General features: G+C 63.1%; 53 protein-coding genes and 1 tRNA gene (1 of these 54 running past the window's edge). 26 read left to right on the top strand and 28 right to left on the bottom strand.

All coding sequences use genetic code 11. From position 1 onward, the window contains the following. A protein-coding gene (locus EZI54_RS14935) for a metal-dependent hydrolase (RefSeq protein ID WP_131482686.1) crosses the window boundary here: on the top strand, positions 1-372 show its 3' portion. The gene continues 522 nt to the left of window position 1, outside the view; only the last 372 of its 894 coding nucleotides appear in the window; its start codon lies off the left edge, out of view; its stop codon occupies positions 370-372. Between the two features lie 511 nt (positions 373-883). Beyond that, a complete protein-coding gene (locus tag EZI54_RS14930) occupies positions 884-1,459 on the top strand; it encodes a DJ-1/PfpI family protein (protein ID WP_131482685.1) in 576 nt (191 codons plus the stop codon). A 54-nt stretch (positions 1,460-1,513) separates the two neighbouring features. On the opposite strand, the gene EZI54_RS14925 is transcribed toward EZI54_RS14930, so the two are convergent. Next, positions 1,514-2,329: an SDR family NAD(P)-dependent oxidoreductase gene (locus EZI54_RS14925; RefSeq protein WP_131482684.1), complete on the bottom strand. Its 816-nt coding sequence runs from the start codon at positions 2,327-2,329 to the stop codon at positions 1,514-1,516. Positions 2,330-2,519: 190 nt separating this feature from the next. On the opposite strand from EZI54_RS14925, the gene EZI54_RS14920 reads away from it, so the two are divergent. Continuing rightward, on the top strand, positions 2,520-2,936 hold the full coding sequence (locus EZI54_RS14920) for an NUDIX hydrolase (RefSeq protein ID WP_131482683.1): 417 nt from the start codon (positions 2,520-2,522) through the stop codon (positions 2,934-2,936). Here EZI54_RS14920 and EZI54_RS14915 read toward each other — a convergent pair. The 4 genes from EZI54_RS14915 to EZI54_RS14900 all read right to left on the bottom strand — a co-directional run bounded on the left by EZI54_RS14915 (position 2,933) and on the right by EZI54_RS14900 (position 7,601). After that, the gene (locus EZI54_RS14915; RefSeq protein WP_131482682.1) at positions 2,933-3,508 is read right to left on the bottom strand and encodes an ATP-dependent zinc protease family protein; all 576 of its coding nucleotides are present in this window, start codon (positions 3,506-3,508) and stop codon (positions 2,933-2,935) included. The two genes, EZI54_RS14920 and EZI54_RS14915, sit on opposite strands and share 4 nt — an antisense overlap. Positions 3,509-3,635: 127 nt before the next feature. Beyond that, positions 3,636-4,679 (bottom strand): AraC family transcriptional regulator, encoded by a 1,044-nt coding sequence (locus EZI54_RS14910; RefSeq protein WP_131482681.1) that lies wholly within the window; start codon positions 4,677-4,679, stop codon positions 3,636-3,638. Between the two features lie 144 nt (positions 4,680-4,823). Next, complete coding sequence (locus EZI54_RS14905; RefSeq protein ID WP_207389228.1) at positions 4,824-5,741, bottom strand: alpha/beta fold hydrolase; 918 nt, start codon at positions 5,739-5,741, stop codon at positions 4,824-4,826. A gap of 150 nt (positions 5,742-5,891) precedes the next feature. Further along, positions 5,892-7,601 carry an ExeM/NucH family extracellular endonuclease gene (locus EZI54_RS14900; RefSeq protein ID WP_131482680.1) on the bottom strand — a complete coding sequence of 570 codons (1,710 nt, stop codon included), beginning with the start codon at positions 7,599-7,601 and terminating at the stop codon, positions 5,892-5,894. An 87-nt stretch (positions 7,602-7,688) separates the two neighbouring features. Between EZI54_RS14900 and EZI54_RS14895 the strand changes: the two genes are divergently transcribed. After that, positions 7,689-8,096 (top strand): hypothetical protein, encoded by a 408-nt coding sequence (locus tag EZI54_RS14895; RefSeq protein WP_131482679.1) that lies wholly within the window; start codon positions 7,689-7,691, stop codon positions 8,094-8,096. 18 nt (positions 8,097-8,114) lie between these two features. Here the strand turns inward: EZI54_RS14895 and EZI54_RS14890 are convergent, their stop codons facing one another. Next, a complete protein-coding gene (locus EZI54_RS14890) occupies positions 8,115-8,978 on the bottom strand; it encodes a helix-turn-helix transcriptional regulator (protein WP_131482703.1) in 864 nt (287 codons plus the stop codon). A gap of 309 nt (positions 8,979-9,287) precedes the next feature. Between EZI54_RS14890 and EZI54_RS14885 the strand changes: the two genes are divergently transcribed. Next, positions 9,288-10,577, top strand: coding sequence for an MFS transporter (locus EZI54_RS14885; RefSeq protein WP_131482678.1), 1,290 nt, complete (start codon positions 9,288-9,290; stop codon positions 10,575-10,577). On the opposite strand, the gene EZI54_RS14880 is transcribed toward EZI54_RS14885, so the two are convergent. Beyond that, positions 10,569-10,778, bottom strand: coding sequence for a DUF3565 domain-containing protein (locus EZI54_RS14880; protein ID WP_131482677.1), 210 nt, complete (start codon positions 10,776-10,778; stop codon positions 10,569-10,571). The two genes, EZI54_RS14885 and EZI54_RS14880, sit on opposite strands and share 9 nt — an antisense overlap. Positions 10,779-10,936: 158 nt before the next feature. On the opposite strand from EZI54_RS14880, the gene slyA reads away from it, so the two are divergent. Both slyA and EZI54_RS14870 read left to right on the top strand, forming a co-directional pair. Next, entirely contained in the window at positions 10,937-11,368 is a 432-nt protein-coding gene (slyA, locus tag EZI54_RS14875) for a transcriptional regulator SlyA (RefSeq protein ID WP_131482676.1), read from the top strand. A gap of 119 nt (positions 11,369-11,487) precedes the next feature. Then, complete coding sequence (locus tag EZI54_RS14870; protein WP_423227003.1) at positions 11,488-12,804, top strand: MDR family MFS transporter; 1,317 nt, start codon at positions 11,488-11,490, stop codon at positions 12,802-12,804. Between the two features lie 15 nt (positions 12,805-12,819). On the opposite strand, the gene EZI54_RS14865 is transcribed toward EZI54_RS14870, so the two are convergent. Both EZI54_RS14865 and EZI54_RS14860 read right to left on the bottom strand, forming a co-directional pair. Then, on the bottom strand, positions 12,820-12,957 hold the full coding sequence (locus EZI54_RS14865) for a hypothetical protein (RefSeq protein WP_207389227.1): 138 nt from the start codon (positions 12,955-12,957) through the stop codon (positions 12,820-12,822). Between the two features lie 16 nt (positions 12,958-12,973). Further along, entirely contained in the window at positions 12,974-13,735 is a 762-nt protein-coding gene (locus tag EZI54_RS14860) for a siderophore ferric iron reductase (protein WP_131482673.1), read from the bottom strand. A 410-nt stretch (positions 13,736-14,145) separates the two neighbouring features. Here EZI54_RS14860 and EZI54_RS14855 point away from each other — a divergent pair, with 410 nt between their 5' ends. The 5 genes from EZI54_RS14855 (at position 14,146) to EZI54_RS14835 (ending at position 19,052) form a co-directional block, all read left to right on the top strand. Next, on the top strand, positions 14,146-14,730 hold the full coding sequence (locus EZI54_RS14855; RefSeq protein WP_131482672.1) for a TMEM165/GDT1 family protein: 585 nt from the start codon (positions 14,146-14,148) through the stop codon (positions 14,728-14,730). A 202-nt stretch (positions 14,731-14,932) separates the two neighbouring features. Further along, positions 14,933-15,868 (top strand): L,D-transpeptidase family protein, encoded by a 936-nt coding sequence (locus tag EZI54_RS14850; RefSeq protein WP_242674481.1) that lies wholly within the window; start codon positions 14,933-14,935, stop codon positions 15,866-15,868. A gap of 60 nt (positions 15,869-15,928) precedes the next feature. After that, positions 15,929-16,681: an SDR family oxidoreductase gene (locus EZI54_RS14845; protein ID WP_131482670.1), complete on the top strand. Its 753-nt coding sequence runs from the start codon at positions 15,929-15,931 to the stop codon at positions 16,679-16,681. A gap of 114 nt (positions 16,682-16,795) precedes the next feature. After that, positions 16,796-18,235, top strand: a complete 1,440-nt coding sequence (locus tag EZI54_RS14840) for an NfeD family protein (RefSeq protein ID WP_131482702.1) — start codon at positions 16,796-16,798, stop codon at positions 18,233-18,235. Between the two features lie 28 nt (positions 18,236-18,263). After that, on the top strand, positions 18,264-19,052 hold the full coding sequence (locus tag EZI54_RS14835; RefSeq protein WP_131482669.1) for a slipin family protein: 789 nt from the start codon (positions 18,264-18,266) through the stop codon (positions 19,050-19,052). Positions 19,053-19,114: 62 nt separating this feature from the next. Here EZI54_RS14835 and EZI54_RS14830 read toward each other — a convergent pair whose 3' ends face one another. From EZI54_RS14830 to EZI54_RS14810, 5 genes are all read right to left on the bottom strand, one after another. Then, entirely contained in the window at positions 19,115-19,399 is a 285-nt protein-coding gene (locus EZI54_RS14830) for an Lpp/OprI family alanine-zipper lipoprotein (RefSeq protein WP_131482668.1), read from the bottom strand. Between the two features lie 204 nt (positions 19,400-19,603). After that, a complete protein-coding gene (locus EZI54_RS14825; RefSeq protein WP_131482667.1) occupies positions 19,604-20,155 on the bottom strand; it encodes a L,D-transpeptidase family protein in 552 nt (183 codons plus the stop codon). A gap of 113 nt (positions 20,156-20,268) precedes the next feature. Beyond that, the gene (locus tag EZI54_RS14820; RefSeq protein ID WP_131482666.1) at positions 20,269-21,237 is read right to left on the bottom strand and encodes a CobW family GTP-binding protein; all 969 of its coding nucleotides are present in this window, start codon (positions 21,235-21,237) and stop codon (positions 20,269-20,271) included. A gap of 63 nt (positions 21,238-21,300) precedes the next feature. Next, positions 21,301-23,031 (bottom strand): potassium/proton antiporter, encoded by a 1,731-nt coding sequence (locus EZI54_RS14815; protein ID WP_131482665.1) that lies wholly within the window; start codon positions 23,029-23,031, stop codon positions 21,301-21,303. Positions 23,032-23,116: 85 nt separating this feature from the next. Beyond that, positions 23,117-25,804 carry a sensor domain-containing diguanylate cyclase gene (locus EZI54_RS14810; RefSeq protein ID WP_131482664.1) on the bottom strand — a complete coding sequence of 896 codons (2,688 nt, stop codon included), beginning with the start codon at positions 25,802-25,804 and terminating at the stop codon, positions 23,117-23,119. Between the two features lie 216 nt (positions 25,805-26,020). Between EZI54_RS14810 and EZI54_RS14805 the strand changes: the two genes are divergently transcribed. Further along, positions 26,021-26,094 (top strand) — tRNA-Gly (locus EZI54_RS14805). On the opposite strand, the gene EZI54_RS14800 is transcribed toward EZI54_RS14805, so the two are convergent. Further along, positions 26,060-26,995: a sterol desaturase family protein gene (locus tag EZI54_RS14800; RefSeq protein ID WP_131482663.1), complete on the bottom strand. Its 936-nt coding sequence runs from the start codon at positions 26,993-26,995 to the stop codon at positions 26,060-26,062. The two genes, EZI54_RS14805 and EZI54_RS14800, sit on opposite strands and share 35 nt — an antisense overlap. A gap of 94 nt (positions 26,996-27,089) precedes the next feature. After that, positions 27,090-28,397 (bottom strand): NAD(P)/FAD-dependent oxidoreductase, encoded by a 1,308-nt coding sequence (locus tag EZI54_RS14795; RefSeq protein WP_131482662.1) that lies wholly within the window; start codon positions 28,395-28,397, stop codon positions 27,090-27,092. A gap of 401 nt (positions 28,398-28,798) precedes the next feature. On the opposite strand from EZI54_RS14795, the gene EZI54_RS14790 reads away from it, so the two are divergent. Continuing rightward, positions 28,799-29,422, top strand: a complete 624-nt coding sequence (locus EZI54_RS14790) for a YbhB/YbcL family Raf kinase inhibitor-like protein (RefSeq protein ID WP_131482661.1) — start codon at positions 28,799-28,801, stop codon at positions 29,420-29,422. Positions 29,423-29,468: 46 nt separating this feature from the next. Here EZI54_RS14790 and EZI54_RS14785 read toward each other — a convergent pair whose 3' ends face one another. From EZI54_RS14785 to EZI54_RS14765, 5 genes are all read right to left on the bottom strand, one after another. Further along, on the bottom strand, positions 29,469-32,306 hold the full coding sequence (locus EZI54_RS14785; protein WP_165495766.1) for a BACON domain-containing protein: 2,838 nt from the start codon (positions 32,304-32,306) through the stop codon (positions 29,469-29,471). 313 nt (positions 32,307-32,619) lie between these two features. Continuing rightward, the gene (locus EZI54_RS14780) at positions 32,620-33,330 is read right to left on the bottom strand and encodes an amino acid ABC transporter ATP-binding protein (RefSeq protein ID WP_423227002.1); all 711 of its coding nucleotides are present in this window, start codon (positions 33,328-33,330) and stop codon (positions 32,620-32,622) included. 96 nt (positions 33,331-33,426) lie between these two features. Beyond that, entirely contained in the window at positions 33,427-34,512 is a 1,086-nt protein-coding gene (locus EZI54_RS14775) for an amino acid ABC transporter permease (protein WP_131482659.1), read from the bottom strand. Continuing rightward, positions 34,509-35,696 (bottom strand): amino acid ABC transporter permease, encoded by a 1,188-nt coding sequence (locus tag EZI54_RS14770; RefSeq protein WP_131482658.1) that lies wholly within the window; start codon positions 35,694-35,696, stop codon positions 34,509-34,511. The genes EZI54_RS14775 and EZI54_RS14770 overlap by 4 nt, the downstream gene beginning before the upstream one ends. A gap of 95 nt (positions 35,697-35,791) precedes the next feature. Further along, positions 35,792-36,817: an amino acid ABC transporter substrate-binding protein gene (locus EZI54_RS14765; RefSeq protein WP_131482657.1), complete on the bottom strand. Its 1,026-nt coding sequence runs from the start codon at positions 36,815-36,817 to the stop codon at positions 35,792-35,794. A 487-nt stretch (positions 36,818-37,304) separates the two neighbouring features. Here EZI54_RS14765 and EZI54_RS14760 point away from each other — a divergent pair, with 487 nt between their 5' ends. From EZI54_RS14760 to EZI54_RS14735, 6 genes are all read left to right on the top strand, one after another. Then, positions 37,305-38,267 carry a radical SAM protein gene (locus EZI54_RS14760; protein WP_131482656.1) on the top strand — a complete coding sequence of 321 codons (963 nt, stop codon included), beginning with the start codon at positions 37,305-37,307 and terminating at the stop codon, positions 38,265-38,267. Positions 38,268-38,327: 60 nt separating this feature from the next. Continuing rightward, positions 38,328-39,731, top strand: coding sequence for a sodium:solute symporter family transporter (locus EZI54_RS14755; RefSeq protein ID WP_131482655.1), 1,404 nt, complete (start codon positions 38,328-38,330; stop codon positions 39,729-39,731). Between the two features lie 4 nt (positions 39,732-39,735). Next, positions 39,736-40,695 carry a hypothetical protein gene (locus EZI54_RS14750; protein ID WP_131482654.1) on the top strand — a complete coding sequence of 320 codons (960 nt, stop codon included), beginning with the start codon at positions 39,736-39,738 and terminating at the stop codon, positions 40,693-40,695. 251 nt (positions 40,696-40,946) lie between these two features. Next, complete coding sequence (gene ectA, locus EZI54_RS14745; protein ID WP_131482653.1) at positions 40,947-41,468, top strand: diaminobutyrate acetyltransferase; 522 nt, start codon at positions 40,947-40,949, stop codon at positions 41,466-41,468. Positions 41,469-41,604: 136 nt separating this feature from the next. Continuing rightward, on the top strand, positions 41,605-42,873 hold the full coding sequence (ectB, locus tag EZI54_RS14740; protein ID WP_131482652.1) for a diaminobutyrate--2-oxoglutarate transaminase: 1,269 nt from the start codon (positions 41,605-41,607) through the stop codon (positions 42,871-42,873). Between the two features lie 158 nt (positions 42,874-43,031). Continuing rightward, positions 43,032-44,480, top strand: coding sequence for an aspartate kinase (locus tag EZI54_RS14735; protein WP_131482651.1), 1,449 nt, complete (start codon positions 43,032-43,034; stop codon positions 44,478-44,480). Positions 44,481-44,859: 379 nt separating this feature from the next. Here EZI54_RS14735 and EZI54_RS14730 read toward each other — a convergent pair whose 3' ends face one another. The 4 genes from EZI54_RS14730 to pdxH all read right to left on the bottom strand — a co-directional run bounded on the left by EZI54_RS14730 (position 44,860) and on the right by pdxH (position 46,994). Further along, positions 44,860-45,321 carry a DUF3429 domain-containing protein gene (locus tag EZI54_RS14730; RefSeq protein ID WP_131482650.1) on the bottom strand — a complete coding sequence of 154 codons (462 nt, stop codon included), beginning with the start codon at positions 45,319-45,321 and terminating at the stop codon, positions 44,860-44,862. Further along, a complete protein-coding gene (locus EZI54_RS14725; RefSeq protein ID WP_131482649.1) occupies positions 45,318-45,620 on the bottom strand; it encodes a DUF6482 family protein in 303 nt (100 codons plus the stop codon). The genes EZI54_RS14730 and EZI54_RS14725 overlap by 4 nt, the downstream gene beginning before the upstream one ends. Before the next feature lie 87 nt (positions 45,621-45,707). Then, entirely contained in the window at positions 45,708-46,325 is a 618-nt protein-coding gene (locus EZI54_RS14720) for a DNA-3-methyladenine glycosylase I (RefSeq protein WP_131482648.1), read from the bottom strand. Between the two features lie 33 nt (positions 46,326-46,358). Beyond that, a complete protein-coding gene (pdxH, locus tag EZI54_RS14715; RefSeq protein ID WP_131482647.1) occupies positions 46,359-46,994 on the bottom strand; it encodes a pyridoxamine 5'-phosphate oxidase in 636 nt (211 codons plus the stop codon). A gap of 473 nt (positions 46,995-47,467) precedes the next feature. Between pdxH and proV the strand changes: the two genes are divergently transcribed. The 5 genes from proV (at position 47,468) to yfbR (ending at position 54,667) form a co-directional block, all read left to right on the top strand. Continuing rightward, entirely contained in the window at positions 47,468-48,670 is a 1,203-nt protein-coding gene (gene proV, locus EZI54_RS14710) for a glycine betaine/L-proline ABC transporter ATP-binding protein ProV (RefSeq protein ID WP_131482646.1), read from the top strand. Beyond that, positions 48,660-49,796, top strand: a complete 1,137-nt coding sequence (proW, locus tag EZI54_RS14705; RefSeq protein ID WP_131482645.1) for a glycine betaine/L-proline ABC transporter permease ProW — start codon at positions 48,660-48,662, stop codon at positions 49,794-49,796. The genes proV and proW overlap by 11 nt, the downstream gene beginning before the upstream one ends. 102 nt (positions 49,797-49,898) lie before the next feature. Continuing rightward, positions 49,899-50,888, top strand: coding sequence for a glycine betaine/L-proline ABC transporter substrate-binding protein ProX (gene proX / locus EZI54_RS14700; RefSeq protein WP_131482644.1), 990 nt, complete (start codon positions 49,899-49,901; stop codon positions 50,886-50,888). A gap of 242 nt (positions 50,889-51,130) precedes the next feature. Next, a complete protein-coding gene (locus EZI54_RS14695; RefSeq protein ID WP_131482643.1) occupies positions 51,131-54,070 on the top strand; it encodes a DUF748 domain-containing protein in 2,940 nt (979 codons plus the stop codon). Further along, a complete protein-coding gene (yfbR, locus tag EZI54_RS14690) occupies positions 54,071-54,667 on the top strand; it encodes a 5'-deoxynucleotidase (protein ID WP_131482642.1) in 597 nt (198 codons plus the stop codon). Positions 54,668-54,782: 115 nt separating this feature from the next. Here the strand turns inward: yfbR and queE are convergent, their stop codons facing one another. Next, the gene (gene queE / locus EZI54_RS14685) at positions 54,783-55,439 is read right to left on the bottom strand and encodes a 7-carboxy-7-deazaguanine synthase (protein WP_131482641.1); all 657 of its coding nucleotides are present in this window, start codon (positions 55,437-55,439) and stop codon (positions 54,783-54,785) included. Continuing rightward, positions 55,439-56,104 carry a 7-cyano-7-deazaguanine synthase QueC gene (gene queC, locus EZI54_RS14680; RefSeq protein WP_131482640.1) on the bottom strand — a complete coding sequence of 222 codons (666 nt, stop codon included), beginning with the start codon at positions 56,102-56,104 and terminating at the stop codon, positions 55,439-55,441. Before queC ends, queE begins: the two co-directional genes overlap by 1 nt. Positions 56,105-56,281: 177 nt before the next feature. Between queC and EZI54_RS14675 the strand changes: the two genes are divergently transcribed. Next, positions 56,282-56,815, top strand: a complete 534-nt coding sequence (locus EZI54_RS14675) for a 3'-5' exonuclease (RefSeq protein ID WP_131482639.1) — start codon at positions 56,282-56,284, stop codon at positions 56,813-56,815. A gap of 4 nt (positions 56,816-56,819) precedes the next feature. Here EZI54_RS14675 and EZI54_RS14670 read toward each other — a convergent pair whose 3' ends face one another. Next, the gene (locus tag EZI54_RS14670; RefSeq protein WP_131482638.1) at positions 56,820-57,059 is read right to left on the bottom strand and encodes a hypothetical protein; all 240 of its coding nucleotides are present in this window, start codon (positions 57,057-57,059) and stop codon (positions 56,820-56,822) included. Between the last annotated feature and the right edge of the window lie 315 nt (positions 57,060-57,374).

Here is a 57,374-nt window from a genome sequence, read left to right as displayed (position 1 = left end):
ATCGAGGAAACCGAGCACAAGGCGGTGACCTACGACGTCTTCCAGGAAGTGGGCGGCACCTACCTGGAGCGCTCGTTCTACCAGATCCTGAGCACGGCACTGCTAGGCGTGATGACCACCTACTTCACCGCCCGCATGATGTGGAACGACAAGCGCGGCTTCTCGCTGACGGACGTGGGTAAAGGGATGTGGCGCATGTGGGGCACCGATGGCGTTTTCTCCAGCCTGATCCCCACCTGGATGGAGTACTTCAAGCCCGGTTTCCATCCCTGGGAGCACGACAACAGCGAGCTGATCGCCCGCTTCAAGGCCCAGGTGGCCGAGCATATTGCACCGCAATACCGCAACGGCAACCGCCGGACCCTGCAGTAATCCGAAGTCCTTGCCTGCCCGTTCGAGCCCGCCTTTGAGCGGGCTTTTTTTTGGGGACATGGTCGAGAAGCTCGGGATAACACCGGCTGTCCTGCGGACAGCTCCGAAGCTGAAGCGTCGGCTACATTCAAGAAGCCACCCCCAAACATATAGCAGATGCTTCAGCTTCTGAGGCGCCGCCAGGCGCCCATCATTCACTCCGAGGTCCTGATCGCTGTCCGCGCACCATGGACGTTCTGCACGAGGCCCGATCGAAACCAATGGAGGCCATCGCTGGAGCAGAGGACAGGACGTCCTCGTCACATAAGCGGCCAGGGACGGCCCTCTTAGGTGACGGAAGCGATGGCCTCCATTGGTTTCAGACTCCCAAGGTCATTGCCACCTCCACTGAACCCACCCTCATTTTTCGATTGCTCTACGACAAAGGTTCATTTGACAGAAACCCGCTTTGGGTGAAGGTTTAAGGTTCGTCCGGATTGAATCGGATCATGCCAACAGGAGGGATTCGAACATGAAACGTCTGCTAATGCTGGTCGGCGACTATGTCGAGGATTATGAAGTGATGGTGCCGTTCCAGGCGCTGATGGCGGTGGGCTACGAAGTGCATGCCGTATGCCCGGACAAGAAATCCGGCGAGACCGTCCGCACCGCCATCCACGACTTCGAGGGCGACCAGACCTACTCGGAAAAGCCCGGCCACAACTTTGCCCTGAACGCCACCTTCGCGGCGGTCAACCCGTCAGACTATGACGGACTGGTGATCCCGGGCGGCCGGGCGCCGGAATACCTGCGCCTGAATGAGGACGTGCTGAACGTGGTGCGGCACTTCTTCGAGACCAACAAGCCGGTCGCCGCCATCTGCCACGGCGCCCAACTGCTGGCCGCCGCGGGCGTGCTGGAAGGTCGGGACTGTTCCGCCTATCCCGCCTGCGCGCCGGAAGTCACCGGTGCCGGCGGCAGGTATCAGTCCATCGAGGTGAACGAAGCCCATGTGGATGGCAACCTGGTCACGGCCCCGGCCTGGCCGGCGCATCCGGCATGGATCGCCAAATTCCTGGACGTGATGGGCGCGAAGATCACGCTGTAACGCCCGTAATTCCGCCAGGGCCGGATAACAACCGTCCGGCCCTGGCGGGACCGGTCAAACGTACAGGTTCTTGCGTGAGAAGCGTGCCACCAGCGGCTGGTAGGCGGCGCCAAGCGCGCGGTTCAGCACTTCGATGCCCCAGGCGTCCGGCCCCACCAGGATGCGCGACTCGTCCTTTTCGATCCCGCGAACGATGATATCCGCCGCCTTTTCGGGGGGGGTCATGGCCAGTTTGTCGAAGCCATTACGCTGGGCTTCGGCATTCTCGGATTTGCCCATGCGTGCGGCCCGGGCGATGTTGGTCTTGATGCCGCCCGGGTGGACGCAGCTGACGGTGACCGGCTGGTTTTCCAGCGCCATCTCCTGACGCAGCGCTTCGGTGAAGCCGCGCACCGCAAACTTGGCGGCGTTATAGGCGCTCTGCTTGGGCACGCCAATCAGGCCGAACACGCTGGAGATGTTCACCACGTGGCCGTCCCCGGAGCTGATCAGGTGCGGCAGGAACGCCCGCGTGCCGTGGGCCACACCCCAGAAGTCGATGTCCATGATCCACTTGAAGTCCTCGTCGGTCATCTCACGGACCGACGCCGACAGCGCCACACCGGCGTTATTGATCACCAGGTTCACCTGGCCGAAATCCTTGGCGACGGCCTCCGCATGGGCGTAGATGGCATCCCGGTCGGAGACATCCAGCAGGTAGGTCCTGGCTTCCACGGCATCACAGGCGGCCGCCGTCTCCTTCAGACCCGCCTCGTTGACGTCGGACAGGGCCAGGCGGCAGCCGCGGCCGGCCAGATTGACCGCCAGGGCCCGGCCGATGCCGGAGCCGGCGCCGGTGATGGCCGCTACCTTGTTCTGGAGTTCTTTCATCGGATCATCCTCGTTTTTATCGGGGTGTCTGCTGGAGGCTTAATTAAAGCACCTACTTTAAATAGCACTTTATCAGCGAATCGCCAGCAGGGAATGGCTTCCGGGGACGGAAATCCGGGCAAAACGGCCACCAGGGAAGGCTGCCATCCAGGGCTGCTAGAATAACCCCGCAGAACAGGAGAAGAACGTCATGCCCAATCCTCGCCCCGCCGTCATTGTCATCCTGGAACGCGACGGCGCCTTCCTGCTGGTGCAACGCAACAATCCGCCGGACGCCGGGCTCTGGGGGCATGCCGGAGGCAAGCTGGAATGGGGCGAAAGTCTGGAGCAGGCGGCACTGCGGGAGCTGAGGGAGGAAACAGGCCTCGATGCCGCGCCGCTTGGGCGCCTGCCCCCGCTGGACGTGCTGACGGAGGCGCATCATTTCATTCTCTGCCCGGTGGTCTGTGAAGATCGGGGTGGCGATCCGGTGGCCGGCGACGATGCCCGCGCCACCGGCTGGTTCACGCTGGCCGACATGCGGGCAACGCCGGAGCGGTTCAGCCGGGATGTGGCCCGGATCTGTGAGCAGGCCCGGGCCTGGCAGGCGGCAAGAACACTGGGTTAGTCCGCGTCGCGTTCCTGCTCCAGTTCCTCCAGGGTCTCGTAGTCGCACTCCCTGGACGCCTGGAAGCTGTCCGATGAATCCACCAGGATGTTGTCATCCCCAAGGAACCGTCGACCCAGCAGGACCGCATAGTTGAACCGGCTGCGGTCGGTCAGCGAAAACTGGGTCTCGTGCTTTTCGCCGGCGATGCAGAAATCCATTCTCACGACGTACCGGCGCTGGGATCCGGCCCCCTTGCGCTTGATCAGGACCGTTCTCTCCACCGGCCGCTCGAACTGGAGAACGATGTTATCGTCGTCGGCGTCTTCGGGCGACTTGTGGTCGTCCAGCGGCAATTCGAAGCTGACCCAACGTTTACCGTCCTTCTCAAACGGCTCCACGTTGACCGCATGCAGCGATGACGTCCTGGCACCGGTATCCAGCCGGGCCTTGAGCCGCACGCCGGAATCCTGCAACACCACCCATTCGACGAAACCGAGGGTTTCGGCGTCTCTCCTGTCATCGTCCGCGAAGGCCGCAGGTACGTTGATCGCCAACAGGGCAGCCAGCCACAGGGAAAGTCCGAATCGCATGCAGTACTCCTTGATCAGATGGATCGATCACCGGCGGAAGCCGGACAGCGGTTCGGATAATGCCAGAGCCGCAAGACGTCGGCCATGGTCCTGACGGAAAGGTAATCGCCCGGTAACGGCGGGGCGGTCAATCGACGGCCGCCAGGGGCTGCCGGCGGTTGCGATGGGCGCTCGGACTGATGCCGGTCCAGCGCTTGAAGGCCCGGGTGAAGTTGGCGGCATCGGCGTAGCCAAGGGCATCGGCGATCTGGCTCAGGCTCATACGGGTATTGGCGAGCAGATCCCGGGCCCGCTCCAGCCGCACCTGGTCCACCAGTTGCTGGAAGCTGATACTTTCTTCCTGCAAACGGCGTTTGAGCGTTCGTTCGGAGACGAACAGGGTGCCGGCCACACGACCCAGCTTGGGTGGGAAGGGATGACTGGTCTCGATCACACGGCGCACCCGGGCGCCGAAGCCGGCGTCTTCGGTCAGGCGATGCAGCGCCTGCTCACACTGCTGCCGCGAAGCCCGCGCCACCTCGTCGTCGCTGAACTGGATCGGCGCCGCCAGCGCGCGGTTGGGGATGACGATGGCATCTTCGTCGCACTCGTAGTGAACCGGCAGGGGGATCCGGTCGCGGAAGCGCTGGATATACGAAGGCTCCCGCCCCCGACGATGCACCCGGGCACCACGGACCGGTTCACCCAACAGTTGGATTCCCATGGCCACGCAGCCGAACACCATCGCATCCATGATGAAGCTCTGTAACGGCCCCAGTTCCAGGCTGGCCACCACACGCAGGGTCGTGGTATCCCCCTCCGTCACACAGAAGATCCGCAGGTGCGGTGCTCGCAGCGACAGGTAGCGCACCATCAGGTCCATCGCCTCGCCCAGCGTGCGGCTGTTCATGGCGGCGATGCCCAGGGCGCCGTGCAACGGCAGGCGCAGCTCCGAGGCCAGCAGGACACCGAGGCCCGGCTCGCCGCTCTCGACAATGGCCCGGGTGACGAACTCGCTGGCCTGGGAGAGGGAAACCCGGACGTCGTCATCCGCCAGGCACGCCGGATCCAGACCGACCCGCGTCAGCAATGCCCGGTCGTCCACGCCGCGCTGGCGCAGCAGTTCGGCAATGGTGTGCAGGTAAATCGCCGGTAAGCCCAGATCCTGAACCTGTGATGCGACAGCAGGCATGTCATCCGTCCTCAGAGTTGCATTATTGTTATGTGACACTGGTGCAATCGATTATGACCGGATCACGCGATCGACCCCATGACTCCAGTGACGCGTCAACGGGATGAGGGGGCCAATTGTCGGGATGCGGAGGCCAGCGAACGGCTATTTCGAGGTATGACGGCCCAGGAAATCCATCAGGATGCGGTGGGACCGGCGTGGTTGCTCCAGCATGGGCAGATGCCCCACTTTCGGCAGCATGTGCACTTCCGCATGGGGTACCTGCTCGCGGTAGAAATCCACACAGCCGGGCAGGGTAATCCGGTCCCGGTCGCCCCAGAGCACCAGCAGCGGTGGCAGGTCCGCGCCCAGCTCCCGGGCCGGTGCGTAGGCATCGGCCACCAGGTCGGAGAACACATGGCGGTTCTGCCCCGAGCGACGCAGCAGGTCGACGCCCAGCAGGCCGACCATGGCCAGGCCGGCTACCGTCGGCGTGCCGTTACCCACGCTGTTGAACATCCGGTAGAGGCCGGGCCAGTCTTCCGGTAGCAGCAGGCTTGAGTCGAAGCGCGGGGGCCGGCTCAGGTCGATGTCCGGCCGCGCCGGAATACCGGCACTGTTCATCACCGTCAGCGAGGCCACGCGCTCCCCACCATGGGCGGCCATGATCGTGGCAATGGCGCCCCCCATGGAACTGCCCACCAGATGCACCTGGCCCAACCCGGCTGCGCCGAGCCATTGCAGCAGGCGCCGGGCCTGGACGCAGTAGCCATAGTCCGCTCCAACCCGGTAATCGCTCTCGCCAAAACCGGGTATATCCACCGCCAGCACATGACGGTCCGCCGGGAACAGGGGCAACCAGGCGCTCCAGTTCTCCTTCATCGCCGCCAGGCCATGCAGCAGGACGATCGAGGGGCGGTCACTGCGCCGCCGGCCCCGTTCCAGCCAGACGATGCGATGGCCGTCGATCATGGCGCTGTGGCGCCTGGCCCGCTGCAGCCAGCGGTGTCCGGTCCGGGCCAGGGGCCAGGGGTTGGGCAGACGGTCCTGCAAAGTAGTGATCAGCGGCGTGTTGGCGAGCATGGGGCGTGACCTTTTGTCCGGTGGTGTCCTTTGGACCGAGTCTAAACCCTCCCGCACACCGTCCTATGGCTTCTCCGTCGCCAGCGATGGGGCGCGATTGCCAGTCAGGCGTCCCGTCTGGTCAGCGAATCAACCAAACGGGACACCAGGTCAGTCGGCGCCCAGCCTCAGGTCGAGGTAGACCGGGTCATGGTCCGAGGAGCGCCACGGCCCCGGTCCGTACAGGCGAACCGCCCGGCCGTCGGGATGGTATTCGAGGTTGTAATCCAGTACCGGCGGCTCGTCGGCGTTGATATGCCAGACCGCACCGCCGACGACCCGGGCCCGCAACGACGGGTCCGGCAGGATGTAATCGAGCGTGCCGCGCACACCGTGGAACCGGTAGCTGTAGCCATCGTCGCCGGCCAGCACGGACGGTCGCCGGAATCCCGCGTCCGCCAGGATCTGCAGGGGCGTATCGGACGCATGGCTGTTGAGATCCCCCAGCACCAGCGTGTCGCGGGATGGAAGATCGGCCAGCCACGCCCGCAGCACCCGGGCGGAACGGGCCCGGACCGGCGCGTAGCAGCCTTCGCCGTCGTGCTGGTCGGCATTGGCTCCCCGGGCATGGCGGCAGGAGCGGGACTTGAAGTGGTTGACCACCACCCGCAGCGTTCCGCCACCGTCGAGCATCCGGAACGTCTGCGCCAGCGGGACGCGGCTGTAGGTATTGAACGGCGACTCGTCCAGGCTGGCGCTTTCCCCGACCGGTTCAACGCGATCGGCGCGGTACAGCAGGCCGACGCGAATGGCATCGTCGCCGGCCTCCTGTGGGCGCACCGAAGCCCAGTCGTGGCCCAGGGCCGCCACCAGGTCGGCGGCGGCGGACTCCGGTCCGTGACCGTCATTCTCCAGCTCCATGACGCCGACGATATCGGCCCGCAGCCCCTCGATGGCACTGGCCAGCTTCTGGCGCTGGCGCTCCAGCTCCGCGGCACTGTCGGCCCCCCGCGCGGTCGGGAACCCCTGCCCCCGGCCATCGCCGTTGAAGAAGTTGAGCAGGTTGAAGCTGGCCACCCGCAAGGTATTGTCCGCCGGCGCCTCTGGCCGGGCGGGGCGGTCATTGCCGCCGACGACCGTGGACCAGCGGTCCGGCTGCAGCCGCCAGCGATCGTAACGGTAGTCAAGGACGCCCTGGACCGGCGCCAGCAGGCTGCCGGCCCGCAGGGAGTGATCGGCAGCCAGCCCCGGCCGGGGCAACGGGAGATCGGCGGGATTCTGGTCGAGACGCCGGTCATCCAGCAGGATCCGGTCCTGTGGCGCCAGCGAATCCGGGTAGCGCGGATCGTCCGCGGCCAGGGTGACCACGCCGAAACGCCCCAGGTCATGGGTGTCGACGACCGTCACCGGATCGGCGAAGCGGGTGCGCATGCCCTCCAGGGCTTCCGGGTCGGCGGGCAGCGGGAACGACAGCACCACCGGCTCCGGCAGGCCGCTGCGGCCGCAGACCCGCACCTCGGAGCCGGCCGCGATTTCCGTCAATCCATGGTATTCCTTGACCCGGCCGCTGACCCGCACATGCTGGCCCACCGCGCCACCACTGGCCCGGGTGTAGACGAATACGGCGTCCGAGGTGGTGGGATCGCTATCAGCGTGTCCGGGCAGGGCCTGCAGGTAGAAGCCACCGAGCCCCTCCGGCCCGCGGCCATCCAGTGTGATGACGCCTTCAACGTCGACGCGGTGCCCGGCCAGCGGCGAGGCCTGGCCGCCGCCCTGGACCTTCGACAGGGGTGTGGAACGGTCGCCACACCGATCGGCCAGGGCCGGCCCGGACAACAGGACGCCGCCCAGCAGGGCGAGGATCACGGCTGTGCCTTTCATGATGCCTCTCGTAAAACCATAATGCGTGGGAAGGGTGAGAGGACGCAGTGTCCCCGACACCTGCAGCCGATGCAATGGAGAGAATCAATGAGCAATCCAGTGGCCCTGATCGTCATTGCCCTGGTCGCCATTGGCGCGCTGATGCTGTTCCAGGCGCGTCGCCGGAACCGGTCGATGGCGGCGCTGAGGCGCCAGGGGTTCGTGCCCGGACAGCGCTGGTCCTCGAGCCTCACGGTGGTGACGGAGCAGGGCACCGACCGCTTTGCCGTCGTCTGGCCGGGCCGTTACCAGATCTTCCGGGCGGCACAGATTGTCAGCATTGATGTCATCGGGCAGGAAATGGAATCGGCCCAGCATCGCCACAAGGTGCAGATCGAACTGGACGACCCGGAGCACCAGGCAATCGGTCTGGCCACGCTCAACCGGCGTGACCGTGCGGAGAGGTGGGCCCGGGAAATCCGTGAATGGCGGGCCTCGCACGTGGCGGACGGCTGAATCCGCCGGTGCCAAGTCTTACAGCCAGGCTTGCAGGTCTTCGCGATTGGCCAGCTCCAGCTGCTGGACCAGTGGATCGCTGTGCGGGGTATCGCCGCTGAGTCCGGCCAGGGTCAGCATGTAACGCACCAGGGCGGCCCGGCTCTCGATCTTCAGCTCGCCGTTCACCATGGCGTAATCGTTGGCCACGATGGCCTGCTGGTCGGCCGACAGGCGCTGATCCGGCCGCAGGATGATGTTGACCGTGGTGTTCCAGGCCTCGTCGTTACGGGCCTTGTGACGGCTCCGCTCGGGCAGGACCTGGGGCACGCCGCGGAACCGGCTGAGCACGAAGTCCCGGTACTCACCGTTGGTTTCGCACCAGGCACGGACATGCCAGCGCTGGCCGCTGTACACCAGGGTGTGCGGTTCGAGCGTGCGCCGCTCGCCCTCGGGACGGGTCAGCGAGAAGTATTCGGCTTCCAGCCGACGCCCCTGGCGCGTGGCCAGCACGATCGGCCGCACCACTTCCGGCTCCGCCAGACGACGCGGTACGTGCAGGATCTCGGTATTCGGCAGCCCCAGATCCAGGGACTCGAAGGTCTCGCTCAGGGCATGGTCGCGCCCCAGGACCTCCAGGTATTCGTCAGAGCGCCCCTGCGTCACCGCGGGACGAAACTGCTCGGCAGGCACGTAGCCCTTCAGGTGGCGGTCGTACTCCAGGTTGCCTGGCGCGACCTCCCGCAGATAGGTGTTGATGTCCTTCGAAGCCTGCTGACGACCAATCCCGAAAGCATGGCAGATATGGTTGGTCGTCAGGCGACCCTCCCATAACGCGATAATCTCAATCAGGCGGTAACGTAGCAGGAGATCCCATCGAATGGGCCAGTCCGTTTTTTTCATCATGTGGCGCTCTTTCTCAACTGATTGAATTCCGATCAATCCGTAACCAGAGTCGATATGCTATCAGCTTCCCAACACGCCGCGTGTTACGGCACATTAATGTCAAATAACGTTAAACAATGAACGCTTAGTGTGGCTGTTTCCAGAGAAATCCACCACTTACATTCAGGTAACATCCGCCATTCGGGAAGTGCGTAATCGCCTACAACAGCGTCCTCTGATTAAATCGGCCACAACCGGCATGCTCCTCAGGTGGCTGCTATGGTGTGTAGTTGAACCGCTGTCGCCACGGAATTCCGGAAATTTGCCATGACTCGAATGGTCGCCTCCCTGTCCGCCCTGATTCTCAGCACCATGCTGCTGGTCAGCGGCAACGCCTTCCTGATGACGCTGCTGGGTATCCGGCTGGGGCTCGAATCCATTGACCCCGGCACCATCGGCCGTGTGCTGGCCTGCTATTCCATCGGATTCGTGATCGGCACCCTGTCGGTGAACCGGGTGATCGAGCGGGTCGGGCACATTCGCGCCTTCGCCGTGTTCTCGGCCATGACGGCCGTTACGGCGTTGCTGTATCCGGTGGCGCTGTCGATGACATTCTGGGCGGTCCTGCGGGTGCTGTCCGGTTTCAGCATGGCCGGGGTCCTGCTGGTGGTGGAGAGCTGGTTCAGCAGCCGCGCCACCAACAGCAATCGCGGCACCCTGTTCGCCGTCTACCAGATCGTGTTTTTCATCTCCGTGGCCGCCGGCCAGTTGATCGTCAACCTGGGCGACCCGGCGTCGTTCCTGCTCTATACGATTGCCGCGATCCTGCTGACGCTGTCACTGATCCCCCTGTCACTGACCCGGATGGAAGCGCCGGCCATCGGACAGGTGGCGCGGATTTCCATCTTCGCCATGCTGCGCCAGTCCACGACCGGGGTTCTGGGAGCTCTGATCTGCGGCGTATTGATCGGCACCTTCTACGCCCTCGGGCCGGTCTATGCCACGCTGATCGGCCTGAACCTGGCGCAGACCTCCATTTTCATGGCCACGGCCATCATCGCCGCCATGCTGCTGGCCTGGCCGATGGGCCGGGTCTGCGACCGTTTCGACCGGCGCCGGGTGATGCTGACGCTGTCCATCGTCGCGGCCCTGGCAGCCTGCGCGGCGGCTTTCCTGGGAGTGGACCACCCCGTCCTGCTGATCGCGGCCGTGGGCGCCTTTACCGGTCTGTCCGCGGCGCTGTACCCGATCGCCGTGGCCATCACCAACGACCGCATGGAACAGTCCCATATCGTGGCCGCCAGCGCCACGCTGCTGCTGAGCTATGGCCTCGGCAGCGTGCTGGGCCCGCTGGTGATCTCGGAGCTGATCAGCCTGACCGGCCCGGGCGGCCTGTTCCTGGGCAGCGCCGGCTTCCTGGTCCTGTTGGCGGGTATCACCGGCTGGTACATCTGGACCACCGAGGACATTCCGGTGGAGCAACAGGAGCACTTCGTCAGCACCATGCCCGAGGCCATGCCCGTGCTGACGGAGATGGACCCGCGCAACGAGACATTCCAGACTTCGCCGGAAGCCGCTGAAATCGCCGAGGAGTCCGCCACCGAACCGTCAGCCTGAGGTGTCGACGGGCTCCCCGCGATCGCATTTCAGGCAGTCCAGGCAGACGCCCAGCCGGCCACGCCGCCCCTCAGCGGTCGTGACCCAGGGGCGGTTGATAAAGGGCGGTCGATGCCGGACGTGCTGGCCATGGCCGCAGGCCAGCCTCGCCACCCAGTCGCCGTCCGGATCCCGGTAGAAACCTGTAATCGGTTGTTTCATAACACAGAGATTGCCCAGGCAAAGCGCTTTCGGTTTTCCCTCATGTTAATTTCGATCCCGCATCTGTTTTCATTACAACTGTTAGCAAACTAGTATTAATGACCATGTCACGCTTTTACGATCCACCCTGCGTGACCGCATCCTGTCGGGAGTTTTTGATGAAAGACCAGTTTCCTTTTGCCGTGGCACGTGTCACCCGCCGCTGGCGCAAACTGCTTGATGAACGACTCAAGGACCTGGGCGTCACCCAGGCCCGCTGGACCACGATGGTCTACCTCCAGAAAGGCGGCGAAGGCCTGACGCAGCGGGAATTGGCCAGCCTGATGGCCATCGAGAACCCGACACTCGTGCGCCTGCTGGACAGCCTCGAAGGCCAGGGCCTGATCGAACGTCGCCCCTGCCAGAAAGACCGCCGTGCCCGCCGCCTTCACCTGACCAAAGCCGGCGAGGCCTTCATGGACGACCTCAACAGCCGCGGCGAGAAGCTCCGCGAGGAAATGCTCGAGGGCGTCGACGAGGCCGACCTGGAAGTCGTACTCCGGGTATTCAACCGTATCATGAAGAACGCCGAGCAACTGCAGGGACAGTAATCCTCCCCGATCTCCCGCCGACGCCATGGACGGAGGCTCCCCCCCTGAAAGACTTCAGTCTGGACGCACTGCGCGAACGTCACGGTGCCCGCTGGCGCTGGCTGGCGGTCGCCACGGTGATGCTGGGCACCATGGCGACGGTGCTCAGCGCGACCATCGTCAACGTCGCGCTGCCGGACATCATGGCCTACTTCGCGATCGGCCAGGGCCAGGCCCACTGGCTGGTCACCGGTTTCATCGCCGCCATGACCACCACCATGCTCACCACCGGCTGGCTGCTGGATCACTTCGGCCTGCGCCGGACGCTCGCTAGCGCCATGATCCTGTTCAGCGTGATGTCCGTGGCCGGCGGATTTGCCACCTCGCCACAGTGGCTGATCCTGTCCCGCATCGGCATGGGCGCCATGGCCGGCCTGATGCAACCGATGGCCATGTACCTGGTGTTCCGCGCCTTTCCCCGCGAGCAGCGCGGACAGGCCATGGGAATCTACGGCATGGGTGTGATCCTGGCACCGGCGCTGGGGCCGGTGATCGGCGGCTTCATCGTCGACCAGCTGAGCTGGCGCTACGTGATGTTTGCGCCGGTCCCGGTAACCCTGCTGGGCGTGTTCATGGTGTATCGCTACCTGCCCTGGCCGGTGAGCCAGCCGGCCCCATACCGGTTCGACTTCGCCGGCTTCCTGTGGCTGGCCCTGTTCATCGCCAGCAGTCTCGATGCGCTCAACACCCTGCAACATGCCCAAGGCGAAGGCCCGCGCATCGCCGTCAGCGGCGCCCTCGCGCTGCTGGCGCTGATCCTGTTCGCCCGCCGCGAGCGCCGCGCCGACAACCCGCTGCTGCATCTGGGGCTAATGCGCCGCCCCGAATTCCGCAGCGCCTGCCTGGGGGCCGTGGCGCTGGGGCTAGCCCTGTTCGGGTCGACCTACCTGATCCCGCTGTTCGTGCAGTCCGCCCTGCAATTCTCCGCCACCGAAGCCGGGCTGTTGATGCTGCCGGCCGGTATCGCCCTGGGCATCACCTTCCCGATTGCCGGCTGGCTCGCCGACCGCAAACCGGCACGACGCATGGTCATGGCCGGGATCCTGGTGTTTGCCCTGTCCACCGCACTGTTCGCGGTTTCCGACCAGGCGCCGGGCTTTTTCTGGCTGGCCACCTGGGCCGTGATCGGCCGCATCGGCCTGGGCCTGATCATGCCCTCCCTGTCCACCGGCGCCCTCAACCCGCTGGAACCCCATGAGCTGGGCTACGGCTCCAGCATCATCAACTTCACCCGGCAATTGGGCGGCGCCTTCGGCGTCAACATCGTGGCCCTGACGCTGGAATACGGCGATCACAGCCACGGCCTGCCCACCATCGACGCCTTCCACAGCGCCTGGTGGCTGGTCACCGTCTTTGTCCTGGTCGCCCTCTGGCCCATACGCCGGATTCCGGGCTGACGCCCGGCGTGACGCTCAACGCCCTCGCCGCCGCGCCAGCGGGTTCATCAACGTCGACTTGCCCGAGCCGTCGTGGCCGAGGATCACCGTGAATTCGTGCCCGGAAATCGACAGCTCCGGCAACGCCAGGATGTCCCGACCGTCCCGGTGCACGCGTATGCCGTTCAGTTCAAGCGTCGTTCATCAGCTCTTGTCGCAGGCGGGCGAGCCGTTCCTCGCCCTTCAGCTTGGGACAGGTGGCACACAGCTCGCCGTCGTGGCGGCGGTAATGCATGCAGCAACCCTTTCGGTCCAGCACCAGTGTCGTGCGGCCGTCCGGCAGGGGCAGCGGCATCAGCGAACTTTGACCTTCCAGCCCCATCGCCTGCAACCAGGTCCGGGCCAACTCCAGCCGCCGGGACCGGGCCAGTTCGGGGCGAATCCGATCCAGCCTGGCGATGGCACTCAGCAGGCTGTCCGCCACCAGCCGCAGGGCGTTGAGCGGCTTGATCGGGGTGATCGCCCGCAGTTCCGCCAGCAGGCTGTCGCACAGTGCCCGCAGCGACTGTCCGCCACGCTGGAGCAGTTGCGCTTCCGGGCCATGCTCCCAGCCGTCCTCCGGCAGGCTGTAGCCCGACACCATCAGCTCGCCCACGTTCTGGCGCAGCGCCCCCAGCGGCGGGAGGACCCCAGCGCCATGCACGCCGATCACCGTCAGGATGATCGGCTGCCACACCATTAGCCCCCAGGTGCGCACCGACCAGTAGGGCATGCCGGCTTCCGGATAACTTTCGCTGAGATTGGCGTAGAGGGTCTGCAGGACGGCCCGATTATCGTCCTGTACACACAGGCACCGGCCAGGCGGCGGCACCTGGTCGCCGGCCAGCGCCGGATTGATCTCGGCCGAAAGGGCGTAGAAGTGACTCCGGGCAATATGCTGTGCCAGGGACATTGTGCAACGGCTCCCGCGGGCATGAGCGCCAGCCGGTCGGGGAACGGGCTGGCCAGGATGGGCCGCAGTTTACCGGGCACCCCCTTCAATCGCAAATGCCAATTGATCGCATTTGATTTCTCGACAACGCCTGCGCCTGACCGAATGGCAGCAGGTCAAGTTGTGCCGGCCCGGGGAGTTCTGTAAACTTCGCGCATCTCCGGGGGAGTAGTCTCCGCGAAGGGCATCTCTTTCACACAAAGGGCGATGGCCTTCCGGGTGGCGGTCAACAAACTTGAGGCACATCCTCATGGCTGCCACGTCCCACCTGCAAAGGGATTGACGAGACCTGGGATAACGCGGTCTGCCGTTGGGGCGGAAGGCCGGGTTGTCCCTGTGTCATCGTAAATCCGCCCCTGCATGGAGACTCAATGGACGCGTTCCTATCCTCGACCTTCGCCGTTGCCATCGCGGAAATCGGCGACAAGACCCAGTTACTGTCCCTGTTCCTGATCTGCCGTTTCAGCAAACGCACGCCGATCATCCTGGGCATCCTGTTTTCCACACTGCTCAACCACGCCCTGTCGGCCCTGCTCGGCGCCTGGATAGCCAAGCTGATCCCGACCAGCTGGCTGCCCTGGATTGTGGCGACCAGCTTCATCGCCATCGCGCTGTGGCTGCTGATCCCTGACAAGGACGACAGCGAGGACGCGGGACTGCTGCGCTTCGGCGCCTTCTTCGCTACCCTGATCATGTTTTTCCTGGCGGAAATCGGCGACAAGACACAGATCGCGACCGTGGTGCTTGCCGCCCGCTTCGACGACACCCTGATGGTGGTCCTGGGCACCACGGTTGGCATGTTGCTGGCCAATGTCCCGGTCATCCTGGCCGGCCAATGGCTGATGGACCGCATGCCACTGGCAACGGCCCGCCTGTTTGCCTGCGGCCTGTTTATCATGCTTGGCGTCGTGACGCTGGTGGGCGCCCTCAGCGGCATCAACCTGACGGCCGGCTGATTACTGATTCGTCATGCGTTTTTGCCGTAATCCGGCGGTGCGGGAGAAGAAACGCGCCGCGCTCTGTGGAATAATGGGCTCTTCCAAAAGGTGCCTATAAAGTAAACAGGTCGGCCGGCATGCCTGCCGACCTGCGGTTCAACGAAGTGACGGAACACCTGTCCCAAGGATTTCAGTAATGACATGTTTCAGACGGGGCCTGATGGCAGCCTGCCTGCTTTTCTCCACTCAGGCTGCACTGGCCGGGCAACCGGTGATGCCGATCAAGGGCGACCTGATCGGGCACATGGCAACCATGAAGACCCGCTATGAAGACACGTTTGCGGATATCGGTACCCGCAACAGCATCGGCTACCTGGAGCTGGTCCATGCCAACCCGGGTGTCGACCCCTGGCTGCCCGGCGACGGCACGCAGATTACCCTGCCGGAACAGCACATCCTGCCGGACGCCCCGCGCAAGGGGATCGTGATCAACCTGGCGGAGTTCCGTCTCTACTACTATACCGGCAACGGCGTGCAGACCTTTCCGGTGGGCGTGGGCACCGAGCAGAATCCGTCGCCGCTGACCAAAGCCAAGGTCACCATGCGCCTGGAGTCGCCGGCCTGGTACCCGCCCACCAGCGTGCGCCAGGAATACCAGGAGAAAGGTGAAACGCTGCCCCGGATGATTCCGCCCGGACCGGAAAACCCGCTTGGCCCCTATGCCCTCAAGCTGAGCGCGGACGGCTACCTGATCCACGGCACCAACAAGAAGTTCGGCATCGGCATGCAGGTCAGCCACGGCTGCATCCGCATGTACAACGACGACATTTCCCAACTGGTGTTCGAAGTACCCAAGGGTACGCCGGTGCAGTTCGTCAGGCAGCCGGTCAAGGTGGGCATGAGCGGTAATGAGGTCTGGCTGGAGATCCATCGCCCCAAAGAGGAGCTGGACAAGGCCACCAAGGACCAGCTGTGGCAGGACGTGATGCAGAAGATGGACAAGCTGCTCGACGCCCACCCCGGCATCGAGTTCCAGCGTCACGCCGTCGAACTGGCGGTGGACCAGGCGGACGGCGTTCCCCGCCTGGTGGGCGAACAGGTCCGGCAGATGGCCCAGATCCACGACAAGGAGCCCGATTCCAAGCCCTCCCTGTAATAATTCGCGCGGGTTCCGGCCCGCGCCAGCGCAGCCACCAATAACAACAAGGACACCACCATGGCTAAAGCGGTACTCATCACCGGCGCCAGTTCCGGCCTGGGCGAGGGCATGGCCCGGGAGTTTGCCGAACGGGGCTACGACCTGGCCCTGTGCGCCCGCCGCACCGAGCGCCTGGAAGCGCTGAAAGCCGACATCCAGCGCCGGCAACCCAATATCCGCATCCACATCCGCCCCCTCGACGTGAACCGGCACGACCAGGTCTTCGACGTCTTCAACGCCTTTCACCAGGATCTGGGCCGGCTGGACCGCATCATCGTCAATGCCGGCATTGGCAAGGGTCAGCCACTGGGAACGGGGCATTTCGAAGCCAACCGGGAAACCGCCGAAACCAACTTCGTCGCCGCCCTGGCGCAGATGGAAGCCGGCATGGCGATCCTGCGGGCCCAGAACGGGGGCCAACTGGTGATCGTGTCCTCGGTTTCGGCCGTGCGCGGCATGCCCGGCAACGTAACCACCTACGGCGCCACCAAGGCGGGCGTCGCCGCCCTCGCCGAAGGACTGCGGCTGGAGCTCGCCAAGTCCCGCTCCCCCATCCGTATCACCACCCTGTTCCCCGGCTACATCAGCACCGCCATCAATGCCGGCATCAAGCACAAACCCTTTGTGGTCGATGCCGCGACCGGATGCCGCGCGATGGTCAAGGCCATCGAATCCGGGAAGGCCGAAGCCTACGTGCCGGGTTGGCCCTGGACGGTCATTGGGTTCATCATGAAACGGGTACCCGCCTCGCTGCTTGCCCGAATGGTCTGAACAACGGCAGTGAGACCCGGGGCCAAAGGGAACGTATACTCTGTAGACGGATCCTAAGAAACAGGCGGGGATCATGGAACTCCGCCCGAGTGCAGCGAACGGAGACCTATGGCCATGATCTGCAGTCAGCGTATCAGGCACAGCGTCATCGCATGGATGCTCGGCATCGGTACCCTCCTGATGCTCGCCGGACACAGTGCAGCACAGGACACGGACGCCCCCACCGGGACCGCCCGGCTGTTGACCGTCGATGGCGCCATCAGCCCGGCGACCATGGACTATCTGCTGCAGGGGTTGCAGCAGGCGGCTGACGATCAGGTCCAGTTGGTCATCATCGCCATGGACACCCCCGGCGGCCTGATGTCCTCCATGCGCAGCATCATCAAGGCCATCCTGGCCTCCCCGGTACCGGTCGCCACCTACGTCTCGCCATCCGGCGCCCGTGCCGCCAGTGCCGGCACCTATATCCTCTATGGCAGCCAGATCGCCGCCATGGCACCCGCCACCCACCTGGGTTCGGCCACACCGGTCCAGATGGGCGGCCTGCCGGGTCAACCGGACCAGACGCCTTCGCCGGACAAGCCGTCCCCCTCCGGCGATGGCGATGCCTCATCGAAGCAGTCCGGCAAGGGCGGCAGCGCCATGGAGCACAAGATCCTGGAAGACGCCGTGGCCTACATCCGGGGCCTGGCGGAACGCTATGGCCGCAACGCGGACTGGGCCGAACGGGCGGTCCGTGAAGCGGTCAACCTCAATGCCAATGCGGCGCTGGAGCAGAATGTGGTGGATGTGGTGGCGAAGGACATTCCCGACCTGCTGCAACAGATCGACGGCCGTACGGTCATCATGGACAGCGGCGAGCGGGTCCTGCATACCGCCAACCTGACCGTCGAGCGGGTCAATCCGGGCTGGCGCACCGAACTCCTGTCTGTCCTGACCGATCCCAACGTCGCCTATTTCCTGATGATCATCGGCTTCTACGGACTGATCTTCGAACTGGCCAACCCGGGCAGCCTGTTTCCGGGGGTGATCGGCGCCATCTGCCTGGTGCTCGCCCTGTTCGCCTTCCAGGTCCTGTCGGTGAACTACGCCGGACTCGCCCTGATCCTGCTGGGGCTGGCCTTCATCGTGGCGGAGGCCTTCATGCCCAGCTTCGGGGTGTTGGGGCTGGGCGGGCTGGCGGCCTTCGTCGTGGGGTCGGTGATCCTGATGGACGGCACCCACCAGGCCATTTCCCTACCGATTATCGGCGGTACCGCGGCGGTGGCCGGCGGCTTCCTGCTCTGGGCGGTCACCCGCTTTGTCGGGCTGCGCAAACGACGCGTGGTCAGTGGTACAGAGCAGATGCAGGGCGAAAGCGGCGTTGCCCTGGACACGTTCGTCATCGACGACGACCACTACAAGGGACATGTCCGGCTGAATGGCGAGCGCTGGAACGCCACCAGTACGGTCGCGGTTCACCAGGGCCAGACCGTCCGGGTGGACGCCATCGACGGTCTGACCGCGCGGGTGAGCCGCCAGGAGGACATGGCGGACACCCCATCGACGCACTGAATCAGGACAACCAACCGGAGGGACCAACATGCTGGGCAACCTGATACCGTACATTGCACCTCTCGTCATCCTGCTGATCATCCTCGGCAGTGCCATTCGCATCCTGCCGGAGTACGAACGCGGCGTGGTGTTCTTCCTCGGCCGCTTCCAGGGGGTCAAGGGACCGGGCCTGATCATCGTCATTCCCGGAATCCAACAGCTGATCCGGGTGGACCTGCGGGTGATCACGCTGGACGTTCCCAGCCAGGATGTCATTTCCAAGGACAACGTCACCGTGAAGGTCAACGCGGTGCTCTATTTCCGGGTGGTGGATCCGGAGAAGGCCATTATCCGGGTGGAAAACTACGGTGCGGCGACCAGCCAGCTGTCGCAGACCACCCTGCGCTCGGTGATGGGCAAGCACGATCTTGACGAGATGTTGTCCGAACGGGACAAGATCAACGCTGACATCCAGGAGATCCTCGACGCCCAGACCGAAGAGTGGGGTATCAAGGTAGCCAATGTGGAGATCAAGCACGTGGATCTGGACGAATCCATGATCCGTGCCATCGCCCGCCAGGCGGAAGCGGAGCGCGAACGCCGGGCCAAGGTCATCCACGCGGACGGCGAATTCCAGGCCTCACAGAAGCTGGTGGAAGCGGCGGACGTCATGTCCCGCAATCCGGCTGCCCTGCAATTGCGCTACCTGCAAACGCTGGCCGACATGAGCAACAACAACAGCTCCACCATCGTCTTCCCGCTGCCCATGGACATCATGAAAAGCTTCATCAAGCCGGCGGCCAACGAGCCCCGGAAACCGGACGGCAACCAGGACTGACCCAACCGTCAGGCACAAAAAAGGCCGGTCAGACCGGCCTTTTTTGCAGTCGTCAGAGCAATTTACTTCATGCTCGACTTCTGCAGCATACGCTTGGCGCGCTCGTTCGCTTCTTCAGCGGACTTCTGCGCCTGCATGGCAGCAGACATAGCTTCTTCGGCTTTCTCGTAAGCAGCGTTAGCGCGGCTCTGTGCAGAGTTGGCAGTGCTCAGCGCGTTGCTGGCAGTCTGCTCTGCAGAGTTTGCAGTTGCTGCTGCGTCATCAATAGCTTCCTGGTTGGCCGTGCTGGCACAGCCAGCAGTCAGAGCGGTGGCCAGTGCAAAACCTGCGATCGTCAACTTACGCATTCTCATTACCCCTTATTGGTGGTTATAGCTTCCTTAGACTGCAGAAGTCTTTGGAACCAATTCCTTGTCTGTTCCACAGTTTGGACTACTGTCGCCCAAATCGTCATGAACAGTGTAGAACACTGCCTTACGAATTGAGAACTATAGATCAACCGATTACGTTCGCCAATTACCGGTTCGTAACCCGTAAAGTCAAGTTACGCGTCAGGGAAGAATACGGATTGGTGTGCCATCGGGCACCAGTTTCCAGATCTGGTCCATGGCGTCATTGTTCACGGCAATGCAGCCATCGGTCCAGTCCAGCCCCGAAAAAGCGAACGCCATATCGCCGACGTCGTTGGGCAGACCATGGATCATGATCTCGCCGCCGGGGTCCAGCCCCCAGTCGGAAGCCAGTTCCCGGTCGTGGGCGTTGGGGTAGGAAATGTGAATGGATTTGTAGAAGCGGCTGCCGGGATTGCGCCAATCCAGCACATAGTCGCCCTCGGGCGTGCGCTCGTCGCCCTCGAACAGCTTGTGACCGCTGGGGTTGTCGCCCAGGGAAATGCGGAAGGTTTTCACGGCCTCGCCATCCACCATCAGGTCCAGACGCCGCTGAGCCTTGTGGACCACGACCCGATCCACCGCCAGCGACCTGTGGGAGGACTCAGGGCGCGGATAGTCGGTAGTTGCCATGGCGAGACTCTCGGCGGAGGCCAGGCCCGGCATGAGGATACTGAGCGAAAGCAACAACAGCGCTGAACGACGAAAATGCATAGAAAACCAGCAGATTGCACAAAGTTAATGCGCTTTTTATAGCACAACCCCAGAGAGTGTTCGATTTCTTAACGTTACAGTGAGAAATCGGCACGTATCGGTCGGTGAACGGCTCAGCCCCGCACCGTATCACGCAGGCCCGACTCCAGACAGGTCGCATCGAGCGGCGTATCGGCAATCAACTCCAGCCGGTTGTCCGCGGCTGGCGCTGTCGGGTAGCGGCTGATGGCCCCGTCGCCGCCGTTAAAGGCAAACCAGCCCTCAACCGTGTTGAGGACGGCCTTGTAGCGGGCACAGCCCGTTCCCGTCAGCCAGGTCACCACCGCATCCGCATCAAATCGATAGTCGGCCGCCATGCGCCAGCCCAGGCTGAAATAGCCCTGTCCGTGGTTCTCCCGCATCTGCCAGGCGCTGTCCGCCCCGTCGTCCACCACACCGGAGGATTCATGGCGATGATCGTGGGCGTGCGGCGATTCGAAGTGCGGCACCTGGGGCGCGGCGTCCAGCCAGGCAAGCTCCAAACGGCCCTGCCGGGTCTGGGCGAGGCGCTGTTTGGCCGGCGTCAGGGCTTCGGCCCACTGCCAGAACGCGCGGATCTGCTGCGGTGTGCACAGGTCGGTCTTGTTGGCGACCAGCACATCGGCGGCGGCCACCTGGTCCCGGAAATGCACGTTGCCCGTGACCCGGGGCTCGTCCAGACGACGGGGATCCACCAGGCCGATGCTGGCGCCGATACTCAGGACGTCCTGATAGAACTCGTTCTGCAGTGTCTCGATGATGCGGGCCGGATGACCCAGGCCGGTGGGTTCGATCAGCAGCCGGTCGGGGCGGGCCTCGCGAATGAGCATATTGAGCCCCATCTGCATCGGCAGGCCGGCCACACAGCACATGCAGCCGCCCGGCACTTCCCGCACGAAAGCGCCGGTGTCGGCCAGCAGTTGGCCGTCGATCCCGACTTCGCCGAACTCGTTGACCAGCACGGCCCAGGTCTCGCCCGCTGGTTTACGGGTCAGCAGGTCACGGATGGCGGTGGTCTTTCCCGCGCCCAGGAAGCCCAGGATCAGGTGGGTGGGAAACGGCATGGCAGGCCTCATAATGTTATATTATAACAATAATACCATGTCCATACCGGGTGAACGAGCCCCTCAGAATCTGCCCGGCGCCGATCCCTCCTCCACTTTCAGGCCCACCTTGGTGACCCGGTCCGCTTCGGTGGCCCGGGCCACGAGCGTCACCGGACCCAGCACGACCCGGTCGCCCACCACCGGATGACCCTTGGCCTTCTTGGCAAAGCAGTCGGCCAGGGACAGCTCCGGCGACAGCTCGTCGAATTCGATGCCGTACACCTGCTCCACGTCCCCCAGCAGGGCGTCGCCGTTGAGCACGAAGTCGCCGAAGAAGGTGCGCTCCGTCAGGTGGCGCGGGGGCTGCCGGCCGCTGAGTGTCTGCCCCAGGTCGCCCAGGCTGTCGGACAGCGCAAACACCGCCAGCACGTCACCCTGCTGGACCATCGTCTCCGGCCGTGGCGCCATGCACAGCCGGTTACGGAAGACTCCGGCGACGGCCGCATGCTCCGGCATGGTGATGCGTGACAGGGGCCGGGGGTCGGACCAGCGTTCGCCCCGCAGGGGGAACAGCATCAGCTCGTGGTCTCCCGCCGCCGGGACGTCCAGCGGCAGACGCCGATAGGGTTCCTCCGGGGCGGGTACCTCCAGCTTCAGCCAGCGCGCAATGCGGGCCAGGGAACTGCCCTGGACCACCAGCGACACCAACACCACGAAGAAAGCGATGTTGAAGATCAGCGGGGCCTCGGGCAAGCCGTCCATCATCGGGAACAGCGCCAGTACGATGGGCACCGCGCCGCGCAGGCCGACCCAACTGATAAAGGTCAGCTCACGACGGTTGAAACTGAATGGCCAGAGCGTGGCGAACACCGCCAGCGGCCGCGCGAACAGGATCAGGATCAGCGACAACACCAGGGCGCCGCCGACCAGCGGCATCAACTGGCTGGGATTGACCAGCAGACCAAGGATCAGGAACAGGCTCATCTGCGCCAGCCAGGCCAGGCCATCGTGGACCTGCAGGATCAGAGGCATCATCCGCACCGAGCGATTGCCGAGGACGACGCCCGCCAGGTAGATCGCCAGGAAGCCACTGCCGGACAGCATGTTGGTCACGGAGAACAGGGCGATGCCGGCGGCGGCCACCAGCAGCGGATACAGCGCCGGCATCAGGCGCACCCAGTTCACCAGCCGCACCATCAGGCGCCCGCCCAACACGCCCATGACCGCGCCGATGCCGAACTGTTCGACCAGCAACCAGAGACTGCCCAGCAGCCCGGACTCCTCCCTGGTCATGATTGCCAGCAACGCCAGCGTCAGGAAAATGGCCATCGGGTCGTTGCTGCCCGATTCGATCTCCAGGGTCGCCCCCACCCGTTCGTTCAGGTGCAGGCCCCGGCCCTGCAGCAATGAAAAGACCGCCGCGGCATCGGTGGAGGAAATGATCGCCCCCATCAGCAGGGACGGTATCCAGTCCATACCGAACAGGTAGTGCGTTGCCACGGCGGCGATGCCGGCGGTGATCACCACGCCCAACGACGCCAACAGCAAGGCCGGCCGCAGCCCCACCCGGAAGGTTTCGGCACGGGTCCGCATGCCGCCGTCCAGCAGGATCACGGCCAGCGCCAGGTTCCCCACCAGGAAGGCCAGCTCGAAATCGTCGAAATGGATGCCCCCCGGCCCGTCTTCACCGGTGAGCATGCCGACCGCGAGAAATATCAGAAGCACCGGCATTCCCAGCCGGCTGGAAAGGGGGCTCAGGAGGATGCTGATGACCAGCATCAGGGCCCCGATTAGGGTGAGCGTTGGATCCATGCTAACTCCAGTCCATTCCCCAGCATGATAACAGCTCTCGACGCCCAGTCAGAGACACAGCGACACGGCTGTCGGTGGGTGGGGATCAGTGGACCGGTTCCAGCGGCGCCAGGATCACCTGATCGCGGCCGTTGGCCTTGGCCAGATAGAGCAGCTCATCCAGGCGCTTGAAAGCCCGGGGCATGGGTTCGTCCAGCGAAACTTCCACGACGCCGAAACTGGCAGTCACGGGTTCCGGAAACGGCATGGGATGTTGGCGCAACTGGTCCCGCAGGAGTTCGGCCAGACGGCCGGCACCCTCGAGGTCCGTGTCTTCGCAGAGAATCAGGAATTCCTCACCGCCAAGCCGATAGACGACGTCGGTGGAACGGACCTCATGACGCAACAACCGTCCGAGTCGGACCAGTACTTCGTCGCCCGCATCGTGGCCATGGCTGTCGTTAACCGTCTTGAAATGATCGATATCCAGCATGATCATCGCAAACGCCATACCCTGGCGACGGAAGCGGGCCATCTCCCGCTGCCAGTGGGTCTCCAGGTGGCGTCGGTTGAACGCCCCGGTGAGCGGGTCCATCGTCGCCTGCTCCCGCAACTGGAACTCCAGCGTCTTCATCTGGGTAATGTCTGAAATATAACCATGCCAGAGGGTACTGCCGTCCTCCGCCCGGCGTGGCGTTGATTCGCCACGCAGCCAGCGCACGCCATGCTCCGGCAACACCACCCTGAACTCACAGATCCAGGGCACCAGATTGTCACGGGAACGATCGATGGAGGCCTGGACGGCCGCGGCGTCTTCGGCGTGGATACGACGGAGGGCATTGGCGGCATCCTCATGGGCCTGTTCCGCCGTAATCTCGAAAATATCCCAGATCCCGTCGCTGACGTAGGGGAAGGACGCCGAACCGTCCGGCCGGTTCAGGAACTGGTAGATCACGCCGGGCACGTTGGCGGTCAGATCCTGCAGCAGGTGATCGTTCTGCTCCAGCGCGTCCACGGCCCGCTGGTACTCGGTCATGTCGACGGCCACGCCCAGGAGGCCGAGGTTCTTGCCCGACTCGTCAAAAATGCCGGATATCGTCAGTTGCACCTTGCGGCGCTCACCGTCCTTGCGCAGGTAGGTCCAGCGTTCCGAACAATGCCGGCCGTCTTCGATACACCGGCGGAACACCTCAAAACCGGTGACCGCCCGCCCGTCGCGCATGCCAAGCCATTTCCCCCAGGCCGCCACCTCGCCCGGGTCATGGAAAGCCAGCGGCGTCATCCGGCCCACCACTTCGGCGGCCTCATAGCCAAGCAGTTTCTCCGCCCCCCGGTTGAACAGAGCAATGTCACCATCCGGTCGTGTCACCATGATCGCAACGTCTTCAGCAGAGGCAAAAATACCGGACAGGTAGGCGTTGACCTCACGCAACTCCAATTCGGTCTGTTTGACGTGGTTGATGTCGGAGTGGGTTCCGATCATCCTCGTCGGGCGGCCGTCGGCATTCCACTCGGTCACCTTGCCCCGGTCCAGTATCCACTTGTAGCGGCCGTCCTTGCAGCGCATCCGGTGCACGCTCGTGTAGCTGTCGGACTCGCCGCAGAAATGGGCCTCCAAAGCCTGCCGGCAAGCCTTGCGGTCCTCCGGATGCAGTCGGTCCGACCACTCGCCGAGGGTGTTGTCGATCTCGTCCGGGGCGTACCCCAGCATGGTTTTCCAGCCGCTGGAGAAATACACCTGGTTCTCGGGCAGGCGCCAGTCCCAGACGCCATCGCCGGAACCATCCAACGCAAACTGCCAGCGCGCCTCGGATTCGGACAGGGCCTCGAGGGCGTCCTGCAACTCCGCGGTACGCCGGATAACACTGGCTTCGGCACGGGCGCGCCCCCGCAGCGTCAAGGCCAGGTATCCCGCACACAGGAACGTGGCCGCCAGACCGGCAACAACGGCGATCAACGCGGTCGGCCGAGGTCGCCAATCCGTCAGATCCGTCGGCTCGGCCCGGATCACCACTGAGCCGTCAGCCAGGTCAATATCGCGGGAGAACGACAACCCCCGGCTGTCGCTGACGAGGCTCACCGCCGGACTGTTCGACGCGAATTCCTCGAAGTTCAGACGCATCCCCGGGGAATCGCTGTGAGCCGACGACACCCATCGAGCCAGGGCACTGAGTCGCAGCCCCATACCGATAAAGCCGCGCAGATTACCGTAGTGACGGTCGGTGACGTCGTGAACCGAATCCTCGTTGAATACGGGCGCAAAGACCACGATGCCCGAGTCGTCATCCGGGTCGTCCAGCGTGGGAATACCGGCCACCATGACGGCCTGGCCGGTGATCATGGCCTGCTCGAAGGCATGCATCCGCGACGGCAGGTAACTGAGGTCCATGCCCACCAGGTTGGCACCCGGTACGTTGGTTTTCTGGTAGGTAATGGGAAAATGGCGGCGAATGTCCCCGGAACTCAGATCTTCGACGGATTCCGGCAGGCGCAGGCGGAACTGGCGCTGGTAATAATAGTCCATCCGCTTCCGGTAGACCGCCATGTGGCTGGCCGAGACATTTTCAATCCAGCCCACCGTCATGGGGACGCGGTCGGACAGACGGGCGAGGGTCTCAAACTCGTGGCGGGTCAGCTCCGATTCCAGTGTGATGAACCGGCGCATGGCATCCAGCTCACGTAACTGCCCCTTGATCAATTCCTCCACCAGCAGGATACGCGAGCGGGCCTCCTGCTCGAAACGGGATTGCACGATCTGACGTTCGGCCTCCGCCGCACGTTGGGCCAGAATCATTGTCAGCGCCGTCCCCAGTGCAAGCACCAGCAGGACAGGCCATCCCTGGACCAGAGCGCGTCGGAAAACAGGGCGCGAATCGGTGGTCAAATCGGTATTCCGGGAGGTCAGTCTCTCTCTGGATCATAGCACGTCAAATCCTCACGGAGCCCTTGCCTGACAAGAGTTTACAATCTATATTGGCTGCCTGAAATATCTCCCTCAGGAGACCGGTACGCGGGTGTAGCTCAATGGTAGAGCAGAGGCTTCCCAAGCCTACGACGAGGGTTCGATTCCCTTCACCCGCTCCATCCCTTCCGCCGACCGATTCCGCCCCAGCGCGTCCGCCAGCTCCGGCGGCCCGAACAGCACCAGAGCCCGCTCTTTCAGCGTCAGTCCCGGCGCCACCAGATCCCGGAACATGTCCCGCCATTCGTGGAAATTCAGCGTTACGGGATTGTGGGTGCGGATCTGGCGCGGGATGCCATAGTCCGGCTTCTCCACCGCGTCCTCTTCCACAAAGGTGCCGAACAGCCGGTCCCAGACGATCAGGATGCCGCCGTAGTTCCTGTCGATGTAGCGCGGATTGCGGCCGTGATGGGCGCGGTGATGGGATGGGGTGTTCAGGATCCATTCCAGTGGCCCCAGCCTGCCGATGGTCTGGGTGTGGATGAAGAACTGGTAGGCCAGGCTGATGGCAACGGCGAAGATGACCGTTTCCGGCGGAAAGCCGATGAACACGATCGGCAGCCAGAACAGCCACATGCCGGTAATCGGATAGGTCACGCTCTGGCGAAAGGCCGTGGAAAGGTTCAGCTTCTCGGAAGAATGGTGGACCACGTGGGAGCACCAGAACCAGCGGATGCGGTGATGCGCCCGGTGGAACCAGTAGTAGACGAAGTCCTGCACCAGGAACAGCAGCGCCACCGACCAGCCGTTGAACGGAATATCGAACAGGCGCACGTCAAACAGGGCGTTGTAGACCACGATGGTCAGCAGGGCGGCGATCACGTCGCTGGCCTGATAGAGCCCGGCCAGGGACATGTTGGAGAGGGTATCGGCCCAGGTGTAGGTGGCTGACGGGTAGGCCGTGCGGTTATGACGCAGGTGCAGCCACTCGCCGGCCATCGCCAGGAAGAACGCCGGCGCCAGGGCCAGGGTGACCAGATGGGGATCGAAACCCAGCAGATCCGTCAGGGGGGTCGGGGACATACGCACTCCAGTATATCGTTGTACTGGATTCAGTATGTCACCAGAGGCCGCCGGGATCGGTGACCGATCCCGACGTTTTCACTGGCCGATGGCGTCAGTGCAGTTTCAGTCGCGGCTGCATCGCCCGGCTGATGCGGTCCATGAACCAGATCACGCCGGTGCGCAGCAGACCATGCAGGGCCACTTGGTGCATGCGGTAGAGGGACAGGTAGAACAGCCGCGCCACCTTGCCTTCGACGTACATGCTACGGCCGGACAGGTTACCCATCAGGTTGCCGACGGTGGTGTAGCGGCTGAAGTTGATCAGCGAGCCGTGGTCGTTGTAGACGAACGGCACCGCCTCCTTGCCTTCCAGCCGGTTCACCAGCGACTTGTACAGTGTCGCCGCCTGCTGGTGGGCGGACTGGGCCCGCGGCGGCACCGGCCGGTCGGAATCCGGCTGTGGGCAGGCGGCACAATCGCCGAGGGCGAAGATGTCGTCGTCCCGGGTGGTCTGCAGCGTCTGCCTGACCAGCAGCTGGTTGCCGCGACCGGTTTCCAGGCCCAGTTTCGCCAGGAAGGCAGGTGCCTTGATGCCGGCCGCCCAGATCGTCATTTCCGAGGCCAGTTCAATGCCGTCTTTCATGACGATACTGCGTTCGCGCACCTCGCTGACCGGCTGGCCGGTCAGTACCTTCACGTTCTGGTTTAGCAGTTCCCTGGTGGCGGCCACGGAAAGCCTCGCCGGCAGCGCCGGGAGTATGCGGTCAGCCGCCTCGACCACCGTAATGCTGATGTCGTCCTGACGCAGGTTGTTCATCCCGTAAACCGGCAGCTCACGGGATGCCAGCCGCAATTCCGCCGCCAGTTCCACGCCAGTCGCCCCGGCGCCGATGATGGTGATCGGCAAACGGCCGCTGCCGCCTTCCGCTGCGTCATGATTCTTGCGCAGGAAAGCATTGAGCATCAGGTCGTGGAAGCGACGCGCCTGTTCGAGACTGTCCAGGAACAGGCAGTTGGACTGGGCTCCGGGCGTGCCGAAATCGTTGGCGGTACTGCCGACGGCGATCACCAGGGTGTCATAACCGATACGCCGCTCCGGCACCACCTCTTCACCGTCCTGGTCGTGGAAGGCTTGGATCACGATCTCGCGCCTGTCGCGATCCAGACCGCCCATGCGGCCCAACTGGAATTCGTAGTGATGCTTGCGGGCGTGGGCCCGATAGTTGATCTCGTTGGCGCTGGCATCCAGGGATCCGGAGGCCACTTCGTGCAGCAACGGTTTCCAGACGTGGGTCAGTCCGGCGTCCACCAGCGTGATGCGGGCTTTCTGCTTTTTACCGAGCCGGTTACCCAGGCGCGTGACCAGTTCAAGACCGCCGGCGCCACCGCCGACGACGACAATATGATGCAGTGTATCCATTGCGGAGTTCCCAATAAGAAAAGACAGCCAACAGCTCTGGGCTGGAGACGGCACCGTGCCAGACGCTTTTGGCTGTCTTCACTCAGGGTGAGGAGGGCGTATCCTATCGAGTGGGCGGGATACACTCAATGCGACTTCCGGACGCTACGGCCAACGCAGTCATCGGATTTTCGCACGGACCTCACGATGTAGTTATTTTACTACATCGCCGATACCAGACCAAGGCCGCAGGCTGCCCTCCAGCCACCCGCCCTGACTGACAAAAACGACACTGGACACAGGGAAAAACGCCCTGTTACAACATACTCAGGAGTCCCTGAACAAGCGCTGGCCGGGTATCGGCCGATCAGGGCTTGTTCAGCGGCTTCCCCCCGTTCTCCAAACCAAGTAAGGAGCAAACCGTGAAACTGCAAGTGAAAGGGATTACCGAAGGTCAGCCTATCCCGGAAACCTTCGCGTTCGGTGTCTACAGCGAAGAGGACCACATGAGCTTCGGCCCCAATCGCAACCCGGAAGTGGAGTGGTCGGACGCCCCGGCCGGCACGCGGAGCTTCGTGGTGATGATGTACGACCCAGACGTGCCGAGCGTCGCCGACGATGTGAACCAGGAAGGCAAGACGGTCGACAAGGATCTGCCCCGGGTGGATTTCTTCCACTGGCTTCTGGTGGATGTACCCGCGGACACCAAGCGCATTCCGGAAGGGGCAGACAGCGACGGCGTGATTCCCAAGGGCAAGAAAGGCGGCCCCGGCCCGATCGGTATTCGCGGCGTCAACACCTATACCCACTTCCTGGCCGGTAACCCGGACATGGCCGGCACCTACGCCGGTTACGACGGCCCCTGCCCGCCCTGGAACGACGAGCTGGTGCATCGCTATTACTTCGAAGTGCACGCGCTGGACGTGGACACGCTCGGGCTGAGCGGCGAGTTCGAAGGCGACGCCGTACGCGAGGCCATGCAGGGCCACGTGCTGGCCAGCGCCCGCGTCAGCGGGACCTATACCCTGAACCCGACCCTGCGCTGATCCACCCACGGTGATCCGGCGCCGGCGCCGGATCACCGACCGACTATCAGTTGCCTGCCGTAAACCCCGCCGTCACCACGCGCAAACCGTCCGTTGTATCCACCGCCGCGGTGATCTGGTGACTGCCGCTGAGCGTGCCAAAGTCAAACGGGTAGGCCGGCCTGCTGCCGCCCGTCACGGTCCCGGCAAAGTCCCAGGGCGCCCGCCCCTCGGTCTTGATCGGCGAGCCCAGCCGCTCCGGATCGTCCAGATAGAAACGCACCCGCGAGATACCGGCCACGTCGGGCACAAAGACGTAGGCCTCGCCGGTCAACGTCTGACCCGCCAGCGGTACTGCCCCGTCCCGGCTGGGTTGCAGGCTGACCCGGAGGTCATAGGGACTGGCCAGGTCGAAGGCCAGGTTAACGGTCACGACGACATCGTCCTGGCCGGTTGCGCTGATGTGAACCTGCCCCTGGTAGTTCCCCGGAGCCAGCCCATCGGTGTCGATCATGGCGGTCAAGGTGTCGGGCGTCGTCCCGGATGCCGGCGACACGGACAGCCAGCCGGCATCACTGGTGGCGATGTAATCCACCTGGGAGCCGTCCGTCATCACCAGGTCCAGCGTGGCCTGGTCACTGGTCTGCGGCGAGCGCAGGGTGATGTTCACATCAGACGGCTTCACCGACAGCTGGGGGACGAGGTTGGCTACCACAAAGTCGGCCGTCGTCACCAGGACATCGCCTGACTGTGTGGTCACGCTCACCGTGACCGAATGCTGGCCATCGGCAATCGAGGTCGTATCGAAGGGCATCGCCAGATCCGAGGACTGGGTACCGGCAAAGTCGTAGGGGGCGACGTTTTCCGTTTGCCGCGGCGTACCCGAAGCGCTGGGATTGTCGAGGTAGAACCGGGCCTGTTTTACGTTGACCTCCGGGCTCAGGAAGATATACCGGTTGCCCTGCAGCGAGGCGCCGTCCAGCGCTTGTGAGGCGCTTCGGTCGGGAGCGCCCGATACCCGCAGCGAATACGCACCGGCCCCCGGGCGCACCGTAACCGGGATCACCAGCGCCAATCCGCTGGCCTGACGGATAGCGACGTGGGCCACCTGTGTACCGGGATCGAGCCGGGAGCCATCCACCGCAAAGGTCAGGGTGGCGGGCGTGCTTCCGCTGGCCGGCAACACGCTCAACCAGTCCGGCGTCGGTCCGACCGTGAAATCGAGCGATATGCCGGTGGAGGTCAGCGACACGCTCCGGCTGTCATTGCCGTCGGTAGCCACCTCGAAGTCCAGGGCAACCGGATCCGCCAGGTATTGGGCGCCACAGCCGGATTGACTGTAGCGGAACTGGTCCACCAGCACGGGCGGCTCGCCGGTCCCGGTCACTCCAAGCGTGTTCACCACCAGCTCCCCGGTGGCGGTGAAGCTCAGCTCGGCGAAATGGTGCAGCGTGTTGTCCCGCACCACCGTCCAGTAGGGCGGCGTGGCCGACCTCCAGGGCGAGAAGTCCCTGGAGATATTGCTCAACTTACCGCCGGGGCTCACTTTCAGCCAGGTCGTGCCCTCGTCCGTGTCATAGCAACTGCGGGCGGTGGTGGTGGGTGTGTTACTGGTCGGCACATCCACCAGCGGGAAGGTGCGCTCGAAGGATTGGTCGTGGGCCGTCACCACCACTTCGACGCCGTACGCCTCGAAAATGGGGCCGAGCTGGCCGCGTAGGGGCAGTGCCGAGCCGTGATTGCTGCCGTCCGAGAAAGGCGAGGCATGGAAAAACGGTATCAGCCAGCGCTGCCCCCGGGCGCGGGCATCGGCCAGGTCGGCATCCAGCCACTGCAGGGCGTCAGTCGGCAGGCTGGCGTATTCATCCACACCAAAGACGGAAACGAAGTGAACGTCCCCGGCATCGAAGCTGTACATGCGGCGACTGCTCCAGCCGTCCGGGGTGGCGAAATGCATCGCCCAGTCGCCGAACCCCTCACCCAGCAGGATCTCGTGGTTACCGTAGGTGGGCATGATCGGGGAATACTCGAACAGCGGCTGCATCTGCTCGAACCAGGCCCCAATGGTGGCCTGCAACGTGCCGTAGCGCTTGTCCGTGTTGTAGTAGGCGTAGTCGCCCCCCAGCAGCACCAGCGACGGCGCCAGGTTGGCCATTTCCAGGATCACCTGTTCGGTGCCGGTGGTCAGGCCATCGTCCCGGCCAACCAGCCCGGTATCGGCAACGAACAGCACCTCCAGGTCATGCGCGCCGGAGCCGGGCAGGGTGGTGGCGCTGTACAGGCGGCTCGTCACGCCCGGCGCCAGGCTGACGCGCAGGTCATAGCGCTGGCTCGATTGCAGGCCGGTCAGGGTCGCCTCCAGCAGACTGCCTTCCAGCGTGGTGTCGGTGACCTGCGCCGGTGCGGACTGCCAGGCAGCAGAGCCGGCCGGGCGGTACTCGACCACCGGGTCCGCGGGTGGCAGGCGCAGCAACCAGGAGACCGTCAGGCTGGTGGCCGGATCGCCGCGCCAGCCGGTATGGAACTGGGGCGCATCATCACCGTCCTGGGGGCCAGTGCCCGCATTGGCGACATCGAACGTGGCCGTGAGCGTGGCGACCAGTTGGCCTCCTGCCAGCAAACTCGCTGCGATCGTGTGGGGCCCATTGGCGATCGTGGTTGTATCGAACGGCATGCTGTCATCGCTGGACGTCGTTCCGCTGAAATCCCAGGGCGCGTGGTTTTCGACCTGCACTTCCACACCGTCCAGCCGGAAGCGTACCTGATCCAGACCGCTATCCTGGTCGATGAACACGTAGATAACGCCGTCGACGGTCTGGCCTGCAAGGGCAACCGCACCGCTTCGGTTCGCCGATTCGGCCACCACCAACTGATAGGCCGCGACCGGCGACGACGCCAGCGTCATAAGGAGGACAAACAAAAGAACCGCAAGAGACAGGAAACAGGAACGGGACCCCAAGGATCTGACCATGTCGCACCCCCGGCAACCAAAAGCCATCCAACCACTGACCGTGGTCCGGAAGTCGCCAGGCTGCCGCGGTGGGCAGGTACGATCACAACGCCAGTCAACGCCGGCCGTCCCGGGGTGTGGATCACCCTCTGCCGACACGGGCTGGAGCCCATGCGGGGACGGTATGCCTTCAAGTATTGACCGGAAGAATCGGGTTGTCATCGACTTTCCGGCAAACGGTCAACCGGAAAGTCGATGACAGGCAGGATCAGTGGTGAAGGATCTGCTTCAGGAACTGCTGGGTGCGGGGTTCCCGGGGGTTGTCGAAGAACTCATGGGGCGGCGCGGATTCGACGATCTCGCCACCGTCCATGAAGATCACCCGGTCGGCCACGGTCTTGGCAAAGCCCATCTCGTGGGTCACACACAGCATGGTCATGCCGCTTGAGGCCAATTCGACCATGGTGTCGAGCACCTCCTTGATCATCTCGGGATCGAGCGCCGATGTCGGCTCATCAAACAGCATGATCTTCGGCTTCATACACAGTGCCCGGGCGATGGCCACCCGCTGCTGCTGTCCGCCGGACAGCTGGCCCGGGTACTTGTTGGCCTGCTCCGGAATCTTGACCCGCTTGAGGTACTCCATCGCGGTCGCCTCCGCTTCCTTGCGCGGCGTCTTGCGCACCCAGATGGGCGCGACACAGCAGTTCTCCAGTACCGTCATGTGCGGGAACAGGTTGAAGTGCTGGAACACCATGCCCACTTCCCTGCGCACGCTGTCGATCTGCCGCACGTCGTCGGTGAGCTCCACGCCATCCACCACGATCTTGCCCTGCTGGTGTTCCTCCAGCCGGTTGATGCAGCGAATGAACGTGGACTTGCCGGACCCCGACGGCCCGCAGATGACGATCCGCTCGCCCTGGGCCACGTCCAGGTTGAGGTTCTTGAGCACGTGGAAACTGCCGTACCACTTGTTCATGGCCTCCACGTGAATGATGGTTTTATCCGCCTTGGCGGAGTCAACGACCGCCTGGCCCTGCTCGGATTGCATTTGTTCAGTCATGATAGTTTTCCATCAGGTCTTGTGACCGGTATCCAGCTTGCGCTCCAGGTTCTGGCTGTAGCGGGACATGCCAAAACAGAACACCCAGAAACAAAAGGCGACAAAGACATAGCCTTCCGTCGCGACGTTCTGCCACGACGGGTCGGTGATCGTGGACTGGACCGTTCCCAGTATATCGAACAGGCCGATGATCAGGACCAGTGTGGTGTCCATGAACAGGCCGATGAAGGTGTTGACGATGCCCGGGATGACCAGCGTCAGCGCCTGCGGCAGGATGATCAGCCGCATCTTGCGCCAATAGCCCAGTCCCAGGGCACTGGCCGCCTCGTACTGGCCACGGGGAATCGCCTGCAGGCCACCACGGATGACTTCCGCCATATAGGCCGACTGCCACAGGGTGATGCCGATCAGCGCCCGCAACAGCTTCTCGAAGTTCATGCCTTCGGGCAGGAACAGCGGCAGCATTACCGAAGCCATGAACAGCACGGTGATCAGCGGTACCGCCCGCCAGACCTCGATGAAGATGACGCAGAAGCCCCGGATGATCGGCATCTCGGAGCGCCGGCCCAGGGCCAGGATGACTCCCAGCGGCAGCGAGCCGATAATGCCGACATAGGCCAGGATCAGCGTCAGCATTAATCCGCCCCACTTGTGGCTCTGGACTTCTTCCAGGCCGAACCAGCCACCGGGAATCAGGATGTAGCCGATGATCGGCAGGCCGGTCATGCCGAAGATGCCCAGCCAGCGCCGCGCCGGGAAGCGCTCGATGAACTGGGGCACGAAGGCCACCGCCAGCAGGAGGAACATGATGTCCACCCGCCACTGCTGGGCATCCGGGTAGAAGCCATACATGAAGAAATTCAGCCGCTGGTTGATGAACAGCCAACAGGCGCCATCGCCGATACAGTCCTTGGGATCGGCGCCGGTAAAGGTGGCGTCCAGGAACAGCCAGTTCAGCAGGGGACCGACACTGGTCCCGATCATATAGACGACCACAACGGTCAGCAGGACGTTGTACCAGGTGTTGAACAGGTTCTCCCGCATCCACCGTATGGGCGCAAACGCGCGCTTGGGAGGTGCCATCGATTCGCTCATCATCTCTCCTTAAGCGCGGCGGCGCGGTTGTACAGGTTCATGAAGAAGGAGATCAGCAGGCTGACGGTCAGGTACACCGCCATGGTCATGGCCACCACTTCCACGGCCTGACCGGTCTGGTTGAGCGTCGTGCCCATGAACACCGACACCAGATCGGGATAACCGATAGCTGTCGCCAGCGACGAGTTCTTGAACAGGTTCAGGTACTGGCTGGTCAGCGGCGGAATGATCACCCGCATGGCCTGGGGAATCACCACCAGACGCAGCGTCAGGCCGTTGTGCAGGCCGAGCGCGCGGGCCGCTTCGGTTTGCCCCTTGCTAACCGCCAGGATCCCGGAACGCACGATCTCGGCAATGAAAGCCGCGGTGAACAGCGTCAGCGCCACCCACAGGGCCGCCAGCTCGGGAATCAGGGTAATCCCACCACCGAAGTTGAACCCCTTCAGCGCCGGAACATCCCACTGCAACGGGCCACCGGTCACCAGGTACGCCAGCAGCGGCAGCCCGATCAGGATGCCGATACCCACCTTGACCGTGGGAAAGATCTGCCCCGTAGCCTGCTGGCGCTTCTTGGCCCAGCGCTTGATGACCACGACCGCCACGATCGCAATGACCAGCGCGGCCTCCACCCAGCCAAATCCCGGTTGCGCAATCGGATCCGGCAAATAGAGTCCGCGGTTGTTGAGGAAGAACACGCCACCCACATCCACGCTCTGGCGCGGCGTCGGCAGGCTGCGCAGCACGGCGAAGTACCAGAAGAAAATCTGCAGCAGAATGGGAATGTTGCGGATCACTTCGATATAGGCCAGCGACAGTTTGGCGATCAGCCAGTTGCTGGAGAGACGGGCTACGCCGACGATGAAGCCCAGGATGGTTGCGGCCACGATGCCCATGGCCGAGACGAGTAAGGTATTGAGCAACCCCACAAAGAACGTGCGGCCATAGCTGTAGGTCGCATCGTAGGGGATCAGGCTCATGATGATGCCGAAACCGGCAGACTGGTCGAGGAAGCCGAAACCGGTACTGATCCCACGGCTCTCCATATTGGCGAGCGTGTTCTCGATCAGTGTCCAGCCGGACCAGGCGATCACGGCAAGGGCCACGACCTGGAAGAAAATCGCGCGCACCCGCGGGTCGTTCCACGGCTTGCTGCGCGAAGGCTGTAGAGGAGGATTTGTATCGTTCATGGACAATCCCGAAAAGCACCCCAAGGGAATAAAACGTCACTCGCGACAGGACCGGCAGGGACGAACCCCGCCGGTCCTGTATCTGCTCTCAGGATTTACCGCATCGGCGGTGCGTACATGATGCCGCCTTCGGTCCACAGGGCGTTCAGGCCACGTTCCAGGTCCAGCGGCGTGCCCGGGCCGACGTTACGGTTGTACATCTCACCGTAGTTACCCACTTCCTTGATGATCTTGTAGCCGAAGTCGGCCGGCAGGCCCAGCTTCGCGCCCATGTCACCATCGGTCCCCAGCAGGCGCTGGATGTTCGGGTTGTCGGACTTCTTCATGTCATCCACGTTCTCGGACGTCACGCCCAGTTCCTCGGCGTTGATCTGCGCGAACAGCACCCACTTCACGATATTGAACCACTGGTCGTCGCCCTGGCGGACCACCGGGCCCAGGGGCTCCTTGGAAATGGTGTTGGGCAGGATGACCGCGCTGGACGGATCCGCCAGCTTGGAGCGCAACGCCGCCAACTGTGAGCGGTCGGAGGTCAGCACGTCACAGCGACCGGAGGCGAAGCCCTGTACCGTCTGCTCGGAGGTATCGAACACGATCGGCTTGAACTCCATATTGTTGGCGCGGAAATAGTCCGCCAGGTTCAGCTCGGTGGTGGTCCCGGCCTGGATACAGACGGTCGCACCGTTCAGCTCCTTGGCATCGGTCACGCCGATATCTTTCTTGATCAGGAAGCCCTGGCCGTCGTAGTAGTTGGTGCCGGTGAAGTTCAGGCCCAGGGAAGCATCCCGGGTGAGGGTCCAGGTCGTGTTACGCGAGAGCACGTCGATCTCGCCGGACTGCAGGGCCGTGAAACGTTCCTTCGCCGTCAACGGTGTGAATTGCACCTTCTCCGCATCGCCGAAGATGGCGGCCGCCACCGCACGGCAAGTGTCGACATCAATACCGGTCCAGTGGCCTTTGTCATCGGGCTGGGAGAAACCCGGCAAACCGGAGGTAACGCCACACTGGAGATGGCCTTTTTGCTTAACCGCATCCAGTGTCGTCGCAGCCATGGCGTTGCCCGCCATCAGCGTGCCCAGCAGCGTAGCCGTCCCTGCGGCGAGTGTGATCAGTTTTTTCATTATGATTTGTCTCCGAAAATCGGTTGAGTGCATAGCAACCCCGCATCAGCAAGGCCCAAGCCAAGCTTTGCAGGCTGTTGATTTTGTTGTCGTTGTTTGACGCTATCGCGCAAAACCACTGCTCATCATGACCGCATCCGGCGGTTTTGCCGCACAATGGTGCGCGCAGAATCCAGCCCGGCTCGTTGGCGGCCTGCATACAGGATAGGAGAAAAATCGGGATTGCACCGAATTGGTGATGCAACAAGTGGAAGAAAATCCTGTCGGATACCGGAATCCACGTCAGCGACGGCACTCTATTGCGCAATTGCGCGTGCATCCTCAACACGCTTGCTGACGTATGTCCGGGTAATGGGAGGCATCCTGCATGGACAGGATGATCCGTTCTGCGATCAAATCGTTATAACTTTGTGACTTGCGCGTGCGAAGAACCCGCCATAGTGGACCCAGGTCGATGTTCCCTCACGCTATCCCTGATGGAGACACCATGACAAGAAACGCCGCTACCGCTCAACGCATTCCAGCCATCGAGCTGGTCTCGCCGCGTTACACGGACAGCTGGACCCACACCCGCCAAGGTGAGCCTCGTGGATTCATCGATCCGGACAGGCTGACCGAACTCTGGATCCATACCGGCACCGCCTGCAACCTGGCGTGTCCCTTCTGCCTGGAGGGTTCGCATCCCGGCGACGGACGGATTCCGGGCGTGACGCTCAATGATGTCCGCCCATTCATCCACGAGGCGCTGGAGATGGGTGTCGAGCAGTTCTCCTTCACCGGCGGTGAGCCCTTCGTGATTCGCGACTTTATCAACGTGCTGGATTTCGCCAGCCAGCACCGCTCCTGCTTCGTGCTGACCAACGCCACCGACCCACTGCTCAAGCGCACCCATCAGCTGTTGCCGTTGCGGAACAATCCCTATCCGATCCGTTTCCGGGTGAGCCTGGACTTCCCGGACCGGGCCCGGCATGACCTCGACCGTGGCGAGGGCAGCTTTGACAAGGCGCTGGAGGGCATTCGCTGGCTGCATGAGAACGGGTTCGCCGTGTCCATTGCCCGCCAGTCCGACACGGACGAGGACCCGGAGCAGGTGGAAGCGGCCTTCCGCGCCATTTTCCGGGAAGCCGGCATCCCCGAGCATCTCGCCTTCACCGCGTTCCCGGATTTTGGCACGCCGGGCACCGAAGACGGCAGCCCGGAAGTGACCGAAACCTGCATGGAGAAATACCCGACCCGGGAGAGCCGCGCCCATTTCATGTGCACCTACACCCGGATGCTGGTGAAGCAAGGGGACCGGGTCCGGGTCTACGCCTGTACCCTGGTGGACGACGATCCGGACTATGACCTGGGCAGCACCCTGCGCGAGAGCATGGACACACGCATCATGTTGCGCCACCACCGCTGCTTTGCCTGTTATCGCGTCGGCGCCAGTTGCAGTGCCCCGGCCTGACAGCCATCGCCGGAATGAGCGACGTCACCAACAACACTTGAACCAAGGAACCTGTCACCCATGTCGTTTGCTGAAGCGAGTCTGTTCTGGGGCTTCCTGCTGGTCTATGGCGTCGTCATGTACGCGCTGTCTCCCCGTAGCCGTAATGCGGCTTCCTTCTACAAGGGTGCGGATGATCGCGGCAACCCTGTGAGTCAGTGGTCACTCACGGCCAGCATTTTCATCAGTTGGATCTTCGCCAAGTCGGTCACCAACGCCGCCAACCTGGGGGCGGCGTACGGCGTGGTCGGGGGGCTGGCCTACGCCACTTACTGGCTCTCCATTCCCGTCGCCGGCTACATCATCTACCTGATCCGTACCCAGACCGGGGCCAGCAGCCTGCAGGAATTCCTGACCTCCCGCTTTGGCCGGCTTGCGGCCGTCAGTTTTGCCGCCGCCATCCTGATCCGTCTGTACAACGAGGTGTGGAGCAACACCGCCGTGGTGGGCGGGTATTTCGGTCTGCCCGGCGATACCGCCTATTACACCGCCGCCCTGCTGTTCACTGCCTTCACCCTGGCCTACAGCCTCAAGGGCGGCCTGCGCAGTTCCATCTTTACCGACGTGATCCAGGCGATCCTGTTCGTCTTCTTTGTGGCGGCGGTGCTGTTCCTGATCATTCCCGCCAACGACACGGGCGCCCTGCTGACCACCGGCGACTTCCGGCTCGATGCCGGCGCCGACCTGTTACTGGTGGCCGGACTGCAGATCTTCAGCTACCCGTTCCACGACCCGGTGCTCACCGATCGCGGCTTCGTGAACAAGGAAAAGACCATGTTGAAGAGCTTTGTGGTGGCCGGGCTGCTGGGCTTTGTGGCGGTCTTCATCTTCAGCCTGGTGGGCGTCCACGCCCGCTTGCACGACATCGCCGCCAACGGCAATGCGCCGGCTGCCGTGGGCGCCGCGCTCGGTGTGACGGCCCTGTTCTTCATGAGCGTGGTGATGATGACGTCCGCCGGCTCGACGCTGGACTCCACGTTTACGTCCCTGTCCAAGTCCATTGCGGTGGACCTGCCACAACTGGTCAGGCGAACCGCCAACCGGCTGCCCAACATGCGCGTGGGTGCGGTGGTGATGGTGGCCTTCGCCATCCTCGGCAACCTGCCCATGTTGGCCGGAACCGATATCCTCAAGGCGACGACCGTCTCCGGCACCATGGTGATGGGACTGGCGCCGGTGTTCCTGTTCTACGGCTTCACCCGCTGGTCACCCTGGAGCTTCCACCTCAGTTTCTGGACCGGCATCGCGCTGGGGCTGGGGCTCGCCCTGGGCCTGATCCCCGATAGCTGGGCCATCGGCAACGGCCAGTACGCCGCGCTGCTGGGGGTAAACGCCTGGGGCATCCTGATCTGCACCGCCGGCTTCTTCCTGCCGATCCTGGGGCAACGGCTGCTGGGCCGGCGGCCGGCCTCCAGAGAGGCGTGATGCCATGACGCAAGCGCCCGGTCGCGGTTGCCCGATCCACTACCGTTACCGGCCCGAGCAACTGTGTGCCGATCCGCAACCGGCCGACGCGGACGTGCTGTATGTAATCGGCGGACTGTACGGCAATCCCGAGGCGCTGGACGCCATCGAGCGGTTGGCCGCACAGGAGCGGACCGCCGGACACCGGGTGCGGTTGGTGTTCAATGGAGACTTCAACTGGTTCAACGCCGATCCGCAGGTCTTTGCCCGTCTCAATGAGCGGGTTCTGCGACACGACGTGATCCTGGGCAATGTCGAGTACGAACTGGCGCATCCCAGCCCTGAGGCGGGTTGCGGTTGCGCCTATCCGGACTTTGTCGACCAGGTGGTCGTGGAGCGTTCGAACCACATCATGGCGCGCCTGCAATCCGTGGCCGCCCGGTATCCCGATATCCAGGCCCGGCTCGCGGCCGCCTCCCGCTGGCGCTGCTACGAGATGGCCGGCCAGACCCTGCTGATCCTGCACGGGGATCCGGAATCCCTGGCCGGCTGGGGCCTGGCCCATGAAAACCTCGTGCGCCCGCAGCACGGTGTTCAGGTTGCGGACTGGTTCCGGCGCACCGGGGCGGATGTGATCGCCAGCACCCACACCTGCCTGCCCGCGGTCTGGCAACGGGCCCTCGACGGCGGCCTCGGTCCACGCGCCGTGATCAATAACGGAGCCGCCGGAATGGGCAACCTGTGGGGAGACACCCGCGGCCTGATCACCCGCATCGCGCCGGCTCAGCGGTCATCGCCCGCCACCCCACTGCTGCAGGTGACACAGGGCGGGCTGACGCTTTCACTGCTGCCCGTGGCCTTTTCCCTTGACGACTGGCTGCAACGCTTCCTGTCCTGGTGGCCGGATGGCACTGACGCCAATCTGTCATATCACCGGCGCATCCTGTCAGGCACGGACCTGCGACCGGATCAGATCAACCTGTAACCGGCTAATCCCTTGTCAGCACTGGGAGAACACCGTTTTTTGGTTGCAACTGTCGCCAACGGCAACCCGTCCCAATTTGATTTTTCTTTCGAGGTCTATATAATTACAACTCTAAAGATTAACGCCGAGCCGCATTTATTTCTTTTATTTCAGCGGTTTAAAGGCCTCAGAAAGGCTTCTGCACTCAAATGGAGCATCGTTAAGCCTTTCGAATGAATTTAACTCTAAATGACTGGACAGCTAACACCGTTATGACCATTGAAGGTTCGAATACAACCGCCATCACCCTTCGCACGCCGCGCAAGGATGATGGCTTCCGGCTTCACCAGTTGGTGGCAGAGTGTTCGCCGCTGGACCCGAACTCGATTTACTGCAATCTGCTGCAATGCAGCCACTTCGCCGAAACCGGCGTCGCCGCCGAAAAGGATGGCGATCTGGTTGGCTTTATCTCCGGATACATTCCCCCTCAGCAGCCTGAGACCGTCTTTGTCTGGCAGGTCGCCGTCCACGAGAAGGGACGCGGTCAGGGTCTGGCCAAGCGGATGCTCAAGGCCATCGTGAGCCGGGATGCGTGCAGGAACGTATCTCATCTCGAGACCACGATCACCGCAGACAACGAGGCGTCCTGGGCACTGTTCCGCTCGTTCGCCCGCGATCTGGGTGCTGAACTCAGCTATACCGAGCATTTTGAGAAGGAGGCCCACTTTGGCGGTCACCACGACTCAGAATTCCTGCTCCGTATTGGCCCCTTTGCCCAGCCAGTAAACGGCTAAGGGCGCCATACGTCCCTGTAACGGGTGACCGGCCCGTTCCGGATGGTATTTTCCCGCAGCGTCTGATCCCGGGCGACCGAGCACACGTGAGCGGCGCTGCATTCACCTCGAACCTGACATGCTAAGAGGCAAGACAATGGAACTTTTCAAGACGATCGAATCCGAAGTCCGCGTTTACTCCCGTTCATTCCCGGTAATCTTCAACCGGGCCAAGAACGCCCACCTGTACACCGAGGATGGCAAGGCCTATCTCGACTTCCTGGCTGGTGCGGGCTCGCTGAACTATGGCCACAACAACGACATTCTGAAGAAGGCGCTGCTGGAGTACATTGAGAACGACGGCGTCAGCCAGGGTCTCGATATGTTCACGACTGCCAAGCACGACTTCATGGAAGCGTACAAGAAGTACATCCTCGATCCCCGTGGTCTGGACTACAAGATGCAGTTCACCGGCCCGACCGGCACCAACTGTGTCGAGGCGGCGCTGAAGCTCGCGCGCAAGGTCAAGGGCCGTGACACCATCATCTCCTTCACCAACGGCTTTCACGGGGTGTCCCTGGGCGCGGTTGCCGCAACCGGTAACAAGCACCACCGCGGCGGTGCCGGCGTTCCGCTGGGCAGCGTCAACTTCATGCCGTACGACGGCTACCTGGGCGACGACGTCGACACCATTGCCATGATCGACAAGATGCTCAGTGACGGCTCTTCCGGTATCGAACTGCCGGCCGCCGTGATTGTCGAAGCGGTGCAGGGCGAAGGGGGGCTGAACGCCGCCAGCGCCGAGTGGATGCAGAAGCTCGAGAAACTGTGCCGCAAGCACGACATCCTGCTGATTGTCGACGACATCCAGGCCGGTAACGGCCGCACCGGCGAGTTCTTCAGCTTTGAATTCGCGGGCATCAAGCCGGACATCGTGACGGTTTCCAAGTCCCTGAGCGCCTATGGCCTGCCGATGGCCCTGGTGCTGTTCAAACGCGAACTGGACGTCTGGTCCTCCGGTGAGCACAACGGTACCTTCCGGGGCAACAACATGGCCTTTGCCACGGCCCGGGCCGCGCTGGAGACCTACTGGAAAGACAACGGCTTCGCCGAAGAGGTGAAGAAAAAGGCAGGCATCCTGAACGCCGGCCTGAAGGCGATCGCCGATCAGTTCAAGGGCGAGTTCAAGCTCAAGGGCCGGGGCATGATGCAGGGCATCGCCTGTCGCAACGGCGACCTGGCCGGCCAGATTTCGGCCCGCGCCTTCGAGAAAGGCCTGATTATCGAGACTGCAGGTCCTGACGATGAAGTCGTCAAGTGCCTGATGCCGCTGACCATCAGCGAGGAGGACCTGAACAGGGGTCTGTCCCTGCTGAAGGAAAGCGTGGAAGAGATCATGAAGGAAGACATGAGCAAAGCCTCCTGATCCAGGCCGTGCAGGAAGCCGAGAGGGGCAGCGATCACCCATAGGTGCGCTGCTGTCCCTCAGGAGGGCCGCCTTCGGCCGGGACGCCGTCAGGCGCGACCGGCCCTCCCGCTTTATCACTCCCGGCGCACATTCAAGAGCGACCGAAGATCAGAACCATGACTAGCCAACAGCACACCGTAGAGAAAATCGGCGGTACGTCCATGAGCGACTACCAGGCCGTACGCGACAACATCATTGTCGGCGATCGCAGCGCCGACGAACTGTACCAGCGGATTTTCGTGGTCTCCGCCTATGGCGGCGTCACCGACGAACTGCTGGAACACAAGAAAACCGGCGAGCCGGGCGTCTATGCCCTGTTTGCCGACGCCGAATCCGACTGGGCCTGGGGCGACGACCTCAGCAAGCTGACCCAGTTCCTGACCGACTTCAACGGCGAACTGTTCGACGACCCGATGCTCAAGCAGCAGGCCGACCAGTTCATCGTGGACCGCATCGAAGGCGTCCGCGGCTGCCTGATCGACCTCCAGCGCCTGTGCTCCTACGGCCAGTTCCAGCTGGAAGAGCACCTGCTGACCGTGCGCGAAATGCTGGCAGGCATCGGCGAGGCCCACAGCGCCTTCAACACGGCCCTCAAACTGCAGGCCGAAGGCATCAATGCCCGTTTCGTCGACCTGACCGGCTGGCGCGACAACGAACTGCTGCCGCTGGACGAGAAGCTGAAGCAGGCGTTCGACAACGTCGACCTGACCCGCGAACTGCCCATCTGCACCGGCTACGCCCAGTGCGAGGAAGGCCTGATGCGGACCTTCGACCGGGGCTACAGCGAGATGACCTTCAGCCGCATTGCGGTCATCACCGACGCGGCCGAAGCGGTGATCCACAAGGAATACCACCTGAGTTCCGCCGATCCCAAGATCGTGGGCGAGGACAAGGTTGTCCCCATCGGCCGCACCAACTACGACGTGGCCGACCAGCTGGCCAACCTGGGGATGGAAGCGATCCACCCGCGGGCCGGCAAGGGTCTGCGCCAGAACGACATCCCGCTGCGGGTGAAGAACACCTTCGAGCCGGAGCACACCGGTACGCTGATCACCCGTGGGTACATCAGCGAGAAGCCGCAGGTGGAAATCATCGCCGGCCGCAAGGGCGTGTTCGCCATCGAGGTGTTTGACCAGGACATGCAGGGCGATCCGGGTTCCGACCGCCGCATCCTGGACGTGCTCAGCCGCTTCAAGGTGCGCTGTGTCACCAAGGACACCAACGCCAACACGATCACGCATTACGTGGACAGCACCCTCAAGCACGTCAAGCGCGTGGTCCGGGCCCTGCAGGACGAATTCCCCAACGCGGAAATCGCCACCCGCAAGCTGGCCGTGGTATCGGCCATCGGCAGCGACATGCAGGTGCCGGGCATCCTGGCGAAGACGGTGACCGCCCTGGCGGAAGAGGAAATCAGCATCGTCGCGCTGCACCAGTGCATGCGTCAGGTGGATATGCAGTTCATCATCGACGAGGACTATTACGAGAAGGCGATTGCCAAGCTGCACGCCACCCTCATCGAGCCGCATAACCACGAATACGCCATCGTCGCGGCGGTCGGCTGAAAGACCCGGTAGCCGGGTCCACAGAATTATCGGGGTCCGGATCGGTCGCCCTGGCTCCGGTAATGGAGGATGTCTTGCCTCCTGATCGGGCCGCCTGAACTGCGAATTTCAGGCGGTTCCCGATCACCTTTTGCGAGCCTTACCCGCTGTTTTTTTCCTGTCTCTCCTCCGTCCTTCCCCTTCAACCTGCCTGCTGGATATCGTCGTAAATACGGGTACATTGTGCGCACGCCGGAGCCGGAAACGCTGCAGACCATCCCGGACCGGCTGGGAATCAGCGGTGAGCGGGTGCGCCAGATCGAGAAGGGGCGCGCTGGCCAAACTGCGCACCCAGTACGCCGACCTGGCCCATATGGCAGGTCACTGAATGGCGGGGCGATCAGCCCCCCTGCAACGGGAAAAGCAATAGCCAGACTGCCGCCACCACCTGACACAGGCAGGCAACGAGCGTCAGCACCAGCCGGAGACGCCGGTACCAGCCCGGCCAGTACAGGCGCATCCAGCGCACGTCCACGACGTAGAGCAACAGGTACGCCAGCGGATAGACCACCGTCTGTGCCGCCAGTGGCAGCAACAGGGCCAGCCCGGCCGTCAGGAAGAAGAGCTGGCTGATCACCAGCGTCCAGATCGGGGAGAGAGGAAAGCAGCGCTGTTCCAACTGCAGGGCGATCGGCCAGTAGACACCAGCCATGAAGGCCAGCACACCGGCGCTGTAGATGTAGAACAGTTCCACACTCAGAGCGCTGCCGGCAGGCCAGAACAGGATGGCCAGCACCCCGAGAATGAACGGAACCAGTCCGGCCAGGCCGATGGCCGTGGCCAGTCGGGCGACCGCAATCATGAGCGACGTCCCTGGACGCGGATGCGCATCGGATCAGCCGGCGCGTCCAGCCCGACCATTTCATCGTAGGCGGAGGCGTGGACCACATCGGTTCGCATCACGTCGAACGATCCCAGGAGATCCTGCGCCTGCCAGGCGCTCTTGAAGAGGCGGGTGTGGCCGGTATCGTCCGACAGCACTCTCAATCCCTCTTCGAGATGCAGGCGTGCCATGTAAAACTGGCCTTCGAGGGATAGCAGCTCGAGCAACTCAACGCGGAGATTGGGCCGTTGCCTGAGTTCTTCCAGCGTGATTCGCACGTTCGTACCCTCCAAAGAAACCGGACAGCATGGACCAGCCTTGCGTGTAAAACCTGCGAGGAAATACGCCGGATGGGCGGGATAGGATCAGAGTCCCCCGGCATTCCTCGACGGAAACGGCGCATGCCCCGCCAGGTCGGCACACACAGGATGCTGCGGGCAATGTCGCAGATGATCGTTCACCATGCCGACGGCCTGCATGAAGGCATAGACAATCGTCGGCCCCACAAACGTGAAGCCCCGCTTCTTGAGCGCTTTGGAGAGGGCTTCCGATTCGGGCGTGGTCGTCGGAACATCGGACAGGCTGCGCCAGGCGCCCTGGATAGGCTGGAAATCGACGAAAGACCAGAGAAACTCGGAGAATGACTGCCCCTGCTCGGGAAAATCCAGGAACGCCCGGGCGTTACGGATGATCGACTGGACCTTGAGCCGGTTGCGGACAATGCCGGGGTCCTGCAGCAGCTCGGCCACTTTCGCCTCGTCATAGCGGGCAATCCGGTGCGGGTCGAAGCCATCGAAGGCGGCTTCGTAGCTGGCCTGCTTGCGCAGGATGGTGATCCAGCTCAGACCGGCCTGCTGGCCATCGAGGCACAGTTTGGCAAACAGCTCCTGGTCATCGGAGACGGGCCGCCCCCAGACACGATCGTGGTAGTCCACGTAAAGCGGCTCCGTACCACACCACCCACAGCGATTGCCTGCATCCATTCCGATGACCTCCCGACTCCGTTGTTGTCCAGGCTACGGCTGCAGCCGCTGAATGCGCCAGCGACCGTCCTCACGCAGGTATTCGAACCGGTCGTGCAGACGGCTGGGCCGCCCCTGCCAGAATTCGAACCGCTCGGGAACCAGCCGATACCCTCCCCAGAACGACGGCAGCGGGATCTCTCCACTCTGGAAGCGCTGCTTCATCTCCGCCACCTTCTGCTCCAGCAATCCACGCGACGAAATGACCTGGCTCTGCTCGGAAACCCAGGCACCGATCTGGCTGCCCCGCGGGCGTGAGGAAAAATAACGCAGGGATTCCGTCTTGCTGACCTTCTCCACACGGCCCTGAATGATCACCTGGCGGTTCAGCGCCAGCCATGGGAACAGCATCGCGGCACGCGGGTTCTCCGCCAGTTCGTGGGCCTTGCGACTCGCGTAGTTGGTGAAGAACACAAACCCGGCATTGTCGAAATACTTGAGCAGGACGGTACGCAGGCTGGGCTGGCCATCGGCCCCGACCGTGCTCAACGACAGTGCATTGGGCTCCAGTACCCCCGCTTCCCGCGCATGGCTGAACCAGACCTCGAACTGGCGTACGGGATCCGCATCCAGTTGGTCACGGTCGATACCCTCGGATTCGAAATCCCGGCGCATATCACTGATATCCATAGTTCATTCCCATAACAGCCTGTCTCGTGCCTGTCGCTTCAGTGCCGTCACACCCGGCCACGGCCCTGATCATACGCCGTCCCGACCACACCCGATTCATGGCCGACCGGTTTCCGGCCAACCAGCGGCAGTTCCCCATGATACGGGGATGCGGGAAACGATGGTATGTCGCGATTGCCGCAATGCGCTGGTAGGTCAGAGGCGACCCGGAAGCTCATCAGAGGCTCCCTGAGTTGATCCGGATTATTATTTAGATCACTAAGCTTTTAAAACGCGCCATAATGGAGTGGCATTGATCCGAATTATTATGTACTCGTACATGACAGATCCACCTGGCCTTTAAATATAGGCTCTGGTAGCGTGCAGAACAGTCTGCCCAGGGAATGGAGAACGTGAATGAGTGGGATTTCAATTTTTTACTATACTGAATAAATCATGGGGTAGAAGGCCTCGAGCCTCGCAGGACCGCCTGAATGAAACCAAAAGTCATTATAAAACACCTCTTCAAGGTCTTTGGGGATAATCCGAACGAGGCAATGGCCTTGTTCAGGCAGGGACTGGGCAAAGCTGATATCTTCAAACAGACGGGCATGACCCTTGGGGTCATGGACGCCTCCTTCGAAGTCTACGAAGGAGAGATCTTCGTCATTATGGGGCTTTCCGGCTCCGGAAAATCCACCCTGGTACGCCTGCTGAACCGGCTGATCGAGCCGACCGACGGCGAAGTCTGGGTCGGTGACCAGAACATTGCCGCACTCTCGGAAACCGAGCTCAATGAGTTGCGCCGCAAGAAGATGAGCATGGTGTTCCAGTCTTTCGCGCTCATGCCCCACATGAACGTGATCGACAACGCGGCCTTTGGCCTGGAACTGTCCGGCGTACCGCGGGAAGAGCGACACAAGAGGGCTCGGGCCGCGCTGGCGCAGGTGGGGCTCGAAGCCAACGCCCGCAGCTATCCGGACGAGCTCTCCGGGGGCATGCAGCAACGCGTTGGCCTGGCCCGGGCGCTGGCCAATGATCCCGAGATCATGCTGATGGACGAGGCCTTCTCGGCGCTGGATCCGCTGATCCGTACCGAAATGCAGGACGAACTGGTCAAGCTGCAGAAGGATTCCAGGCGCACCGTCATCTTCATCTCCCACGACCTGGACGAAGCCATGCGCATCGGCGACCGCATTGCCATCATGGAAGGCGGTCGTGTGGTGCAGGTGGGCACCCCCGACGAAATCCTCAAGAACCCGGCCGACGATTACGTGCGCTCCTTCTTTCGGGGCGTGGACGTGTCCACTGTGCTGTCCGCCAGGGACGTGGCCACCAAGAAGCAGGTCACCGTCATCGAGCGCGAAGGAGCGGGCGTCCCGGCGGCGATCGAACGTCTGCGCCGCAATGACCGGGAATTCGGTTACGTGGTCAGCCCGGACCAGATTTTCCATGGTGTGGTGTCACTGGACTCCCTGAAGGCGGCCGACAAGAACGGCCAGCGCGTCAGCGATGCCCTGCTGCCCGACCTGGCCCCAATCAATGCGTCCACCTCCCTGACCGACGTCATCGGACGGGTTGCCGAAGCCCCCTGCGGCCTGCCGGTGGTCGACGACAAGGGTCAGTACCTGGGCGTCATTTCCAAAGCAGCACTGCTGCAGGCTCTGGATCGGGAGGGTGAGCAACATGGCCGATGACAACACGACGCAGGCGGGCGACGCCGCCGCACAGGGCAGCGCGACCACCAACCCCTGGGCCGCCGCTTCCGAACAGCAGGGTTCCGGTGGCGGGGCGAGCAATCCATGGAGCGATGCCGGTGCCGCCGGCGGTCCTGATGCCGGCGGTGATGCCGGCACCGGCTGGCTGAACGGTGCCGACCAGGTGGACGTGGTCCACAACACCTTTGCCCATCCGTTCCAGACCGAATGGTTCGACATCCAGGGCGGCGTCGAACACGGCATCGACTGGATCGTCGACAACTTCCGGGTCTTCTTCCAACTGGTCAAACAACCGGTCGACCTGGCCCTGGGCTTTTTCGATGCCACGCTGCTGAGCGTGCCGCCGGTGATCATGATCATCCTGTTCGGTCTGGTGGCCTGGCAGTTGGCCGGCATCCGCCTGGCCATTGCCGCGATGGTGGGCATGACGGCCATGGGTGCCATCGGCGCCTGGCACGAAGCCATGACGACCCTGTCACTGGTGATCACCTCGGTCCTGTTCTGCATGATCATCGGCATTCCGTCGGGAATCTGGATGGCCAAGAGCGATGGCGTGTCCCGCATCATCCGCCCCATCCTCGATGCCATGCAGACGACACCGGCGTTCGTCTACCTGGTTCCAATCGTGATGCTGTTCGGTATCGGCAACGTCCCGGGTGTCATCGTCACCATCATCTTCGCCGTGGCACCCGTTATCCGCCTGACCAACCTGGGGATTCGCCAGGTGCCGTCGGACCTGGTGGAAGCCTCGCGCTCCTTTGGCGCCAGTCCGCGTCAACTGCTGTTCAAGGTCCAGTTGCCGCTGGCCATGCCCACCATCATGGCCGGCGTCAACCAGACGCTGATGCTGGCCCTGTCGATGGTGGTGATCGCCTCCATGATCGCCGTACCCGGACTGGGCCTGATGGTCCTGCGGGGCATTGGCCGTCTCGACATCGGCCTGGCCACCGTCGGCGGCATCGGCATCGTCATCCTGGCCATCATCCTGGATCGCATGACCCAGGCATTGGGCCGCGACTCCCGCGACCGCGGGACCCGTCACTGGTACGAGTCCGGCCCCGTGGGGCTGATCTATTCACTGGTACGCAAGAAGAAAGAAGCCTGAGGAAACAGCGTGGACACGATGGCGATGACTCCGTCAATACTCGCCATGCCTCTACGCGATTTCCCTGGAAGGGCTTGAAAACCGAAGCAGGAGGAGAATTGCATGACTCTTAAACAAGCACTGACAGGCGCATTGTTGGCCGGCGGTGTTGTCCTGGGCGTACAGGCCGAGGACATGCCCGGCAAGGGCGTCACTGTCCAGGCCGTCCAGAGTCCGATTGCCGAGGAGACTTTCCAGACCATGGTGGTCGACGAGGCACTGCGCGACCTGGGATACAACGTCAAGGATATCCAGGAAGTCGACTACAGTGCCGGCTATACATCCATCGCCAATGGTGACGCCACCTTTATGGCGGTGAACTGGTACCCGCTGCACAACACCATGTACGAGAACGCCGGCGGTGACGATGCTTTCTACCGCAAGGGCTACTACATTGAAGGCGCAGCGCAGGGTTACCTGATCGACAAGAAGACTGCCGACAAGTACGGCATCGACAACATTGGCGACTTCAAGGATCCCAAGATCGCCAAACTGTTCGACACCGACGGCGACGGCAAGGCCGACCTGACCGGCTGTCAGGCAGGCTGGGGTTGTGAAGGCGTCATCGAGCACCAGCTCGACGCCTTCGGTCTGCGCGACACCGTCACCCACAAGCAGGGCCAGTACGCCGCGATCATCTCGGATACCATTACCCGCTACAACAACGGCGACCCGATCTTCTACTACACTTGGACGCCGTACTGGGTTTCCGGTGTGCTGGTTCCGGGCAGGGACGTGGTCTGGCTGGAAGTGCCCTTCTCATCCAACCCGAACGGGACGGACACCGAACTGCCGAACGGCAAGAACTATGGCTTCGAGATCAACAGCGAGCGCATCGTTGCCAACAAGGAATGGGCCGCCGAGAACCCGGCTGCCGCCAAGCTGTTTGAAGTCATGAAGCTCCCGGTCAACGACGTGAGCGCCGAGAACATGAAGATCCGCGACGGCGAAGATTCGCCGGAAGCCATCATGGGGCACACCAAGGCCTGGATCAACGCGCATAAGGATACCTACAACGGCTGGCTGGAGCAGGCACGCGCCGCAGCCAAGTAACAGGATAGGCGGGGTGCCTGCGGGCACCCCGTTATCTTGCTTTCCCCCTGCCTTCCCGACGCCGGATCACCGGGAAGGTTCGTCCCGAATACGCCACCATCGAAGCAATGACAGCCACCGTGCCGTCGAACTATGCTTCTATACTCCACGTATCCCTTTGTTTTGGTGACGTCCGGCGGTTGCCTGCACCCTGACGACACACCGACAATATCCGTGCCCCTGTAACGACAAGGAGAAAGTCCGTGGCCGACCCCAAGGCACGCAAGCCCATCTACCGGATGGTCTCGTTCTGGCTGTTTCTGCTGCTGATCCTCTACACCCTGGCCGGCTTCATCGGGCTGCCCTGGTGGTTGCAACGCCAGGTACCGGAACAGCTCAAGACCCAGTTGGGCTGGGAGGGCTCGGTGACCGACATCGACTTCAACCCGTTCACCATGACCCTCGACGTCGAGGGACTGGATGCCCGGGATGCCGATGGTGAGCCGGTCGTGGCGGCCAAGCAGCTGCATGTGGACCTGACGGTCTGGCGCCTGGTCACGGGCACCATCGCCTTCGAATCCATCCGGCTGGATGCGCCGTTCGTTCGCGTCGACCTGCTCAAGGATTATGGCGTCAACCTGGTACGGGACTGGACCACCCACCACCCGGCCACGGAAACACCGGAGGAGCAGAGCGCCTCCTCCGAGCCGCCGCATCTCTATTTCAATGAAATCCAGCTCAACGACGGTGAAGTCCGCTTCCGCGACTACAGCCAGGACCAGCCGGAAACCTTCGACATCCAGCCGCTGGACGTCACCCTCAACGACCTGGCCACCTTCGGCGACGACGGCAGCCCCAGCGACTACACCCTGTCCGCCGCCATTGACGAACAGCAGATCGACTGGCAGGGCAACATCGGCCTGATGCCATTCCATTCCAACGGCCATGTCCGCCTCAGGGATATCAGCCACACGACCCTGGTGCATTTCGCCTCGCCGTATGCCCCCTATGTGGTCAACCAGGGCACCCTGTCCCTGGACACCGACTACGCCCTTTCCAGTGCCGGTGACTTCGCCCTGGTCACCCGCAACGGCGAGTTGCGCATCGACAACCTCAGCGCCAGCCTGCCCCAGGCGGACCAGCCGTTCGCCACCCTGGCCGCGCTGGTGGTCAAGGGCATCACCTTCAATCTGGCGGATCGCTCACTGGCCATCGGGTCGGTGGACCTGGACAGCCTGAAAGGCAACGTCAGTCGCGACAAGGAGGGGCTGATCAACGTCCTCAAGCCCTTCACCGGTCCGGAAAACGGCAGCCAGGACACCGAGGCGGATACCGGCGGCGACAGCAGCGGTTCCGGATTTGACTGGCGGATCGACACTGTCACCCTGGCCGACAGCGACGTGCACTGGCAGGACGCTGTCCCGGAGACGCCCGCCGACATCAGCGCCAGTGGTATCAACGCCAAACTGGGACCGCTGACCCAGGCACTGGACGAACCCGTGCCCTACACCCTGAATCTGCGGACCGGCGAATCCGGCAAGATCAGCGCCCGGGGCCAAGTGACCTTCGTGCCGTTTACCCTGGAATCCACGCTGTCGCTGGATGACATCGCGCTGGCGCCGTTCGAGCCGTATGTCCAGCAGACAGCCAACGTCGCCTTCGCCAGCGGAACGCTGAACGTCGCCGGCGAGCTGGACCTGGACGACCAGACACCGGCGCTGACCGGCACCTTCAACGGCAATGGCCAGATACGGAACCTGAAGCTCACACGAGCCGGCCAGTCCGACCCGATCCTGAGCTGGTCGTCCCTGCGACTCAACCCGGTGGAACTGAACCTGAACCCGGGCCGGCTGGAGATCGGCACGATCACCCTGACCGACCCGGATGCCCACATCGTCCGGGCCGCCGACGGCTCAACCAACCTTTCCGGTCTCATCAAGAGTGGCGATACCGGGGACAGCGATACGGCGGCCCAGGAGCAGGACGCAGGCAGCAGCGACAAACCGGGCTTTGTGTTCCGGGTGACACAGATCGAGCTGGAGAACGGCGGGTTTGACCTGGCCGACCGGACGATCAAGCCGGTGTTTACGACAGGCATGCGCAAGGTCAACGGCATGATCGAAGGGCTCAGCAACGTCCCGCCCCAGCAGGGCAGCGTGCGGATGAGCGGCGAACTTGGCCAGCGCGGCCATGTCGACATGAAGGGCTCCATCGGCACCCTGGGCAAGAAGGACACCACCCACCTGGAGCTGAACCTGGACAACATGGCGATGGCCGAACTGTCGCCCTATTTCGGCCGCTACCTGGGCTACGCCGTGGACAGCGGCAAGCTGCGGATGGACCTGAAATACGACATTACCGGCCCGAAGATCAAAGCGGACAACCGGATCGTGATGGACCAGCTCACCCTCGGCCAGGCCGTGCAGAGTAAGGATGCGGTGAACGTCCCGGTCAAACTGGGACTGACCCTGTTGCGGGACACCGATGGCGTGATCGACGTGGACCTGCCGATCGAAGGCAACCTGGACGATCCCGAGTTCCGCGTGGGCCAGGTGGTCCTGCGGGCCTTCGTCAACCTGCTGGCCAAGGCGGCCACTTCCCCCTTCACCATGCTCGGATCGGTGGCCGAGCTGGCCGGTTTCTCCGGAGAGGAGCTGGGCCAGGTGGCCTTCGTACCGGGCACCACGACGCTCGCGCCGGGCGAAGACAAGAAGCTGGAGCTGCTGGCCGATGCCCTGGCGGAAAAGCCGCAGCTGTTACTGAACGTGCGCGGCGCCGTGGCGCCGGACATCGACGGGCTGGCCCTGAAAGCGGAGCGCCTGGACACCCGGCTGGACCTGACCGCCAACACCGACCGCAAACAGAGGGTCCAGGCCCTGGAAAGCCAGCTGGTCGATCAGCAGGGCGAAGCCGCACTGAAGCAGTTGCAGGCCGACAACAACCAGACCGGGAACGAGCGTTTCACCAGCGCCGAATGGGTCACGACCCTGGTCCGCAGCCTGACCAGGGACGTCCAGTTGCCGCCTGAGGCCCTCAACCGGCTGGCCCAGCAGCGCGGAGCCGTCCTGCAGAAGCAGCTGTCGGAACAGTACGATATTCCCGACGACCAGTTGTTCCTGCTGGCACCTTCCGAGGACGCCAAAACCGAAATGGGTGAGGATGCGATCCGCGTGATCGTACCGTTTGCCATGGGTGCCCGATAGATGACGCGCCGCCTCAGCCACTTCTTCGCCTATGTTGCCCGCCTGCGCTGGATCAAGCGCTGGGGACTGATGCGCAACGCCATCGAGGAAAACGTAGCCACCCACTCCTGGGAAGTGGCCACCATCGCCCACGCCCTGGCGCTGATCCGCAACCGGCATTTCCACGGCTCGGTGGATGTGGACCATGTGGCCGCGGCGGCCCTCTATCACGACGCCACCGAAGTGATCACCGGCGACATGCCGACGCCGGTCAAGTATCACTCCAGCGTCATGCGCGAGGCCTTCAGCGAGATTGAGCACAAGGCCGAGGACGAACTGCTCGATCTGTTACCCGAGAGCCTGCAGGCGGACTTCGCCACCTACATCAAGGAATCCCTATGGGATGAGGATGTGAAGGTCCTGGTCAAAGCCGCCGACCGCCTGTCCGCCTGGCTCAAGTGCCAGGCGGAGATCCAGGCCGGCAACAAGGAGTTCGAACCGGCGGCGGTGCAGATCCTGGAGCGGCTCAGGAGCGAGGACCTGCCGGAAGTGCAGTATTTCCTGGACGTGTTCGCGCCCAGCTACAGCCAGCCGCTGGATCATTTGTTGGGGGATTAAGTCTCGGGCGAGGGCGCGCCGACTGGTAGGTTGGTTGTATAACAGGGGCACCTTCGGAGCAGCCCGCAGGGCTGCCTGAAGAGGTGCAACGACGTTTGGGCCACTCACATCCGGCTCAATCAATCCCCACAATCTTGTGCATCTGCAGCGTCAACCGCCACTGGGGGTGCGCCAGGCAGTACTCCGTGGCCCGGCGCGTGTTGCTCTGCTTGACCGGATCCGGGCCGTCCTCGGGGAGCGCCGGCGACGCCATCGGGGACAGGAAGAAATGATCCGCCCGGATGTGCTCGAACCGCTCCGGCATCGCCAGCGGCTGCGGGTACACCAGCTTCAGCTCGTTGCAACGCTCCAGCACGATTTCGGCGTCGGCCTTGGGGCTCATGCACAGCCAGTCGATGCCGGCCGGCGCCGGCAGAGTGCCGTTGGTTTCCACCCCCACTTCAAAGCCGCGGGCATGGAATGCCTCTATCAGCGGCTCGTCCAGTTGCAGCAGAGGCTCACCGCCGGTGCAGACCACATAGGGCCGTCCGCTATCGTGGGGCCAGAGCGCGGCCACGTGGTCCGCCAGCGCGTCGGCGTCGGCAAAGCGGCCGCCATTCTGGCCATCGGTGCCGACAAAATCGGTGTCGCAGAAATTACAGACCGCGCTGGCCCGGTCCTTCTCCCGGCCGGTCCACAGGTTGCACTTGCTGAAACGGCAGAACACCGCCGCACGACCTGCCTGGGCGCCTTCGCCCTGCAGGGTGTAGAAGGCTTCCTTGACCCGGTACATCAGACGTCCACCTCGTAGGGCAGCGGATCGCGCTGTCCCCGGGCGGCAAACGCCTCCAGCCGTTCCACGCAGGAACCGCAGCGGCCACAGGCCGCGTCGCGGCCGTTGTAGCAGGTCCAGGTCTGGCTGTAGTCCAGGTTCATGGCCAGGCCTTCCGCCAGGATCTCGCCTTTATCCAGGGCCATGTAGGGCGCTTCGACGCGCACCGGCTCGTAGTTGGCGATGCGGCACACGGCGTCCATCTTCTCCACGAACTCCGGCCGGCAGTCCGGATAGATCGCATGATCACCACCGTGCGCACCGAACCAGACCGCCTGGGCCCCGACCGATACGGCGTAGCCGGTGGCCAGGGAGATCAGGATCATGTTGCGGTTGGGCACCACGGTGGATTTCATGCCCGCTTCCTCGTAGTGGCCTTCCGGCACCTCGATGTCGTCGGTCAACGACGAACCGCTGAGCAGGTCGCCCATCGGCGACATATCGACTACCTTGTGGGGGAGCCCCAGCTCTTCGCACACCGTCCTGGCGCATTCCAGTTCCCGCACGTGCCGCTGGCCATAGTTGAACGACAGGGCATGCACCTCATAACCCGCCGCCCGGGCCCGGTGCAACAGCGTAAAGGAATCCATGCCACCGGAATAGATGACGACGACTTTCTGGGACATAGGTAGGCCACCTCATAACAGCCAATAACGGGAATGGACGAATTGTAACAGGGACGCGGCAGGATGGGTTCGCGTCCGGTCGCCGCGCCGGTTAAACTCATTGGATCATCCGGATCCGACGGCCCGGCCGGCATTGTTCGGGCATCCTGAAAAAGAACATAACCAGAACGACGCAGTATGAACGTTTCCGAATCACCGGCATTTATCGATTTCGAGGCTTCCAGCCTGGACCTGATCGCCAGTTATCCGATCGAGGTCGGCGTCAGTCTGCCGGACGGAACCCTACACAGCTGGCTGATCGCGCCTCACGTTCTCTGGCAGGACTGGTCAGAGAACGCCGAGGCCATTCACGGGATCAGTCGCGATACCCTGTGCAGGGAAGGTCATGACGTCCAGGGCGTGGCACATGCCCTCAATGAATTGCTGGGCGACGCCGTGTACTGCGATGCCTGGACCTTCGACAGTTTCTGGCTGCACCGCCTGTACCGGGCTGCCCGCGTCACGCCAAGCTTTACGCTCGATTCGGTGTCATCCCTCCTGGATACCCACCAGGTCCAGCTTTGGGCCGAAGTCCGCCAGCAGGTCATCGAATCCCTGGGCCTGCCGGTCCACCGTGCCGCCAACGACGCCCTGATCCTGCAGGAAACCTGGCGCCGGGTCGTGGATCACGGTGCCCGTCACAATACCCGGGTGCACGCAGCGCGTTCCTGATCGGCTACCCGTGCCTTTCGGCCCGGACCCAGGCCGCCACCACCTCGATCACATCGCCGACGGTATTCAGGGTCCAGAACGTCACCAGTGCCATCAGCGCGGCGCCAAAGGCGGTAAACGTCATGTCGGCTCCGACGATCCGGCTCTCGGCCAGGGCAAAGTATGCAGCCAGTGCCACCACCAGCAGGACCTCAATAACGATATGGGATTTCAGTTTGACGATGCGACCTGTGTCGTCGGACATGATGCTCGCGGTTTCACCCCTGTTACGTGCATTCAACGGATACCGGGCATCGCCCGGCAAGATAGTGTCCTAAGGAGCCTCTGATTATCTCGCGCGCGATAAAACATGGCTGTACGAGGAACTCAGTACGCAATAACCGGGGAGTCTGCGCGGCAGGAAGAGTGCCGACGCCGAGGGCGTTATCGTGGAATCGAGTAGGAGGGGGAGTTGCCTCCCCCGTCCTCTCACACCACCGGGCATACGGTTCCGTACCACGGCGGTTCATGATTGGCTCTGAAGCCGGTTTATCGTATCCAGCAAACTGACCAGAGACAG

It is taken from the genome of Marinobacter halodurans (assembly GCF_004327985.1).
Taxonomy (GTDB): Bacteria; Pseudomonadota; Gammaproteobacteria; order Pseudomonadales; family Oleiphilaceae; genus Marinobacter_A; species Marinobacter_A halodurans.
Note: the sequence above shows the minus strand (reverse complement) of the source record. Positions and strands in the feature narration are given on the sequence as shown.

Coding starts and splice junctions, on each gene's coding strand:
- EZI54_RS14845 (WP_131482670.1), top strand. CDS start 15,929: ATGGCTAAAGCGGTACTCATCACCGGCGCCAGTTCCGGCCTGGGCGAG.
- EZI54_RS14890 (WP_131482703.1), bottom strand. CDS start 8,978: ATGAAAAAAACGGACTGGCCCATTCGATGGGATCTCCTGCTACGTTAC.
- proV (WP_131482646.1), top strand. CDS start 47,468: ATGAAACCAAAAGTCATTATAAAACACCTCTTCAAGGTCTTTGGGGAT.
- EZI54_RS14860 (WP_131482673.1), bottom strand. CDS start 13,735: ATGTCCCTGGCACAGCATATTGCCCGGAGTCACTTCTACGCCCTTTCG.
- proW (WP_131482645.1), top strand. CDS start 48,660: ATGGCCGATGACAACACGACGCAGGCGGGCGACGCCGCCGCACAGGGC.
- queC (WP_131482640.1), bottom strand. CDS start 56,104: ATGTCCCAGAAAGTCGTCGTCATCTATTCCGGTGGCATGGATTCCTTT.
- EZI54_RS14825 (WP_131482667.1), bottom strand. CDS start 20,155: ATGCATTTTCGTCGTTCAGCGCTGTTGTTGCTTTCGCTCAGTATCCTC.
- ectB (WP_131482652.1), top strand. CDS start 41,605: ATGGAACTTTTCAAGACGATCGAATCCGAAGTCCGCGTTTACTCCCGT.
- ectA (WP_131482653.1), top strand. CDS start 40,947: ATGACCATTGAAGGTTCGAATACAACCGCCATCACCCTTCGCACGCCG.
- EZI54_RS14735 (WP_131482651.1), top strand. CDS start 43,032: ATGACTAGCCAACAGCACACCGTAGAGAAAATCGGCGGTACGTCCATG.
- queE (WP_131482641.1), bottom strand. CDS start 55,439: ATGTACCGGGTCAAGGAAGCCTTCTACACCCTGCAGGGCGAAGGCGCC.
- EZI54_RS14895 (WP_131482679.1), top strand. CDS start 7,689: ATGAGCAATCCAGTGGCCCTGATCGTCATTGCCCTGGTCGCCATTGGC.
- EZI54_RS14670 (WP_131482638.1), bottom strand. CDS start 57,059: ATGTCCGACGACACAGGTCGCATCGTCAAACTGAAATCCCATATCGTT.
- EZI54_RS14755 (WP_131482655.1), top strand. CDS start 38,328: ATGTCGTTTGCTGAAGCGAGTCTGTTCTGGGGCTTCCTGCTGGTCTAT.
- EZI54_RS14750 (WP_131482654.1), top strand. CDS start 39,736: ATGACGCAAGCGCCCGGTCGCGGTTGCCCGATCCACTACCGTTACCGG.
- EZI54_RS14730 (WP_131482650.1), bottom strand. CDS start 45,321: ATGATTGCGGTCGCCCGACTGGCCACGGCCATCGGCCTGGCCGGACTG.
- EZI54_RS14765 (WP_131482657.1), bottom strand. CDS start 36,817: ATGAAAAAACTGATCACACTCGCCGCAGGGACGGCTACGCTGCTGGGC.
- EZI54_RS14855 (WP_131482672.1), top strand. CDS start 14,146: ATGGACGCGTTCCTATCCTCGACCTTCGCCGTTGCCATCGCGGAAATC.
- EZI54_RS14810 (WP_131482664.1), bottom strand. CDS start 25,804: ATGATTCTGGCCCAACGTGCGGCGGAGGCCGAACGTCAGATCGTGCAA.
- EZI54_RS14800 (WP_131482663.1), bottom strand. CDS start 26,995: ATGTCCCCGACCCCCCTGACGGATCTGCTGGGTTTCGATCCCCATCTG.
- EZI54_RS14915 (WP_131482682.1), bottom strand. CDS start 3,508: ATGCGATTCGGACTTTCCCTGTGGCTGGCTGCCCTGTTGGCGATCAAC.
- EZI54_RS14920 (WP_131482683.1), top strand. CDS start 2,520: ATGCCCAATCCTCGCCCCGCCGTCATTGTCATCCTGGAACGCGACGGC.
- EZI54_RS14910 (WP_131482681.1), bottom strand. CDS start 4,679: ATGCCTGCTGTCGCATCACAGGTTCAGGATCTGGGCTTACCGGCGATT.
- EZI54_RS14795 (WP_131482662.1), bottom strand. CDS start 28,397: ATGGATACACTGCATCATATTGTCGTCGTCGGCGGTGGCGCCGGCGGT.
- EZI54_RS14720 (WP_131482648.1), bottom strand. CDS start 46,325: ATGGATGCAGGCAATCGCTGTGGGTGGTGTGGTACGGAGCCGCTTTAC.
- EZI54_RS14830 (WP_131482668.1), bottom strand. CDS start 19,399: ATGCGTAAGTTGACGATCGCAGGTTTTGCACTGGCCACCGCTCTGACT.
- EZI54_RS14900 (WP_131482680.1), bottom strand. CDS start 7,601: ATGAAAGGCACAGCCGTGATCCTCGCCCTGCTGGGCGGCGTCCTGTTG.
- EZI54_RS14905 (WP_207389228.1), bottom strand. CDS start 5,741: ATGCTCGCCAACACGCCGCTGATCACTACTTTGCAGGACCGTCTGCCC.
- EZI54_RS14675 (WP_131482639.1), top strand. CDS start 56,282: ATGAACGTTTCCGAATCACCGGCATTTATCGATTTCGAGGCTTCCAGC.
- EZI54_RS14885 (WP_131482678.1), top strand. CDS start 9,288: ATGACTCGAATGGTCGCCTCCCTGTCCGCCCTGATTCTCAGCACCATG.
- EZI54_RS14930 (WP_131482685.1), top strand. CDS start 884: ATGAAACGTCTGCTAATGCTGGTCGGCGACTATGTCGAGGATTATGAA.
- slyA (WP_131482676.1), top strand. CDS start 10,937: ATGAAAGACCAGTTTCCTTTTGCCGTGGCACGTGTCACCCGCCGCTGG.
- EZI54_RS14770 (WP_131482658.1), bottom strand. CDS start 35,696: ATGAACGATACAAATCCTCCTCTACAGCCTTCGCGCAGCAAGCCGTGG.
- EZI54_RS14820 (WP_131482666.1), bottom strand. CDS start 21,237: ATGCCGTTTCCCACCCACCTGATCCTGGGCTTCCTGGGCGCGGGAAAG.
- EZI54_RS14880 (WP_131482677.1), bottom strand. CDS start 10,778: ATGAAACAACCGATTACAGGTTTCTACCGGGATCCGGACGGCGACTGG.
- EZI54_RS14925 (WP_131482684.1), bottom strand. CDS start 2,329: ATGAAAGAACTCCAGAACAAGGTAGCGGCCATCACCGGCGCCGGCTCC.
- EZI54_RS14775 (WP_131482659.1), bottom strand. CDS start 34,512: ATGATGAGCGAATCGATGGCACCTCCCAAGCGCGCGTTTGCGCCCATA.
- EZI54_RS14840 (WP_131482702.1), top strand. CDS start 16,796: ATGATCTGCAGTCAGCGTATCAGGCACAGCGTCATCGCATGGATGCTC.
- EZI54_RS14870 (WP_423227003.1), top strand. CDS start 11,488: ATGCTGGGCACCATGGCGACGGTGCTCAGCGCGACCATCGTCAACGTC.
- EZI54_RS14760 (WP_131482656.1), top strand. CDS start 37,305: ATGACAAGAAACGCCGCTACCGCTCAACGCATTCCAGCCATCGAGCTG.
- yfbR (WP_131482642.1), top strand. CDS start 54,071: ATGACGCGCCGCCTCAGCCACTTCTTCGCCTATGTTGCCCGCCTGCGC.
- EZI54_RS14815 (WP_131482665.1), bottom strand. CDS start 23,031: ATGGATCCAACGCTCACCCTAATCGGGGCCCTGATGCTGGTCATCAGC.
- EZI54_RS14780 (WP_423227002.1), bottom strand. CDS start 33,330: ATGAACAAGTGGTACGGCAGTTTCCACGTGCTCAAGAACCTCAACCTG.
- pdxH (WP_131482647.1), bottom strand. CDS start 46,994: ATGGATATCAGTGATATGCGCCGGGATTTCGAATCCGAGGGTATCGAC.
- proX (WP_131482644.1), top strand. CDS start 49,899: ATGACTCTTAAACAAGCACTGACAGGCGCATTGTTGGCCGGCGGTGTT.
- EZI54_RS14785 (WP_165495766.1), bottom strand. CDS start 32,306: ATGACGCTGGCGTCGTCGCCGGTCGCGGCCTATCAGTTGGTGGTGGCC.
- EZI54_RS14835 (WP_131482669.1), top strand. CDS start 18,264: ATGCTGGGCAACCTGATACCGTACATTGCACCTCTCGTCATCCTGCTG.
- EZI54_RS14850 (WP_242674481.1), top strand. CDS start 14,933: ATGGCAGCCTGCCTGCTTTTCTCCACTCAGGCTGCACTGGCCGGGCAA.